A 56,072-nucleotide genomic window follows, 5' to 3' on the forward strand; every position below is an offset into this window, starting at 1 on the left:
ATCGCCGAGGTGCTGGACATGCCGATCGAGGAGGCGCTCGACTTCTTCGAGGCCGTCCCGACCATCGCCCGCCACCTGCGGACGCTGACCGAGGTCGGCCTGGGCTACGTCCGGCTCGGCCAGTCCGCGCCGACCCTCTCCGGCGGCGAGGCCCAGCGCGTCAAGCTCGCCTCCGAGCTGCAGAAGCGCTCCACGGGCCGCACGGTCTACGTCCTGGACGAGCCGACCACGGGCCTCCACTTCGAGGACATCTCGAAGCTGATCAAGGTCCTGTCCGGCCTGGTCGACAAGGGCAACTCGGTGATCGTCATCGAGCACAACCTGGACGTCATCAAGACCGCGGACTGGGTCATCGACATGGGTCCCGAGGGCGGCAGCGGCGGCGGCCTGGTCGTCGCCGAGGGCACGCCCGAGGAGGTCGCCTCGGTGCCGGCCAGCCACACCGGCAAGTTCCTCCGCGAGATCCTGGGCGCCGAGCGGGTCAGCGACGCGTCGATCCCGGCCGCGCGCAGCCCGAGGAACGGCGGCGCGGCCAAGAAGGCGGCGGCCAAGAAGGCGCCGGCCAAGAAGGCGGCGCCGGCCAGGAAGACGGCGGCCAAGACCGCCGCCAAGAAGGCCGCACCCGCCAAGAAGACGGCCACCAGGGCCCGCAAGGCCTGACCGCCGCCGCGACCGGCCCGCAAGGCCTGACCGCCGCCGCGACCGGCTCGACCGGCCTGACCGGCTAGGCCAGGCCCGGCCGGCCCGCTCCAGGGGCGCCCCGATGCGGGGCGCCCCTCAGCCGTCGCCCAGCTCGTGCGCGTACGGAGGCTCCGCGCCCGCCCGCGTGCAGGTGGCCGCCGCCGCCCGGGCCGCGAACGACAGCAGCCGCTGCCAGTCCTCCCGGCCCAGGCCGCCCACCGGCCGTCCGGCCGGCCCGTACCGGCCGTGCAGACCGTGCAGCAGGGCCGCGTTCACCGTGTCGCCCGCACCGATCGTGTCCACCACCGGCACCCGCACGGCCGGGACGGACACCTCGTACGAGCGCGTGAAGACGCTCAGTCCCTCCGCGCCCCGGGTCAGGACCACCGCCGCCGGCCCGGCCGCCAGCCACTCCTCCGGGCCGCCGCCCAGCCAGGCCGCGTCCTCCTCCGAGAGCTTCAGCAGCGAGACGTACGGCAGCCAGCCCGCGAACCGCTCGCGATAGGCCGCGGCGTCCGGGATCAGGCCCGGCCGGACGTTCGGGTCGAGCAGGGTGAAGACGCCCTCCGCGTGCGAGCGCCGCAACAGCGCCTCGTACGCGCTCGCGCCCGGCTCCAGGACCAGCGAGCAGGTCCCGAAGGCCACCGCCCGGACACCGTCCGGCAGCCGCTCCGGCAGCGCGAAGAGCCGGTCCGCCGTGCCCTCCACGTAGAAGCCGTAGCGCGCGGAGCCGTCCGGGCCCACCGAGGCCACCGCCAGCGTCGTCGGCTCGGGACCCCGCTGGACCGCGCCGGTCGCCACTCCCGCCGCCCGCAGGCCCTCCACCAGGGCCTCGCCGAAGGCGTCCGTCGACACCCGCGAACAGAAGGCCACGTCCGCGCCGAGCCGCCCCAGGGCCACCGCCGTGTTGTACGGGCCGCCGCCCGGGCGCGGCAGCAGCGGGGACAAGGGGCCCGGCGCCCCGTCGGGGACCAGGTCGATCAGGGACTCACCGGCGACGACGATCACGTACCGGAACGTAACCCATGGCCGCCCGGGACGACAGGCCCCGCCGCTGCCGCCCGCGGCAGCGCCGGTATCGTCGGTTCGGTCCCCTCTGGGGACGCCTTGTCCCCGACCCGACCGTGGAGCGCTCATGTCCGGCCAGTCCACCCGCCGCACCGTACTGAAAGGCGCCGCCCTCGCCGGCGCCGCCGGGCTGGGTGTCGCCGCCTGCTCCACCGACTCCAAGCTCGGCCACGCCCAGGACCCCACGCCGACCGCCCCGGTCACCCTCGGCGCGCCCGAGGAGATCCCCGTCGGCGGCGCCAAGCTCTACCGCGAGCAGCGGCTCCTGGTGCACTGCCCGGCCAAGGGCCAGTACAAGGCCTTCAGCGCCCAGTGCACCCACGCCGGCTGCGTCCTGGACAAGATCGAGGACAACCACGGCAACTGCCCCTGCCACGGCAGCCGCTTCGACGTGGCCACCGGCAAGGCCGTCCAGGGCCCGGCGACCGTGCCGCTCCCCGAGGTCCCGGTCCGCGTCGAGAACGGCAGGCTGATCGCCGGCCCGAACGCCTAGAGGGCGGAGCGGACCGCGGCCCGGGCGGCCGTCAGGCCCAGTCCCACTCAATGCCCAGGATCCCCGGGCGCACTCCCTGCTCCACGAGGTGCACCGCGCGGTGCCGGCCGCTCAGCGTCAGCTCGGCCCGGCCGCCGCGCGGCGCACCCGTCGACGCCTGCGCGAACCGCCGGCAGCGCACCGGCAGCGCCGCCTCGTCGAAGCGGACCTGCAGCACGTACTGCCCGCCCGCGAAGCTGAACCCGCGCACGTACTCCCGGCTCGGACCGCCCGTGCCGTCCTCGAAGCCGTACGAGAAGACGTAGGTGTCCCCGGCCCGCAGCCGGGTGTCGAACAGCAGCTCCGCGACCAGCACGCCGGTCGCCGCGTGCCGCCGCACCCGCCCCGTACGGCAGTTCTCGGTCGCCAGCACCTCCACCCGGGACGGGTCGCACTCCGGATCGCCCCGGTGGATCGCCAGATAGCGGTCGATCCCGTCCCGGTGCGCCCGCACCACGTGCTGCGACTCCCGCCCGAGCAGCTCGCGGCCCGGCCCGATCCGCACCCGCTCCTGGTGCCCCACCGTGTGCAGCCCGCCGTCCGTCGGGCACTCCAGTTCGGCCAGCAGCTCCTCCACCACGCCGGAGGCCTCGACGAGCGAGCGGTACGAGCGGGTCGCCGGCCGCTCCACCTCGGCGCGGGCGGCGGAGTCCTCCGTCAGCAGCCGGATCAGCGAGTTGCCCGGCAGCTGCAGCACCTCCTCCAGGGCCCGGACCGCCTTCAGCGACTCGGGCCGCTGCGGCCGGCGGGCGCCCTGCTGCCAGTAGCTGAGCGACGTCACGCCCACCTTCACGCCCCGGTGCGCCAGATGGTGCTGGACCCGCTGGAGCGGCAGCCCGCGCACCGCCAGCGCCGTGCGCAGCGCCAGGTGGAACGGGCCCGTGTGCAGCAGTTGCGCCAGATCGGCCTCGGTGTGGCCCACGAGGACTCCTCAGTGAACGTTCACGGCAGGGGAGGCGGAGCACGCGGCCGCCCCGGAGGGCGGGCAGGTGGACCGGGGACGGCCGTTCACACCCGGGTCACACCGTTCACAGCTCGCCGTCACCCCGCATTGAAGCGTGTTGACCCGATCCGGACAACGCCCGATGCTCCTGACCAGCGTCCGGACGCGCTCCTCTCCTCCAACTCCCCACATCCCCACACCGGGAGGAACGCGATGCGCACCAGAAAGGGCCTCGCGGCACTCGTCGCGGCCGCCGCCCTCTTGCTCGTCCCCGCCGTGCCCTCGGCGTCCGCCGCGCCGGCCGGCGAGCACGTCTCCACCGGCTCGACGGGCTCCACCGGCTCCACCGGCTCGACGGGCTCCACCGGCTCCACCGGCTCGACGTACGCCGCCAAGCGGCTGAACATCACCATGCAGGCGCAGCAGAAGACCAACTGGTGCTGGGCCGGCGCCGGCAACACCATCGCCACCTGGTTCGGCCGCGGCTACAGCCAGAACCAGTTCTGCAACGCCGCCTTCGGCCGCCAGCAGGGCTACGACTGCCCCAACTGGCAGGCCACCCTCGGCAACGTCCAGAACGGCCTGAGCTGGGCGGGCATCAACCCCGGTTCGTACGTGGACGGCTGGCTGCGCTACTCCACCGTGCAGACCGAGATCAACGCCAACCGCCCGATCGAGACACGGATCCAGTGGGCGAGCGGCGGCGGCCACATGCACGTGGTGTACGGCTACGACGACGCCAACAGCTGGGTCTACTGGGGCGATCCCTGGCCGTCGAGCGACCGCTACAACTGGGCTTCGCACGCCTGGTACGTGAACAACAGCTCCTTCTCCTGGACCCACTCGCTCTACCGGATCGGGGCGTGACGGCGATGAACCGACGCGACGGACGCAACCGACGTATACGTGCCACGGGTGCGGGTCTGCTGGGCGCCGCCGCGCTCGTGGCCCTCGGCGCCGTCCCGGCCCGGGCGGCCGAGCCGCTGCCGACCGCGCCGAGCCCCGAGCAGGCGGTGGCCGCGCCGCAGACCCTCGACACCCTCGCCCGCTTCTTCGCCCGCGACGGCGCGCTCGCCCGCACGGCGGCGAAGCCCCGCATCGAGGGCACCTCCGTCCCGGTGCGGATCCTGTCCCCGGACTTCGTGGCCGGCAAGCCGGGCGCGCCGGTGGCCCGCGTGGAGTTCCACGCCAGCAAGGCGGTCGCGGCCGACGGGCAGACCGCCTCGCTGTGGACGGTCCGGCAGGCCGGCGGCTGGCAGGTGGTGAACATCGCCACCGGCGACGACGAGCTCCGCTACACCGAGCAGGGCCGGCGGACGCTGCCCGACGGGACCGTGTTCCGGGAGCCGCAGATCGACGCGTGGTACGTCCAGAAGGGCGCGAAGGTGCTGCCGCTGGACGAGGACGCGGTGCGGGCGGTGGGCAAGAACGGCGTGAGCCTGGCGGCGTACCGCGAACGGGTCGGCAGGGCGTACGGGGACAAGCTGCCGGGGTCGGCGTATGCGAGGACGGGGGCGGCGGGGGGATACGCGGCGGGGGCGGCGCGTGAGGAGTCGGGGAGCGGGGTGGGGGTGGCGGCGGGTGCGGGTGCGGCCCTCCTCCTGGCCGTGACCCTCCCCGCCCTCCACCACCGCCGCCGCCGCACCTGACCCCCACCCGCGGGCCCGCCCCCCGCGCGGGGGCTGCGCCCGCTGACGCCCCGTGGGCCTCGCGCCCCGTGCGGGCCCGGCCCTCGCGCGGGCTGCGCCCGCGTGGGGATTGGTCCCGCCGGGGCGGTGCCCACCCTCCGGGCCCGCCCCGCGGCCCCGGGGCCTTCGCCCCGCCCCGCGTGGCCTGCGCCCGCAGGCGCGGCGCCCTCGCCCCGCGCCCGTGTGGGCATTCGTCCCGCCGGGGCGGTGCCCACCCTCCGGGGCCGCCCCGCGCCCCGTGCGGGCTGCGCTTGCTTGCGCGGCGCGCCGGGTCCGCCTCCGTGTGGGCATTCGTCCCGCTGGGGCGGGACGGGTGGGCACACGGGACGGCGCCCTTGCGGGCGCGTTCCGCACCTGCGCCTGAACCCGCACCCGGAGCGCGCCGCACCTGTGGTGCGGGTCAGGGCGCGGAAGCCTAGGCCCGGCAAGGGGCGCCGTCCGTTGTGCCCACCCGTTCCGCCCCAGCGGAACGAATGCCCACAACGGGGGTGGCGGTGGGCACCGTCCCGGCGGAACGCAGGCCCGCAACGGGCGGACGGCGAAGGGCGCCGGCCCGGCGGGGCGAAGGGCCGCAACGGGGGTGGCGGGGGGCGCCGCCCCGGCGGAATGCAGGGGCCCGGCGCCGGCGGCGGGCGGGACAGGGGGCGGGGGTCACTGCGCCAGGTAGCCGCCGTCGACGGGGAGGATCGCGCCGGTGATGAAGGACGCCTCCTCCGACGCCAGGAACAGGATCGCCGCCGCCACCTCCTCCGGCCGCCCGAAACGCGCCATCGGGTGCGCGCCCGCGACCGTGTCGAGATACGCCGCGCCGCCCGGCTCGTCGCGTACCGCGGCCACCCGCTCGGTCTCGATCGTGCCCGGCGCGACCGCGTTGACCCGGATCCCGTGCGCCGCCCACTCCACCGCCAGGTGCTTGGTCAGACCCGTCGCCACGAACTTGGCCGGCCCGTAGACCGCCTGCCGGGCCTGGCCCGCCACTCCCGAGACCGACGAGGTGCACACGATCGCGCCGCCGCCCGTGCCGCGCATGGCCTCGATCGCGTACTTGCAGGTCAGGAACATGCCGCGGCCGTCCACGGCCATCACGTGGTCGAAGTCGGCGGCGCTCGCCTCCGTCACGTCGAGGAGCGGGATCACGCCCGCGTTGGCCACCAGGACGTCCAGGCGGCCGAAGCGTTCCACCGCCGTGTCGATCATGCGGCGGGCGTCGGCGTCGTCCGAGACGTCCCCGGTCACCGTCACCGTCGTCACGCCGTCGCCGAGCGTGCCGAGCCGCTCCGCGTCCACGTCGGCCGCCACCACCCGCGCGCCCTCCGCCGCGAAACGCAGCGCTGTCGCCCGCCCGATCCCGCTCGCCGCGCCCGTGATCACGCACACCCGGTCCGTGAGCCGTCCTGAGGTCTCCGTCGCCATGTCCGGCCAACGAGCGGACGCGGCCGGAGTGTCGGTCCCCGCCAGTAGGGTGGGGACCATGGCCGACCCCTCCAGCTACCGCCCCAGGCCGGGACAGATCCCCGACTCGCCGGGCGTCTACAAGTTCCGCGACGAGCACCGCCGGGTGATCTACGTCGGGAAGGCGAAGTCCCTGCGTCAGCGGCTGGCGAACTACTTCCAGCCGCTCGCGAGCCTGCACCCGCGCACCGCGACGATGGTGACCACGGCCGCCTCGGTGGAGTGGACGGTCGTGTCGACCGAGGTCGAGGCGCTGCAGCTGGAGTATTCCTGGATCAAGGAGTTCGACCCCCGGTTCAACGTCAAGTACCGGGACGACAAGAGCTACCCGTATCTGGCGGTGACGCTGAACGAGGAGTTCCCGCGGGTCCAGGTGATGCGCGGCCACAAGAAGAAGGGCGTGCGCTACTTCGGACCGTACGCGCACGCGTGGGCCATCCGCGAGACGGTCGACCTGCTGCTGCGGGTCTTCCCGGTGCGCACCTGCTCCGCGGGCGTGTTCCGCAACGCCGCCTCCGCCGGCCGGCCCTGTCTGCTCGGCTACATCGGCAAGTGCTCGGCGCCCTGCGTCGGCCGGGTCACGCCGGAGGAGCACGCCGAACTGGCGGAGGAGTTCTGCGACTTCATGACCGGACGCACCGGCACGTATCTGCGCCGTCTGGAGAAGCAGATGATGATCGCGGCCGAGGACATGGAGTACGAGAAGGCCGCCCGGCTGCGTGACGACATAGAGGCGCTGCGCAAGGCCATGGAGAAGAACGCGGTGGTGCTCGCCGACGCCACCGACGCCGACCTGATCGCGCTGGCCGAGGACGAGCTGGAGGCCGCCGTCCAGATCTTCCACGTGCGCGGCGGGCGGGTGCGCGGCCAGCGCGGCTGGGTGACCGACAAGGTGGAGGCCGTCGACACCGCCGGGCTCGTCGAGCACGCGCTCCAGCAGCTGTACGGCGAGGAGAGCGGCGACGCGGTCCCCAAGGAGGTCCTGGTCCCGGCGCTGCCCGAGGACGCGGCCGCCGTCTCGCAGTGGCTCACCGGCCGCCGCGGCTCGAACGTCTCGCTGCGCATCCCGCAGCGCGGCGACAAGAAGGACCTCATGGCGACCGTCGCGCGCAACGCGCAGCAGGCGCTCGTGCTGCACAAGACCAAGCGGGCCAGCGACCTGACCACGCGGTCCCGGGCCCTGGAGGAGATCGCCGAGGCCCTGGACCTCGACTCGGCGCCGCTGCGCATCGAGTGCTTCGACGTCTCCCACCTCCAGGGCGAGGACGTCGTGGCCTCCATGGTCGTCTTCGAGGACGGCCTGCCCCGCAAGAGCGAGTACCGCCGCTTCCAGATCAAGGGCTTCGAGGGCCAGGACGACGTCCGGTCCATGCACGAGGTGATCAGCCGCCGCTTCCGGCGCTATCTCGCCGAGAAGGAGAAGACCGGCGAATGGGTGGACGGCGAGGTCCCGGCGGACACCGGCGCCGAGGGCCGGGACGAGGAGGGGCGGCCCAAGCGCTTCGCGTACCCGCCGCAGCTCGTCGTGGTCGACGGCGGCCGGCCGCAGGTGGCGGCGGCCCGGCGCGCCCTGGAGGAGCTCGGCATCGACGACGTGGCCGTCTGCGGGCTCGCCAAGCGTCTGGAGGAGGTCTGGCTGCCCGGCGACGACGACCCGGTCGTGCTGCCCCGCTCCAGCGAGGGCCTGTACCTCCTCCAGCGGGTACGTGACACGGCTCACGACTTCGCCATCCGCTACCAGCGGACCAAGCGGAGCAAGCGGGTCCGCACCAGCCCCCTGGACGCGGTCCCCGGCCTCGGCGCCACCCGGAAACAAGCGCTCATCAAGCATTTCGGCTCGGTCAAACGGCTCCGGCAGGCGACAATCGAGCAGATCTGCGAGGTCCCCGGCATGGGCCGCAAGACGGCGGAGGCCGTGGCGGTGGCCCTCGCGCAGGCGGCCCCGGCCGCGCCCGCCGTGAACACGGCAACAGGAGAGATCATGGAAGACGACGGGGGCACGACGGCATGACCACGCACGACGAGCACGACCGGCACGACCGGCAAGACGAGCACCACGCGTACGAAGACGGAGCACCAGACATGGACACGGGCACGGCGGAGCCCGCCGGCGAGACCGGCGGCGACAACAACAACGCCGACGCGGCCATCCCCGAGCTGGTGATCATCTCCGGCATGTCCGGAGCCGGCCGCTCCACCGCGGCGAAGTGCCTGGAGGACCTCGGCTGGTTCGTCGTCGACAACCTGCCGCCCGCGCTGATCCCCACCATGGTGGAGCTCGGTGCCCGCTCCCAGGGCAACGTGGCGCGGATCGCGGTCGTCGTCGACGTCCGCGGCCGGCAGTTCTTCGACAACCTCAAGGACTCCCTCGCCGACCTCGACGCCAAGCAGGTCACCCGCCGGATCGTCTTCCTGGAGTCCTCCGACGAGGCCCTGGTCCGGCGCTTCGAGTCGGTCCGCCGCCCGCACCCGCTGCAGGGCGACGGCCGCATCGTCGACGGCATCGCCGCCGAGCGCGACCTGCTGCGCGAGCTGCGCGGCGACGCCGACCTGGTGATCGACACCTCCAGCCTCAACGTCCACGAGCTGCGCGCCAAGATGGACGCCCAGTTCGCCGGGGACGAGGAGCCGGAGCTGCGGGCCACGGTGATGTCCTTCGGCTTCAAGTACGGCCTGCCGGTCGACGCCGACCTCGTCGTCGACATGCGCTTCCTGCCGAACCCGCACTGGGTCCCCGAGCTGCGCCCCTTCACCGGGCTCAACGAGGAGGTCTCCAACTACGTCTACAACCAGCCCGGTGCCAAGGAGTTCCTGGACCGCTACACCGAGCTGCTCCAGCTGATCGCCGCCGGCTACCGCCGCGAGGGGAAGCGGTACGTGACGATCGCCGTCGGCTGCACGGGCGGCAAGCACCGCTCCGTGGCCACCGCCGAGAAGCTGGCCGCCCGGCTCGCCTCGGAGGGCGTCGAGACCGTCGTCGTGCACCGGGACATGGGGCGCGAGTGAAGCCGTACCGCCGGCGCACGTCCACCCTCTCGGTGCGGCGTACGCTCCGCAGGCGCGGCGCCCAGCCCAAGGTCGTCGCGCTCGGCGGCGGCATGGGCCTGTCGGCCTCCCTCGCCGCCCTGCGCCGCATCACCGGCGACCTGACCGCCGTGGTCACGGTCGCCGACGACGGGGGCTCCAGCGGCCGGCTCCGCGAGGAGCTGGGCGTGCTGCCCCCGGGAGACCTCCGCAAGGCGCTCGCCGCGCTGTGCGGTGACGACGACTGGGGCCAGACCTGGGCCCGGGTCATCCAGCACCGCTTCCAGTCCCAGGGCGAGATGCACGGCCACGCCGTCGGCAACCTGCTGATCGTGGCCCTCTGGGAGCAGCTCGGCGACCCGGTGCAGGCGCTCGACCTGGTCGGCCGGCTGCTCGGCGCGCACGGCCGGGTGCTGCCCATGTCCGCCGTGCCGCTGGAGCTCCAGGCCCTGGTCAAGGGGCACGACCCGGCCCGCCCGCACGACGTGGACACCGTGCGCGGCCAGGCCACCGTGGCGCTCACGCCGGGCGAGGTGCAGTCCGTGCACCTGGTGCCGGCCGACCCGCCGGCGGTGCCGGAGGCGGTGGCCGCGGTCCTGGACGCCGACTGGGTGGTCCTCGGTCCCGGCTCCTGGTTCTCCTCCGTGATCCCGCACCTGCTCGTGCCCGAACTGCTCGACGCGCTGATGGAGACCAAGGCGCGCCGGGTGCTCTCGCTGAACCTCGCGCCGCAGCCCGGAGAAACCGAGGGCTTCTCCCCGCAGCGTCATTTGGAGGTTTTGGCACGACACGCCCCTAAACTCGCCCTGGACGTGGTGCTGGCCGACGAGGCCGCCGTGCCCGACGCGTCGGCAAGAGAGCCCCTCGCCGAAGCCGCCAAGCGGCTCGGCGCCGCGGTCGAGCTGGCGCCGGTGGCCAGGCCCGACGGCGCTCCGAAGCACGACCCGGAGCTGTTGGCCGCCGCGTACGACCGTATTTTTCGGATGCATGGAAGGATCGGCCCATGGCGATGACGGCAGCGGTGAAGGACGAGATCTCCCGGCTCCCCGTCACCCGGACCTGCTGCAGGAAGGCCGAGGTCTCGTCGATCCTGCGGTTCGCGGGCGGGCTGCACCTGGTGAGCGGCCGGATCGTGATCGAGGCGGAGCTGGACACGGCGATGGCGGCGCGCCGGCTCAAGCGCGACATCCTGGAGATCTTCGGGCACAGCTCGGAGCTGATCGTGATGGCGCCCGGCGGGCTGCGCCGCGGCTCGCGCTTCGTGGTCCGGGTGGTCGCGGGCGGTGACCAGCTGGCCCGCCAGACGGGCCTGGTGGACGGCCGCGGCCGTCCCATCCGGGGCCTGCCGCCGCAGGTCGTCTCCGGGGCCACGTGCGACGCCGAGGCGGCGTGGCGCGGCGCGTTCCTGGCGCACGGCTCGCTGACCGAGCCGGGCCGCTCCTCCTCCCTGGAGGTCACCTGCCCCGGCCCCGAGGCCGCCCTCGCCCTGGTCGGCGCGGCCCGGCGGCTCTCCATCGCCGCCAAGGCCCGTGAGGTCCGCGGTGTGGACCGGGTCGTGGTCCGCGACGGCGACGCCATCGGCGCCCTGCTCACCCGGCTCGGCGCGCACGAGTCGGTGCTCGCCTGGGAGGAGCGGCGGATGCGGCGCGAGGTCCGCGCCACCGCCAACCGGCTCGCCAACTTCGACGACGCCAACCTGCGCCGCTCGGCCCGGGCCGCGGTCGCCGCGGGCGCCCGGGTGCAGCGCGCCCTGGAGATCCTCGGCGAGGAGGTGCCCGAGCACCTCGCCGCCGCCGGCCGGCTGCGCATGGAGCACAAGCAGGCCTCCCTGGAGGAGCTGGGCGCGCTCGCCGACCCGCCGCTCACCAAGGACGCGGTGGCCGGCCGGATCCGCCGGCTGCTCGCCATGGCCGACAAGCGGGCCCAGGACCTGGGCATCCCCGGGACCGAGTCCAACCTGACGGAGGAGCTCGACGACAGCCTCGTCGGCTGACGCCCCGCCAGAAGCCCCGCTTCCGCTCAACTCGTCGCTGCCGGTGCCTTTCTGAGGCATCGGCAGTGTCTTTTCCGGCGCGCCGCAGGCACCCTTGACAGCCCCATGAGCCACCACGAGCCTGGCGTCTGTTCACTTTCGTGACAGACAAGGCAAGGGGGGCTGATGAGACGCAGAGCGGGATCGATCCTCGCCGCGGCTTCACTGCTGATCGCGGGCCTGGCGGCGGCACCCGCCGCCGGCGCGCGGCCGAACGACGGGAACGACGGGGACGCCCTGCACGTGTGGCGGGCGACCGTCACCAGGGAACAGCTGCCGCTCCTCCTCGACGCCGGCGCCGACGCCCAGGAGCTGAGCGAGCAGGTGCCCGCGCGGGGCGCCGCCACCGTCGAGCTCTACCTCACCGGCGCGCAGGCCGGGCAGCTGCGCGGGCAGGGCGTCGCGCTCAGCGAGCACACCCTGACCGCCCAGGCCGAGAAGCGGGTCGAGAAGGCCGGCGACGGCGTCTTCCGCCCGTACGGCGGCAAGGGCGGCCTCAAGCAGGAGATCCTGGACACCGCGCGGGCCCACCCGGCGCTCACCAAGGTCGTCTCCATCGGCAAGACCCTCAAGGGCCAGGACATCCTCGCCCTGAAGCTGACCAAGGGCGCTGCGAGGACCAAGGACGGCAGCAGGCCCGCCACGCTGTACATGTCCAACCAGCACGCCCGCGAGTGGATCACCCCGGAGATGACCCGGAGGCTGCTCCACCACTACCTGGACAACTACGGCAAGGATCCGCGGATCACGCGGATCGTCGACACCACCGAGCTGTGGTTCGTGCTGTCCGCCAACCCCGACGGCTACGACTTCACCCACGCCGACCCGGCCAACCGCCAGTGGCGCAAGAACCTGCGCGACAACGACGGCGACGGCCGGATCGCCCCCGGTGACGGCGTCGACCTCAACCGCAACTTCGCCTACAAGTGGGGCTACGACGACGAGGGCTCCTCGCCCGACCCGGCCGACGAGACCTTCCGCGGCGCCCGGGCCATGTCCGAGCCCGAGACCCGGGCCCTGGACGCCTTCGAGAAGCGCATCGGCTTCCGCTACGGCATCAACTACCACTCCGCCGCGCAGCTGCTGCTCTACGGCGTGGGCTGGCAGGTCGCCACCGACACGCCCGACGACGTGGCCCTCAGGGCGCTCGCCGGCACCCCGCAGAAGCCCGCCGTCCCGGGCTACCGCTCCCAGGTCTCCTCCGAGCTCTACATCACCAACGGCGAGGCCGACGGGCACGCGGCCAACGTCAACAAGATGCAGATGTTCACCCCGGAGATGTCGACCTGCGCCACCGCGTCCCGCGTCGACCCGAACGACGCCTGGGACCCGGCCGACTGCGCCTCGGTCTTCACCTTCCCCGACGACGAGAAGCTGATCCAGGCCGAGTTCGCCAAGAACGTCCCGTTCGCGCTCGCCGTCGCCGAGAGCGCCGCCCACCCCGACCGCCCGGTCTCCCCGGTCGGCATCGAGGCCCCCGACTTCACCCCGGACGCCTTCACCACCTCCTACGCCCGCGGCGCAGGCCAGGAGGTCTCCGTCACCGCCCGCAAGTCGCTGCGCGGCAAGACCCTCAACTACCGGATCAACGGCGGACGCACCCACCGCGAGGCCCTCGAGCCCTGGAAGGGCGGCGAGACCTTCGGCGGCGAGGACAACCTCTACTTCGACGAGTACCGCGCGACGGTCCAGCGCGCCAGGACCGGCGACACGGTCGAGGTCTGGTACACCGCCCGCACCCGCAAGGGCCGGCCGGCCACCTCCGCCCCGTTCACGTACACCGTGGCCGAGCGGCCCCGCGCCGACGTCCTCGTCCTCGCCGACGAGGGCGGCACTACCGCCGCCCGGCACACCGACGCCTATGTGAAGGCGCTCGCCGCGAACGGCCGCCGGGCCGCCGTCTGGGACGTCGCCACCCAGGGCGCCCCGCACGCCCTCGGCGTGCTCAGCCACTTCCGTACCGTCGTCTGGTACACCGGCGCCGAGCAGCCCTCCGGCCCCGCCCTGCTCGCCGTCCGGGCCTATCTCAACGAGGGCGGCAAGCTGATCAACGCGGGCGAGAAGTCCGGCGGCCTGGTCCAGGTCGGCCGGGCCCAGTCCAACGACTTCGCCCAGTACTACCTCGGCGCCTACCAGCGGTCCGGCCTGAACGGCCCGCCCTCCTTCGCCGGATCCGGCCGTCTCGGCGGCGCCGGCACGGGCCTCGGGGCCGCGGCGGACAACCCGCTCGACAACGCGGGCGCCTACACCGTCACCTCCGACACGCTGAAGCCCGACCGCTTCCCGCAGTTCGCGAGCAGCGCCTCGGCCGGCGAGTACCCGGGCGTCCGCACGCCCTTCGAGCCGTACGAGGGCAGCCGCTTCGCCGCCCTGCGCCACTCCGACGGCACCTGGGGCCGGCTCGCGCGGACCGTGGACCTGACGGGCGTCGCCGCCGCCTCGAAGCCGAACCTGTCCTTCCAGGTCAGCTACGACACCGAGCCCGGCTACGACAACCTGATCGTGGAGGCCCGCACCGCCGGCCAGGACGACTGGACCACGCTGCCCGACGCCAACGGCGGCACCTCCACCGAGCCGCCCGCCGACTGCGGCGAGGGCTACTACGTCCGCGAGCACCCCTTCCTCGGCCACTACCTCACCGTCGGCCAGGACGGCTGCGCGCCCACCGGCACCACCGGCGCCTGGAACGCCTTCACCGGCCCCTCCAACGGCTGGCGGCAGGCGAGCATCGACCTGAGCGCCTACGCCGGCAAGAAGGTCGAGCTGGCGATCTCCTACGTCTCCGACCCGGGCACCGGGGAGATGGGCGCCTTCGTGGACGACGTCCGGCTCACGGCGGGCACCACGGTCGAGACCGAGGGCTTCGAGACCGGGACCGGAAGCTGGTCCGTACCGGGTCCGCCGGCCGGAAGTCCCGGAAACGGCAGCGACTGGACCCGTTCCGGAGCCCTCTTCCACTCCCAGGCGGCGGTCACCACCCGTGACACCGTGCTCCTCGGCTTCGGCCTGGAGCACATCCCGAATGCGACGGAACGGGCAACTCTGCTCGGAACGGCACTCAGTTCGCTCCGACGCTGAATCGAGTGCTCAGGCGAGCACCGGAAATCGTCACTCTGTGTGACTGAAATCGAAGTCCGCCGACAGCCCTTACCGCTTGGTAGGCAAGGGCTGTCGGCCTTTTTCCAGCGGTTTCCGGGCGAGTCAGGCCCCACTCGATGTCACGCGGAGCCATCCGGAGAGGTAGGGTCGTAAGCGGTCGGGGACATCCCAAAAAAGAAGCTCGCCGGGCGTCGAAACCCGGCGTACCTAACGAGGAGATCGGTTCGTGACGATCCGCGTAGGCATCAACGGCTTTGGCCGTATCGGTCGCAACTACTTCCGCGCGCTCCTTGAGCAGGGTGCCGACATCGAGGTCGTGGCCGTAAACGACCTGGGTGACACCGCGACCACGGCCCACCTGCTGAAGTACGACACCATCCTGGGCCGCCTCAAGGCCGAGGTGAGCCACACCGCCGACACCATCACCGTCGACGGCCACACCATCAAGGTGCTCTCCGAGCGCAACCCGGCCGATCTCCCCTGGGGCGAGCTGGGCGTCGACATCGTCATCGAGTCCACCGGCATCTTCACCAAGCGCGAGGACGCCGCCAAGCACCTCGCAGGTGGCGCCAAGAAGGTCCTCATCTCGGCTCCGGCCAAGGACGAGGACATCACCATCGTCATGGGCGTCAACCAGGACAAGTACGACCCGGCGCAGCACGACGTCATCTCCAACGCCTCCTGCACGACCAACTGTGTCGCGCCGATGGCCAAGGTCCTCGACGAGAACTTCGGCATCGTCCGCGGTCTGATGACCACGGTCCACGCGTACACCAACGACCAGCGCATCCTGGACTTCCCGCACAAGGACCTGCGCCGCGCCCGCGCCGCCGCGGAGAACATCATCCCGACCACGACGGGTGCCGCCAAGGCCACCGCCCTGGTCCTCCCGCAGCTCAAGGGCAAGCTCGACGGCATGGCCATGCGCGTCCCGGTCCCGACCGGCTCGGTCACCGACCTGGTCGTGGAGCTCTCCCGCGAGGTCACCAAGGACGAGGTCAACGCCGCGTTCAAGAAGGCCGCGGACGGCGAGCTCAAGGGCTACCTGTTCTACACCGAGGACCAGATCGTGTCCTCCGACATCGTCGGCGACCCGGCCTCCTGCACCTTCGACTCGTCGCTGACGATGGTCCAGGAGGGCAACTCGGTCAAGGTCCTCGGCTGGTACGACAACGAGTGGGGTTACTCCAACCGTCTCGTCGACCTCACCGTCTTCGTCGGCGGCCAGCTCTAAGCTTCTGAGCGGGCTTTCGATGTGAAGCAGGGCTCGGGCAGCGCGATGGCGCGCTGCGCGAGCCCTGTGTCGTGTGCTCCACCGCGTGTACCAAGGAGTCAGAGAAACAGATGAAGACGATCGACGAGCTGCTCGCCGAGGGCGTCTCCGGCAAGCGGGTGTTCGTCCGCGCCGACCTCAACGTGCCCCTCGACGGCACCACCATCACCGATGACGGCCGCATCCGCGCCGTCCTCCCGACCGTGAAGGCGCTCGCCGACGCCGGCGCCCGCGTCGTGGTCGCCTCGCACCTCGGCCGCCCCAAGGGCGCGCCGGACCCGGCCTTCTCGCTCGCCCCGGCCGCCACCCGGCTCGGCGAACTGCTCGGGTCCGACGTGGCCTTCGCCACCGACACCGTCGGCGACTCGGCCAAGGCGACCGTCGCGGGCCTCGCCGACGGCCAGGTGGCCGTCATCGAGAACCTCCGCTTCAACGCCGGCGAGACCTCCAAGGACGACGCCGAGCGCGGCGCCTTCGCGGCCGCGCTGGCCGAGCTCGCCGACGTCTACGTCGGCGACGGCTTCGGCGCGGTGCACCGCAAGCACGCCTCGGTCTTCGACCTCCCGGGCAAGCTGCCGCACTACGCCGGCCACCTCATCGCCACCGAGGTCGGCGTCCTCAAGAAGCTCACCGACGACGTCAAGCGTCCGTACGTCGTCGTGCTCGGCGGCGCCAAGGTCTCCGACAAGCTCGGCGTGATCGACCACCTCCTGGAGAAGGCCGACCGCATCCTCGTCGGCGGCGGCATGGCCTACACCTTCCTCGCGGCCCAGGGCCACGAGGTCGGCATCTCGCTGCTCCAGAAGGACCAGATCCCGGCCTGCCAGGAGTACCTGAAGCGCGCCGAGGAGCGCGGCGTGGAGTTCCTGCTCCCCGTCGACGTGCTGGTCTCCGCCGACTTCCCGGACCTGAAGACCAAGGCCCCGGCCAACCCCACCACGGTCGCCTCGACCGCCATCCCGGCGGACCAGGAGGGCCTGGACATCGGCCCGGAGACCCGCACGCTGTACGCCTCGAAGCTCGCCGACGCGGCCACCGTCTTCTGGAACGGCCCCATGGGCGTCTTCGAGCACCCCGACTACGCCGAGGGCACCAAGGCCGTCGCCCAGGCGCTCGTCGACTCCCCGGCCTTCACCGTGGTCGGCGGCGGCGACTCCGCCGCGGCCGTCCGGCTGCTGGGCTTCGACGAGAATGCCTTCGGCCACATCTCGACCGGCGGCGGCGCCTCCCTCGAATACCTTGAGGGCAAGACGCTTCCCGGCCTCGCCGCACTGGAGGACTGACCCCTTTATGAGCACCCGTACCCCGCTGATGGCGGGCAACTGGAAGATGAACCTCAACCACCTCGAGGCCATCGCCCACGTCCAGAAGCTCGCCTTCGCGCTGACCGACAAGGACTACGACGCCGTGGAGGTCGCGGTCCTCGTGCCCTTCACCGACCTGCGCTCCGTGCAGACCCTGGTCGACGGCGACAAGCTGAAGATCAAGTACGGCGCCCAGGACATCTCGGCGCACGACTCCGGCGCGTACACCGGCGAGATCTCCGGCCCGATGCTGGCCAAGCTGAAGTGCGCCTACGTGGCCGTCGGCCACTCCGAGCGCCGCCAGTACCACGCCGAGACCGACGAGGTCTGCAACGCCAAGGTGAAGGCCGCCTACAAGCACGGCCTGACCCCGATCCTGTGCGTCGGCGAGGAGCTGGACGTCCGCGAGGCCGGCAACGCCGTCGCGCACACCCTGGCCCAGGTCGAGGGCGGTCTGAAGGACGTCCCGGCCGAGCAGGCCGAGTCGATCGTGATCGCCTACGAGCCCGTCTGGGCGATCGGCACCGGCAAGGTCTGCGGCGCCGAGGACGCCCAGGAGGTCTGCGCGGCCGTCCGCGGCAAGCTCGCCGAGCTGTACTCCCAGGAGCTGGCCGACAAGGTCCGCATCCAGTACGGCGGCTCCGTCAAGGGCGGCAACGTCGCCGAGATCATGGCGCAGGCCGACATCGACGGCGCGCTGGTCGGCGGCGCCTCGCTGGACGCCGACGAGTTCGTCAAGATCGTCCGCTTCCGCGACCAGTGACGATGTAGAGCTGCGGCGACGATCCGTCGTACCCTTGCGGGGGTCGGGCAGGTACCCTGTCCGGCCCCCGTCCGTATAAGTCCGAGGAAGTTGGTCCAGCCGTGGTTATGGGGTTTTCGATCGCCCTGATCGTCTTCAGTGCGCTGCTGATGCTGCTCGTGCTGATGCACAAGGGGAAGGGCGGCGGCCTCTCCGACATGTTCGGTGGCGGCATGCAGTCGTCCGTCGGTGGCTCCTCGGTCGCCGAGCGCAACCTGGACCGCATCACCGTCGTGGTGGGTCTGCTGTGGTTCGCGTGCATTGTCGTACTTGGTCTGCTGATGAAGTTGGACGGGTAACTCCAATCACTGGACGCGCGTTGGGCCTTACGTAGACTGGGGCATCTTCGAGCACCATCACGCAGGGAGTTACGACCGTGGCAAGTGGCAACGCGATCCGGGGGAGCCGGGTCGGAGCGGGGCCGATGGGGGAGGCCGAGCGGGGCGAGTCGGCACCGCGTCTCCGCATCTCCTTCTGGTGCTCGAACGGGCACGAGACCCAGCCGAGCTTCGCCAGCGACGCGCAGGTGCCGGACACCTGGGACTGCCCGCGCTGCGGCTTCCCGGCCGGCCAGGACCGGGACAACCCGCCGGACCCGCCGCGCACCGAGCCGTACAAGACGCACCTCGCGTACGTGCGGGAGCGGCGCAGCGACGCGGACGGCGAGGCCATCCTCGCCGAGGCGCTCGCCAAGCTCCGCGGCGAGATCTGAGCGGTCATGACCATCCGATGAACGGGCTTCGCAGGCGTGCGGGGCCCGTTCGTCATTTCCGGTGGCCGTCGGCGATGTGCGCGGTGAGCGCGAGCGAGGCCGTGGCGCGCGCGTAGGTCAGCTGCGCCACGCGCGCGTAGAGGCAGTCGAGGATCAGCAGCACCGAATGCCGGGTGCCGAAGCCGCCGTGCCGGAAGCCGGTGGGCGCGGCGGTCGAGGTGAGGTGCGTGCCGGCCGCGCGGGCCACCGCGGAGCGCGGGTCGCCGGTGACCGCCACGGTCGCGGCGCCCCGCTCGGACGCGAGCCGCAGCGGCCCGAGGACCTCGCGGGTGGCGCCGGAGTGGGAGAGCGCGACGACCGCGTCCGCGGGCGTCAGCAGGGCGGCCGAGGTCTCCGCCGCGTGCACCTCGGTCCAGGCCCGGGCCTCGCAGCCGATGCCGAAGAGCCGGGCCTGCGTCTCCAGGGCGAGCACACCGGACGCGCCCACGCCGTAGACGTCGATCCGGCGCGCCCGGGCGAGCGCGCGGGCGGCCCGCTCCAGGGCGTCGAGGTCGAGCTGCTCGGTGGTGGCGCGCAGGGCCTGCAGGTCGGCGCGGGCGACGGCGGCGACGACCAGGTCCAGCGGGTCGTCCGGCCCGATCTCCGGCCCGAGCGGCCCGGGTGCCTCCTCCTGGCCGACCGCCGTGTCGTGCCCCTGTTCCCGGGCGAGTTCGAGCAGCAGCCGCTGGTACGAGTCGAGGCCGAGCGCCCGGCAGAAGCGGGTCACGGTGGCCTGCGAGGTGCCGGTGAGGCGGCCGACCTCGGCGGCGGACAGGCCGGCGATCCGGGCGGGATCCGCCAGGACCCAGTCGCCGACCTTCCGCAAGGAGCCGGACATCCGCGGGAGTTCGGAGCGGATCAGTGCGGTGATCATGCGGGTCGCCTTCCGGGGCTGGAGGTCCGTGGTCCGAGGTCCGGGCTGCGCGGCCCGGGGCCTTGTGGGTGGGTGAATCTATCAACCACCATGCGGGCTGATGAACGAATCCAGGATTCAACGGGTCGTCGGCATCGACGCGGGCGGTACGCGGACCAGGGCACGGCTCGCCGACGCGGCGACCGGCCGGACGCTGGGCGAGGGCACGGGAGGCCCGGGCAACGCGCTGAGCGTGCCCGCCGCCGCTCTCGTACGCCATCTGACCGAGGCCCTGCGCGGCGCGCTGGGGCCCGGGGCCGGGCCGCCCGCGGCCGTGGTGGCCGGCTTCGCGGGCGGCGGGCCGGGCGGCGGGCGCGAGAAGGCCCTGGCGGCGGTGGAGGCCGCGCTGGCCGGGCTGGGCGCCGGTCGTGCCGTACGGGTGGACGTGCGCGGCGACGCCGAGGTGGCCTTCGCGGCCGGGCCCGGGACACCGGCGGACGGGCTGGTCCTGATCGCCGGCACGGGCGCGGTGGGCGCGCGGGTGCGAGGCCGCCGCATGGTGAGCGCCGCCGACGGCGACGGCTGGCTGCTCGGGGACGCGGGCAGCGGCTTCTGGCTGGGCCGGGAGGCGCTGCGGGCGGTGCTGCGGGCGCTCGACGGGCGGGGCCCCGCGACGGCCCTGACGGAGCCGGTCGCGGCGCTCTGCGGCGGCCTGAGCAAGGAGCACGTGGTGCGTTTCGCGTACGCGGACCGTCCGGTGCGGCTGGCCGAGCTGAGCCCGCTGGTGGTGGGCGTGGCGGCCGGGGGTGACACGGTCGCCGAGGAGCTGCTGGACCGGGCCGCCGCCGAACTGACGTCGACCGTAGGGGCGTTGGAGCCGCGGCCGGGCGAGCCGCTGGTGGTGACCGGCGGCCTCCTCGGCCCCGGCGGCCCCTTGCTGTCCCGTCTCACGGACCGCGTACGGCCCCTGGGCCTGACCCCGGCCCCGGTCCCCGACGGCCTCCCGGGCGCGGTCGCCCTGGCCCGGCTGCTGGCCTGACGGGGCCGCTCGGCGCGGCGGCTCGGGTCCGCTGCCTGGCCCACCTGCCGCGCCGGCCCGGCGCCCTCTTGACGCGCACTCGGCCGACTGGTTCATTGAACCGGCCGACTTGCCACAGCTTGGTTCAGTCAACCAGAGGAGCGTCCGTCATGGCCCAACACCCCCTCGGAGCCGACCGGTTCGCCGATCTCGCCCGCGCGTCCGTCGACCAGGTCGCCGCCGCCAACAAGGACGCCGTCGCCGCCGCCGCGCGCCTGTTCGCCGACTGCGTGGCCGCCGACGGAGTGATCCACGCCTTCGGCACCGGCCACTCCCAGGCCGCCGCGCTCGAAGTCGCCGGGCGGGCCGGAGGGCTGGTGCCGACGAGCCGGATCGCGCTCGCCGACCTCGTCCTGCGCGGCGGCGAGGACCCGGCGATCCTCCGCGACCCGCTCCTCGAACGGTCGCCCGGGCTCGCCGACCGGCTCTACGCCCTCGCCACGCCCCGCCCGCAGGACCTCTTCGTCATCATCTCCAACTCCGGCGTCAACAACGCGATCGTCGAGCTGGCCCTGAAGGTCACCGGCGCCGGACACCCTCTCGTCGCCCTCACCTCCCTCGCCCACACCCACGCCGTGCCCGCCCTCCACGCGAGCGGCAAGCGCCTCGCCGACCTCGCCGACGCCGTCCTCGACAACGGCGCACCGGCCGGCGACGCCGTGCTGCCGCTGCCCGACGGCGGCGCGCTGTGCGGCATCTCCACCCTCACCTCCTCGCTCCTCGTCCAGATGGTCGTCGCCGAGGCCGTCGCCCTCCTCCTCGCCGAGGGACACGAGCCGCCCGTCTACGTCTCCGCCAACCTCCCCGGCGGTCACGAACGCAACGCGCTCCTCGAGGCCCGTTACGCGGGACGGCTGCACCGCGGCGGGCACTGAGCGGGCGGCTGAACGCTTATCCACACGTCATCAATTAGGTTGGAGGTGCAGCGGGGTACACACGCCGGACATGGAGCAAGACGAAGAAATGGGCGATGTCGAGATGACGAACGCAGGCCGCACCAGGCTCAACCAGCTGCCCGAGTGGGCGGCCCTCGGCAAGCACCGCGAGCAGCTGGGCGACACCCACCTGCGCGAGCTGTTCGCCGCCGATCCCGAGCGCGGCACCGGATACACACTGCGCGTCGGCGACCTGTATCTGGACTACTCCAAGCACCTGGTGACCGACGAGACCCTCGCGCTGCTGCGCGACCTGGCCGCCGCCACCGGCGTCGCCGAGCTGCGCGACGCCATGTTCCGCGGCGAGAAGATCAACAACACCGAGCACCGGGCCGTCCTGCACACCGCGCTGCGCGCCCCGCGCGACGCCGTGATCGAGGTCGACGGCGTGAACGTCGTCCCCGAGGTGCACGCCGTCCTCGACAAGATGGCCGCCTTCGCCGACCGGGTCCGCGCGGGCGAGTGGACCGGCCACACCGGCAAGCCGATCAAAAACGTCGTCAACATCGGCATCGGCGGCTCCGACCTCGGCCCCGCCATGGCCTACGAGGTCCTGCGCGCCTACACCCGGCGCGACCTGACGTTCCGTTTCGTCTCCAACGTCGACGGCGCCGACCTGCACGAGGCCGTCCGCGACCTCGACCCCGCCGAGACCCTCTTCGTCGTCGCCTCGAAGACCTTCACCACCATCGAGACGATCACCAACGCCACCTCCGCCCGCAACTGGCTGCTCACCGAGCTGCGGGCCGGTCAGGAAGCCGTCGCCAAGCACTTCGTGGCCCTGTCGACCAATGCCGAGAAGGTCGAGGAGTTCGGCATCGACACCGCCAACATGTTCGAGTTCTGGGACTGGGTCGGCGGACGCTACTCGTACGACTCCGCCATCGGCCTCTCCCTGATGATCGCCATCGGGCCGGAGCACTTCCGGGCGATGCTCGACGGCTTCCACCTCGTCGACGAGCACTTCCGCACCGCCCCGCCCGCCGAGAACGCCCCGCTCCTGCTCGGCCTCCTCGGCGTCTGGTACGGCGCCTTCTTCGACGCCCAGTCGCACGCCGTGCTGCCGTACTCGCACTACCTGTCGAAGTTCACCGCGTACCTCCAGCAGCTCGACATGGAGTCCAACGGCAAGTCCGTCACCCGCGACGGGCAGCCGGTCGACTGGCAGACCGGGCCCGTGGTCTGGGGCACGCCCGGCACCAACGGCCAGCACGCCTACTACCAGTTGATCCACCAGGGCACCAAGGTCATCCCGGCCGACTTCATCGGCTTCGCCGAGCCCGTCGCCGACCTGCTGCCCGGCCTGGTCGCCCAGCACGACCTGCTGATGGCCAACTTCTTCGCCCAGACCCAGGCGCTCGCCTTCGGCAAGACGCCGGAGGAGGTACGGGCCGAGGGCGTGCCGGAGGAACTCGTCCCGCACAAGACCTTCAAGGGCAACCACCCCACCACCACGATCCTGGCCGACGGCCTCACCCCGTCCGTCCTCGGCCAGCTCGTCGCGCTCTACGAGCACAAGGTCTTCGTCCAGGGCGCGGTCTGGAACATCGACTCCTTCGACCAGTGGGGCGTCGAGCTCGGCAAGGTCCTCGCCAAGAAGATCGAGCCGGTCCTGACCCAGGGCACGGGAGCCGAGCAGCTCGACTCCTCCACCGCCGGACTCGTCGCGGCCTACCGCTCGCTGCGCGGCCGGTAACGGGATGACGGGGGAGGACGCGGTGCGGCTGCGGCCGCCCAGGAACGCCGTGGACGGGCGGGCCGTCGGCTGGTGGCGGGCGCGGCTGCTGGTCGCCACCCTGCTGCCGGTCGCGGTCCTGGTCCTGCTCGGCGCGCTGATCGGATCCGCCCGGTTCTGGCTGCTCGCGGCGGCCGCGGCCGTGGCGGCGGCGGGCCTCGCCTGCACCGCGTTCCTCCCCGCCTGGTGGTTCCGGGTGCACCGCTGGGAGATCACCGAGGACGCCGTGTACGTGCGGACCGGCGCCCTGTGGCAGGAGTGGCGGATCGCGCCCATGACCCGGATCCAGACCGTCGACACCGTGCGAGGCCCGCTGGAACAGGCCTTCCGGCTGGCCACCGTCACGGTGACGACGGCCTCCTCCAAGGGCGCGCTCCGGATCGAGGGCCTCGACCACGCGCTGGCCGCCGGGCTCGCCGAGCGCCTCACCCGGCTCACCCGGGCCACTCCCGGGGACGCGACATGAGCGGCGGTGGGCAGGACGAGGACTGGCGCCGGCTGGAACCGCGCACCATGCTCGCCGCCGCCCTCGTCCTGTGCGGCGTCGCCGGCGGCGCCGCGCTGCCCGCCTTCCTCAGCCTCACCTCCGGCTCCCGCCCTGTCTGGCAGGCCGTCGCCTGGGTCCTCGCCGGCGCCGTCCTGCTCGTCGGCGGCGGCACCGCCGCCGACTGGATCCGGCTGCGCCGCACCCGCTACCGAGTCGGCCCCGAACGCGTCGACCTCCACACCGGGCTCCTCGTCGTCACCCGCCGCTCGCTGGCCCGCGAACGCGTCCGCAGCGTCGACCTCACCGCCAACCCGCTCGAGCGCCTTCTCGGCCTGGTCAAGGTCAGGATCGGCACCGGCGAGCACACCGACGGCGAGTCCACCCTGGAACTCGACCTGGTCGCCCGGGCCGAGGGCGAACACCTGCGCCGCGTCCTGCTCTCCCGGCCCGTGGGCGCCGGCGAGGACACCGCCCACGACGGCGTCCTCGCCTCCCTCGACCCGCGCTGGATCCGCTACGCCCCGGTCTCCTTCGTCGCCCCGCTGCTCGGCGGCGCGGCGGCCGGAGCCGTCCTCCAGGTCAGCGACTGGTTCGGCGCCCAAGCCGAGGTCCTGCACTGGATAGGGGACCGCTTCGAGGACGTCTCGCTGCTCTGGACGATCGTCGACCTGGCCCTGCTCGCCACCGCCGCCGGCATGATCGGCGCCCTCGGCCTGTGGACCGAGATGTGGGCCGGCTACCGCCTGGAACGCGAACCGGGCGGCACGCTGCGGGTCCGCCGCGGCCTGCTCACCGCGCGCTCGGTCTCGCTGGAGGAACGGCGCCTTCGCGGTGTCGAACTCGTCGAGCCGCTCGGCGTGCGCCTCTTCCGCGCCGCCCGCGTCGACGCCGTCGCCACCGGCCTCGCCCAGGACGACGACGACAGGCACGGCGACCTCAAGAACCTGATGCCGGCCGCGCCGCGCGCCGTCGCCGACCGGGTGGCCGCGCGCGTGCTGCGCGAGCCCGAGCCGCCCACCGCGGCCCCGCTCACCGCGCATCCCCGCGCCGCCCGCACCCGGCGGCTGCGGTGGGCGCTCGCGGCCGGACTCGGCCCGGCCGCCGTCCTCGCCGCGCTCGGCGCCTGGCTGACGCCCGTGCTCCTGTACGTGGCGGGCGGGCTCGCCGTCCTCGTCACACCGCTCGCCCTGTGCCTCGCCCTCGACGCCTACCGCGGTCTCGGACACGGCGTCAGCGGCCCGTATCTCATCACCCGTTCGGGCACCGTCCGCCGCTCCACCGTCGCGCTCCAGCGCGCCGGAGTCATCGGCTGGACCGTCAAGCAGTCCTGGTTCCAGCGGCGCGCCGGAGTGCTCACGCTCAGCGCGACGACGGCCGCCGGGGACGGCGCCTACACCGTGTACGACGCGGGTGAGCGCGAGGGCCTGGCCTTCGCCGCCGAGGCCGTACCCGGCCTGCTCACGCCCTTCCTGGAACCTGCCGGGCCTGCCGAGCCGGTCGAGGCGGCCGGGCCGGTCGAGGGGGCCCAGCCGGTCGAGGCGACCGGGCCGGCCGGGCCCGTGGAGCCCGTACGGCCTCCGGAAACGCCGGAGGCCCGGTCCACCAGCGGGTGAACCGGGCCTCCACCGGCCGTCGGGCCGTCAGACCGCCACGGCCTACGGAGCTTTCGGGGCCTTCGGAGCCTTCAGGGCTGTCGGGCCGTCAGGCCGAAGCCGGCGGATACAGGCTCCGCGGCAGCTCCGAGGCGGCCGCCGCGTCGAGCAGCCACAGCGTCCGCGCGCGGCCGTAGGCACCGGCCGCCGGGGCCTGCACCTCACCCGCGCCGGACAGCGCGATGGCCGCGGCCTTCGCCTTGTCCTCGCCCGCCGCGAGCAGCCAGACCTCCTTCGCGGCCCGGATCGCCGGAAGGGTCAGCGAGACCCGGGTCGGCGGCGGCTTGGGCGCGCCGTGCACGCCGACCACCGTCCGCTCGGTCTCGCGGACCGCCGGCAGCTCCGGGAAGAGCGAGGCCACGTGCGTGTCCGGGCCGACGCCCAGCATCAGCACGTCGAAGGTCGGCACTCCGCCGTGGTCGCCGGGGCCGGCCGCCGCCGCGAGCTCGGCCGCGTAGGCCGCGGCCGCGGCCTCCACGTCGGAGCCGTACGGGCCGTCCGAAGCCGGCATCGCGTGCACCCGCGCCGGGTCCAGCGGAACGCTGTCGAGCAGCGCCTCGCGGGCCTGGGTGACATTGCGCTCCGGGTCGCCGTCCGGCAGGAAACGCTCGTCGCCCCACCACAGGTCGAGCCGCGACCAGTCGATCGCGTCCCGGGCGGGCGCCGAACGCAGCGCCGCGAGCAGCCCGTTGCCGTTGCGGCCGCCGGTGAGCACGACCGAGGCGGAGCCGCGGGCGGCCTGCGCGTCCACGACCTTGGTGATCAGCCGGGCCGCGGCGGCCTCGGCCATCAGTTCCTTGTCGCGGTGCACGACCAGCTGGGGAGTGCTCACGAGCCCGCCGCCTTCTTGGCCGGGGCCTTCTTCGAGGGCTTCCTGGCCGCCGGGGCCTCGGCCTCGACGGTCTCGGCGACCTCCTCGGCCACCGCGACCTCCTCGGCCGCCGCCTCGGCGGCGGCGCCGGCCGCCTCCTCGTCCAGCCGCTCCAGGCCGAACTTCAGCGCCGCCGCGTAGGTGTCGTCCGGGTCGAGCCGGCGCAGCTCCTCCGCGATCAGCTCGGCCGTCTCCCGGCGCTTGAGCGCCACGGCACGGTCCGGCTGGCCCTGGATGGAGAGCGTCGCGAGCGAGGCGTCCGGCCGGTGGAGCACGATCGGACCCGTGTTGGTCTCCATCCGTACGGAGGTGAGACCGGGTCCGGCCGACTTCGAGCGCCGCACCGGCACCTTCAGCCGCTCGGCCAGCCACATGGCGAGCAGTTCGACGCTCGGGTTGAACTCCTCGCCCGCCACCTCGGCCGAGGTGACCTCGCAGACCACCTGGTCGAGCGCGGCGGCCAGCATCGAGCGCCACGGGGTGATCCGGGTCCACGACAGGTCGGTGTCGCCCGGGGTGTACGCGTCCGCGCGCGCGGCCAGCTCCTGGATGGGCTGCTCGGCGGCGTACGTGTCGGTCACACGGCGCTGGGCGAGGGCGCCCAGCGGGTCGTTCGCCGGGTCGGTCGGCGAGTTCACCGGCCACCAGACGACGACGGGCGCGTCCGGCAGCAGCAGCGGCAGCACCACCGACTGGGCGTGGTCGACGACCTCGCCGTACAGCCGGAGCACGACCGTCTCGCCGGTGCTGGCGTCGGCGCCGAGGCGGACCTCGGCGTCGAGCCGCGCCTTGGCGCGGTCCCGCGGGGAGCGCGAGACCCGCTTGATGACGACGAGGGTCCGCGAGGGGTGCTCGCGGGACGCCTCGTTGGCCGCCTTCAGCGCGTCGTAGGCGTTCTCCTCGTCGGTGACGATGACGAGGGTGAGCACCATGCCGACGGCCGGGGTGCCGATGGCCCGCCGCCCGAGCACCAGCGCCTTGTTGATCTTGGAGGACGTGGTGTCCGTCAGGTCGGTCTTCATGGCCGGCGCCAGCTCCTGCCGTCTCGTGCGAGCATCTCGTCCGCCTCGACCGGACCCCAGGTCCCGGACTGGTACTGCGCGGGCTTGCCGTGCTTGTCCCAGAACTGCTCGATCGGGTCGAGGATCTTCCAGGACAGCTCGACCTCCTCGACCCGCGGGAAGAGGTTGGAGTCGCCGAGCAGGACGTCGAGGATGAGACGCTCGTAGGCCTCGGGGCTGGACTCGGTGAAGGACTCGCCGTAGGCGAAGTCCATCGACACGTCCCGGACCTCCATCTGCGTGCCCGGCACCTTGGAGCCGAAGCGCACGGTGACGCCCTCGTCCGGCTGGACGCGGATGACCAGCGCGTTCTGGCCGAGCTCCTCGGTCGCCGTCTGGTCGAACGGCGAGTGCGGGGCGCGCTGGAAGACGACCGCGATCTCGGTGACCCGGCGGCCCAGCCGCTTACCGGTGCGCAGGTAGAAGGGCACGCCCGCCCAGCGGCGGTTGTCGATCTCCAGCTTGATCGCCGCGTAGGTGTCGGTCTTCGACTGCGGGTCGATGCCGTCTTCCTGGAGATAGCCGACGGCCTGCTCGCCGCCCTGCCACCCGGCCGCGTACTGGCCCCGGACCGTGGACTTGGCCAGGTCCTTCGGCAGCTTCACCGCGCCGAGCACCTTGGTCTTCTCGGCCGCGAGCGCGTCGGCGTCGAAGGAGGCGGGCTCCTCCATCGCGGTCAGCGCGAGCAGCTGCAGCAGGTGGTTCTGGATGACGTCACGGGCGGCGCCGATGCCGTCGTAGTAGCCGGCGCGGCCGCCGATGCCGATGTCCTCGGCCATGGTGATCTGCACGTGGTCGACGTAGGACCGGTTCCAGATCGGCTCGAAGAGGGTGTTGGCGAAGCGCAGCGCCAGGATGTTCTGGACGGTCTCCTTGCCCAGGTAGTGGTCGATGCGGAAGACCGCGTCGGGCTTGAAGACCTCGTGCACGACCTCGTTGAGCTCCTTGGCGGAGGCCAGGTCGTGGCCGAACGGCTTCTCGATGACGGCGCGTCGCCAGGAGCCGTTCTTCGGGTCGGCCAGGCCGTGCTTCTTGAGCTGCTGGACGACCAGCGGGAAGAACTTCGGCGGCACGGAGAGGTAGAAGGCGAAGTTGCCGCCCGTGCCCTGCGCCTTGTCCAGCTCCTCGATGGTGGTCTTGAGCTGGTCGAAGGCGTCGTCGTCGTCGAAGTCGCCCTGGACGAACCGCATGCCCTGGATCAGCTGCTGCCACACCTCCTCGCGGAACGGGGTGCGGGCGTGCTGCTTGACGGCCTCGTAGACCTCCTGCGCGAAGTCCTCGTCCTGCCACTCACGGCGGGCGAAGCCGACGAGCGAGAAGCCCGGCGGCAGCAGACCCCGGTTGGCGAGGTCGTAGACGGCAGGCATCAGCTTCTTACGGGACAAATCGCCCGTGACACCGAAGATCACCAGACCCGACGGCCCCGCGATGCGCGGGAGCCGTCGGTCTGCGGCGTCACGGAGCGGGTTGGCTCCGGTGACTGCGCTCAAGGTGGTTACGCCTCCGAAGGTGCGAGGCGCTGCAGCTCCGCCTCGGTCGACTTGAGCAGGTCGTTCCAGGACGCCTCGAACTTGTCGACGCCCTCGTCCTCGAGCACCTGGACGACGTCGTCGTACGAGATGCCGAGCTTCGCCACCGCGTCGAGCACCGCGCGGGACTCGTCGTACGTGCCGCGGATGGTGTCGCCGGTGACCTCGCCGTGGTCGGCGGTGGCCTCCAGGGTGGCCTCCGGCATGGTGTTGACCGTGCCCGGGGCGACCAGGTCCACCACGTACAGCGTGTCCTTGTAGGCCGGGTCCTTCACACCGGTCGAGGCCCACAGCGGACGCTGCTTGTTGGCCTGCGCCCGGTCCAGGGCCGCCCAGCGCTCGGAGCCGAAGACCTCCTCGTACGCCTCGTAGGCGAGACGCGCGTTGGCCAGGGCGGACTTGCCCTTGAGGCCCTTGGCCTCGTCGGTGCCGATCACCTCGAGGCGCTTGTCGATCTCGGTGTCCACGCGGGACACGAAGAAGGACGCCACGGAGTGGATCTTCGACAGGTCCAGGCCGCGCTCGCGGGCCTTCTCCAGACCGGCGAGGTAGGCGTCCATGACCGCGCGGTAGCGCTCCAGCGAGAAGATCAGCGTCACGTTCACGCTGATGCCGAGGCCGATGACCTCGGTGATCGCCGGCAGACCCGCCTTGGTGGCCGGGATCTTGATGAGGGTGTTGGGACGGTCCACCAGCCAGGCCAGCTGCTTGGCCTCGGCGATCGTGGCCGCCGTGTCGTGGGCCAGACGGGGGTCGACCTCGATGGAGACCCGGCCGTCCTGGCCGTCGGTCGCGTCGAAGACGGGACGCAGGATGTCGGCGGCGTCCCTCACGTCAGCCGTCGTGATCATGCGGATGGCCTCGTCCACGGTCACCTTGCGGGCGGCGAGGTCGGCGACCTGCTGGTCGTAGCCGTGGCCCTCGGAGATCGCCTTCTGGAAGATGGACGGGTTGGTGGTCACACCCACCACATGGCTCTGGTCGATGAGCTCGGCCAGATTGCCGGACGTGATCCGCTGACGCGAAAGGTCGTCCAGCCAGATCGCGACGCCTTCGTCGGAGAGGCGCTTGAGAGCGTCTGTCATGAGAGTTGCATCTCCATTGAGTCGTACGTATTCGCGTCAGCGCGCGACGGCGTCAAGAGATTCCCGCGCGGCGGCGACGATCGCCTCCGGCGTGAACCCGAACTCGCGGAACAGGACCTTCGCGTCCGCCGAGGCACCGAAGTGCTCCAGCGACACGATCCGGCCGGCGTCGCCGACGTACTTGTGCCAGGTCAGGCCGACACCGGCCTCGACCGCCACGCGCGCCTTGACCGACGGCGGCAGCACGGCGTCCTTGTACCCCTGCTCCTGCTCCTCGAACCACTCCACCGACGGCATCGAGACCACGCGGGTCGGGACGCCGGCGGCCTGCAGCTGCTCCCGGGCCTCCACGGCCAGGTGCACCTCGGAACCGGTCGCGATCAGCACGACCTGCGCGTCCGCGTCCTGCCCGGAGGGCCCTTCGGCGTCGAACAGCACGTAGCCGCCCTTGGCCGCGTCCTCGTTCGGCGCGTACGTCGGCACGCCCTGGCGGGTGAGGGCCAGACCGTGCGGGGCGCCCTTGCCGAACACCTTGGTGTGCCGCTTCATGATCTCGCGCCAGGCGATCGCCGTCTCGTTGGCGTCGGCCGGGCGGACCACGTTCAGACCCGGGATCGCGCGCAGCGAGGCCAGGTGCTCCACCGGCTGGTGGGTCGGGCCGTCCTCGCCGAGACCGATCGAGTCGTGCGTCCACACGTACGTCACCGGCAGGTGCATCAGCGCGGACAGGCGCACGGCGTTGCGCATGTAGTCGGAGAACACCAGGAAGGTGCCGCCGTAGATGCGGGTGTTGCCGTGCAGGGCGATGCCGTTCATCTCCGCGGCCATGGCGTGCTCGCGGATGCCGAAGTGGATCGTCCGGCCGTACGGGTCGGCCTCGGGCAGCGGGTTGCCCTCCGGGAGGAAGGAGGACGTCTTGTCGATCGTGGTGTTGTTCGAGCCGGCGAGGTCGGCCGAGCCGCCCCACAGCTCCGGGATCACCGCGCCGAGCGCCTGCAGCACCTTGCCGGACGCGGCACGCGTCGCGACGCCCTTGCCCGCCTCGAAGACCGGGAGCTTGTCCTCCCAGCCGGCCGGCAGCTCGTTGGCCTGGACGCGGTCGAACGTGGCCGCGCGCTCCGGGTTGGCGGTGCGCCACTCGGCCAGCGACTTCTCCCACGCGGCGCGGGCCTCGCGGCCCCGGTCGCCGAGCCCGCGGGTGTGGCGGATGACCTCGTCGGAGACCTCGAAGGTCTGCTCCGGGTCGAAGCCGAGCACGCGCTTGGTGGCCGCGACCTCCTCGTCGCCCAGCGCCGAGCCGTGCGCGGCCTCGGTGTTCTGGGCGTTCGGGGCCGGCCAGGCGATGATCGAGCGCATCGCGATGAAGGAGGGACGCTCGGTCTCGGCCTCGGCGGCCTTGATCGCGGCGTACAGGCCGGCCGGGTCCAGGTCGCCGTTGGCCTGCGGCTCCACGCGCTGCACGTGCCAGCCGTAGGCCTCGTACCGCTTCATGGTGTCCTCGGACACGGCGGTCTCGGTGTCGCCCTCGATCGAGATGTGGTTGTCGTCCCACAGCAGGATCAGGTTGCCGAGCTTCTGGTGGCCCGCGAGCGAGGACGCCTCGGCGGAGATGCCCTCCTGGAGGCAGCCGTCGCCGGCGATCACGTAGACGCGGTGGTCGAAGGGAGAGGTGCCGGCGGCGGCCTCCGGGTCGAACAGACCGCGCTCGTAGCGGGCGGCCATCGCCATGCCCACCGCGTTCGCCACGCCCTGGCCGAGCGGACCGGTCGTCGTCTCGACGCCCGCCGTGTGGCCGTACTCGGGGTGGCCCGGGGTCTTCGAGCCCCAGGTGCGGAAGGACTTCAGGTCGTCGAGCTCCAGACCGAAGCCGCCCAGGTAGAGCTGGGTGTACAGGGTCAGGGACGAGTGCCCGGCGGAGAGCACGAAGCGGTCGCGGCCCACCCACTCCGGGTCGGCCGGGTCGTGGCGCATCACCTTCTGGAAGAGGGTGTACGCGGCGGGCGCCAGGCTCATCGCCGTACCGGGATGGCCGTTGCCGACCTTCTGTACGGCGTCGGCGGCCAGGATGCGGGCGGTGTCCACGGCCCGCTGGTCCAGTTCGGTCCACTCGAGGTCTGTGGTCGTCGGCTTAGTGCTCACCCTGAGTCAGGGCTCCTCTCCGCATGTCTTGAGCCGGTGACTGAGGGTGTCCCGGCGGTGTCGAGCCTACCCCCGGAATTCGCCCCTCTTTTCGTGCCTGGGCCCCTCAAATGAGCGCTCTCCTGCAAGACTGCCGCCGGGCGTGCGAGTTCGCCTCCCGAGGGGCCGCGGCCGGTGTCCGCCCATTGGGACGCGCCTCGGGCGCGCCCGGCGCGAAGGGCCGCCAACACGACCCCACCCCCGCGAAGATCGGCGTATGGGCAACGTCTACAGTGGCGTGGTACGCGCAAGTCTTCACCCCGTCTTCATCCGGGGAGCTTGCTGGGAAATTCTCTGTCAGGGGTGTGCGTGACGGCCGTCGAGTCCCGACCCGCAGGGGTCGTCTTGACTCCCAGCCCGGGGGGCCATCGGCCGTTCGGGGCCCGCGTCAAGGCATTCGTGGCGCTGACCAAGCCGCGGATCATCGAGCTGCTGCTCATCACCACCGTGCCGGTGATGTTCCTCGCCGAGCAGGGTGTGCCCGACCTGTGGCTGGTCCTCGCCACCTGCGTCGGCGGTTACCTGTCCGCGGGCGGCGCCAACGCGCTGAACATGTACATCGACCGCGACATCGACGCGCTCATGGACCGCACGTCGCAGCGTCCGCTGGTCACCGGCATGGTCTCGCCGCGCGAGGGCCTGGTCTTCGGACTGACCCTCGCGGTGGTCTCCACCGTCTGGTTCGGCGTCCTCGTCAACTGGCTGTCCGCCTGGCTCTCGCTCGGCGCGCTGTTCTTCTACGTGGTCGTCTACACGATGATCCTCAAGCGGCGCACCGCGCAGAACATCGTCTGGGGCGGCATCGCCGGCTGCATGCCGGTGCTCATCGGCTGGTCCGCGGTCACGAACTCGATGTCCTGGGCCGCCGTCATCCTCTTCCTCGTCATCTTCTTCTGGACGCCGCCGCACTACTGGCCGCTGTCGATGAAGGTGAAGGAGGACTACGCGCGCGTGGGCGTGCCCATGCTCCCGGTGCTCGCCTCCAACAAGGTCGTCGCCAAGCAGATCGTGATCTACAGCTGGGTCATGGTGGCGGTCTCGCTGCTGCTCACCCCGCTGGGCTACACCGGCTGGTTCTACACGGCCGTGGCGCTGCTCACCGGCGGCTGGTGGCTGTGGGAGGCGCACGCGCTGCTGAACCGCGCCAAGTCCGAGGTGACGGGTGCGAAGCTCAAGGAGATGCGCCTGTTCCACTGGTCCATCACCTACGTCTCGCTGCTCTTCGTGGCGGTCGCGGTGGACCCCTTCCTGCGCTGACTCTCCCGCGCCGACTCCGCCGGAACTCCGGACGACGGCCGGGGTGCGTGGCCCACGCCACGTGCCCCGGCCGTCGCCAGTCGATCTACCCACGAGTAGCATCCTTGTCATGGCAGACACGAAGCAGGCGGAGCGCAGGGCGGCCAGGCTGGCCCGGCAGATCCAGGCGTTCTCCGGGAAGCACGGCGGGGCCGAGGGCCAGCTCGCCCACATCGGCCAGGCGGGCACCCGCATCGTCCTCGTCGGCGAGGACGGCGGCTGGGGCGACCTGGTGGCCCCGAGCTACGAGATCGCGCAGGCGGCCGCCGAGAAGGCCGGTCTGACGCTGCACGAGGAGTTCGACGGCGAGTTCGCCGCGAAGGTCGTCACCGGCCGGTACGAGTGGACCCGGATGGCCGGCATCCAGCTCGGCGGACCGGCCAACGCCTGAGCCGCCGCCCGGGGCCCTCGGGGCCCCGGAGGCAACAACTTCGCGCGGGGCTCACCCGTTAGGAGGGGTGGAAGCCCGTCCACACGTGGGAGCCCCCCGAATGATCGACACGCCGAGCCTGGTGGACCAGTACTGCCACGGGGTGCTCCGTACCGAGCTCGGCCTCGGCACGTTCGAGGCCCATCTCGCCCCGGCCTCCGCGCCGCCCGCCGCCGGCACCACCTTCTTCGACACCCAGACCGGCTTCGCCGTGCGCCGCTGGTGTCCGCCGCTGCTCGGCCTCGAACCGCACTGCCCGCCCGCCCGCTACCTCGCCCGGCGCCGTGAGCTCGGCGCCCTCGAATCGGGCCGGCGCCTGCTGCGCGCCACCGGCATCGGCACCTATCTCGTCGACACCGGATCGGGCACCGGAGCCGGCGCCCCGGCCGGCGCCGCCGGCCCGCCCGGCGACCTGACCGGACCCGCCGAGCTCGCCGCCACCGGCGCCGCCGCCGCGCACGAGATCGTCCGGCTCGAGCTTCTCGCCCAGCAGGTCGCCGACACCTCGGGCACCGTCGACGCCTTCCTGGCCCGTCTCGCCGAGGCCGTCCACGCGGCCGCCGCGGGCGCCGTCGCCTTCACCTCCGTGGCCGGTGTACGGGGCGGGCTCGCGGCCGTGCCCGAGCCGCCGGGACCCGGTGAGGTGCGCGGCGCGGCGGGCCGCTGGCTGGCCCGGCGCCCGGCCGGCGGCGCCGTGGACGACCCGGTGCTCCTGCGGCACCTGCTGTGGGCCGCGATCGCAGCGGGCCGGCCGGTCCAGCTGCACGTCGGGGAGCGCGATCCCGGCACGCTGGCCGGATTCGCCGCCGCGACCGCCGGTCTGGGCGCCGACCTGGTGCTGCTGCACGAGTACCCGTACCACCGCCAGGCCGCCCGGCTCGCCGCCCACTTCCCGCACGTCCACGCGGACCTCGGGCCGGTCGTCGCGCGCACCGGCGCCCGCGCCGCGGCCGTCCTCGCCGAGTTCCTGGAGCTGGCCCCGTTCGGCAAGCTGCTGTTCTCCAGCGGCGCGCGCGGCCTGCCCGAACTGCACGTGGTCGCCGCCGGCGTCTTCCGCGGCGCGCTCGCCCGGGTGCTCGGCGAATGGGTCGGCGACGGCGCCTGGTCCCGTACGGACGCCCAGCGCGTCGCCGGACTGCTCGCCGCGGGCAACGCCCGCCGCGTCTACCGCCTCGGCTGACCCGGCGCCTCCGGGCCGCGCGCGAGGCGGGATCCGGCCGATGCCGTGCGCACGGTTGTCCGGCGGCCGCCCCGGCGGTAGACACAGAAGTGGATGGCCGAACCGATCCGCGGGAGAACGGGGAAGCACATGTCCTTCGACGACGAGTGGGCCTCCGCCCGCGCCGCCGCCGCGCAGAACGCCACGACACGTCTCGACCAGGCCGCGCCCGGCGGCCCGGGCGGACCCGGCGGCCCGGGCGGTGACAAGGACCTCGCCGTGGACGACGACCACATCGGCCGCATCGGCAGCGAGGCGTTCAAGCTGCACAACATGCTCCGCGCCGACGGGACGCACGCCAGGCGCGCCACGGACGAGGCCGCCGCCGAACTGACCGGCGGGAAGCTGGAGAGCGGGCCCGCCCTGCGCACCGTGCAGGACAGGTGGAGCAAACAGGTGGACCTGCTCGTGGCGGCCTGCGCCACCATCTCCAACCACTGCGACTACACCGTGGCGGCCTGGGTCCACCAGGAGGAGAAGCTGATCGCCACCCTGCGGGCCTCGGAGATCGACCGGTACCTCACCTAGCCGCCGCCGCCGCCGCCGACGACGACGGCGGACGGACGCGCCGCGCGCGCCACGCGAACACGGGGGAGTGGGATGCTGACGTTCAAGGACGTCCTGGACGCACGACTGGGGAAGTTACAGGCCGCGGCCCAGGACTGGGGCGCGATGGTCACCAAGCTGGAGCAGCTCGCCGAGACCGCGCGCACCGGGATGAAGGCCAGGGCGGCGCGGGCCGACTGGCGCGGCGTCGACGCGGAGGTGACCCGGGCGTTCGTCGACAAGACGGCCAAGGAGTTCGACGACGCCGCCAAGGAGGCCAAGGGCATCCACCAGGCCCTCGCCGACGGCCACGACAGCCTCAAGCAGACCTGGACCGCACTGCACACGACCGTGGAGGAGGCACCGGCCGCCGGATTCCTCGTCGGCGCCGACGGAAAGGTCAGACCGAAACCGATCGAGGACGCCCGGGCCCGCGCCGCCGCCCGCAACGACCCCGATTACCAGCGGACGCTGCACGAACACCAGGGACAGTGGCAGCGCCGGATCGACGAACTCGTCGACAGCTTCAACGACACCGACCAGTCGTTGGCGCGGACGCTGCGAGCGAACGTCGGCGAAGGACGCGACTTCCGCGCGCCCGCGTACGGCTCACTGAAGGCCGAGCAGGCCGATCACGCCGCGGCGCTCGCCCGCAAGGGCCGCAAGCTGACCCACGACGAACTGACCGAGCTCAACGACCTGCTCGCGGACCACGCGAAGGACCCGGTCTTCACCACCGCGTTCTACGACAAGCTCGGCGCCAAGGGCTCGCTCGAGTTCTTCGGCACCATGGCCACCGACACGGAGGACTGGGGCAGGACCGACCCGCAGCGCCTGCGCGACGTCCAGGACCTCCAGCGCAACCTCGGCCTCAGCCTGGCCACCGCCACGGACCCCGACCACGCACGGCACCTGCCGCCCTCGTTCGCCCAGGACCTGCGCCGCCTGGGCACCGAGCGGATCCCGCTGTACCCCGGCGACACCCACGCGCCCTTCGGCTACCAGCTGCTCGCGGGGATCATGCGCAACGGCTCCTACGACAAGCGCTTCCTCGTGCCCGTCGCGGAGCACGCCGCGCAGATCCAGGCGAAGGACCCGGCCTTCTTCCAGCAGTCGAAGCTCGGCAACGGCCCGCGCAACCCCTTCAACCCCTCCGGCCTGAACGGATCGGGCTACGACCCCACCGTCGGTTTCCTGGAAGCGCTCGGCCACAGCCCCGATGCGGCGAAGGAGTTCTTCGACCCGGACCGCACGCCCCAGGCCTACCACCGCGACGGCACCGCGAAGAGCGGCCCGGCCGACCTCGGGAAGGGCGCCGACGGCAAGCCCCTCAGCAGCTACCTCGACCTCTTCACCAGCGGGAAGTTCGAGGTCCTCCCCGACACCACCAGCACCGACCCGGCCGTCCTCGACACCACGAAGACATACCTGCCGGACGCGCTCGGCCACGCCCTCGAGGCGGCCACCCTCGGCCACGCCTGGGACGACCCGTCACCGAAGCTGCACCGCGACGACACCTCCGCCGACATCATGGAGAAGGTGGTCTCGGCGTACAGCGACCCCGCCCTCCTCAAGCAGCAGCAGAGCCTCTCCGACAGCGTGGGCCGGATGACCGCCGGCTACATCGACGACATCGACCGCGCGCTCGGCCCGCGCGACGGAAACCCCTTCGTCCCCAAGGACGGCACCGGCCACGCGACGTTCGACGAGCTGGGCGCCCGGCAGCTGCTCAGCGCGCTCGGCCGGCATCCCGACGCCTACGCCACGGTCTCGGTCGCCCAAGGCGTCTACACCACCTCGGTGCTCGAGGCCCAGGTCGGCCCGGACGGCAGGATCGACACCCCGGCGGCGCGGACGGCGGCCAGGATCGGCGCGGAGGTGCAGGGCACGCTCGACCAGTCCCGGGCCGACCAGATCGCGAGCGACGGCAGCGCCCGCAAGGAGGAGTACGAGAAGGCCGTGGACGCCCGCTGGGGCGCGATCGGGACCGGCGCCGACGCCGTCATCACCGCCGGATCCGCCCTCATACCGGGCTCGGGCGTCGTCGTTCCCACCGCCGTGGACGTGGGGAGCGAGGTCCTCGGCTCGCTGGCCGGCTCGGTCATGAGCGACGTGGCCGACGCGGAGAAGAAGGAGAACGCCGACGCCGTGGACAAGCAGACCCACGCCGACACCACCAGCACCTACTGGAAGGGCAGGAGCATGGCGCGCGGTCCCGTGGAGGACTTCCTGGCGCGCCACCAGGTGGGCGCGCACGACCCGGGCTTCGCCGAAGATCTGCGGACGACGGTGGAGAGCGGCTACAACAACGGCTCCGTGATGGAGGACCAGGTGGGACTGCCGCCCCGGTCGGACGACTGACGGGCGAGCGCGGCCGGACCCGCGAGCGGGACGGCCGCGCACCGCCGCTACGCCGTGGCCAGCTCCGCCTCCGGCTGGGCCGGGATCTCCGGGGCGGCCGCCGGGCGCTCGCGCAGGCTCAGGGCCAGGCGCAGGACCGCGATCCACATCAGGGAGGAGCCGAGCATGTGGGCGGCGACCAGCAGCTCGGGCACGCCGGTGAAGTACTGGAGGTAGCCGATGCCGCCCTGCGCGGCCAGCACGAGCAGCAGGTCGCGGGCGCGGGCCCGGGTGTCGTCCGGGGCGTCGACCACGCGCAGGACCAGCCACATGGCGAGGGCCAGGGCGCAGACCGCCCAGGCGGCGATCGCGTGCACATGGGCGGCGTTCGTCCAGTCCCACGGCATGCGCGGCACCTCGCTGCTGTCACCCGCGTGCTTGCCGGCGCCCGTGACGGTCGTACCGAGCGCGATGAGCAGCGCGGAGACGGCGACGATCGCCCAGGACAGCTTGCGCACCGGGCGCGGGACCCGCGGCTTCGCGGGCGCGTCGCCCTCCCCGACCCGGTGCCAGGTGATCACCGTCACCGTGAGCAGCGAGTTCGCGGCGAGGAAGTGGCCGGCCACGGTCCACGGGTTGAGGCCCATCCAGACGGTGACGCCGCCGATGACGGCGTTGCTCAGCACGATCCAGAACTGGGCCCAGCCGAGCCGGGTGAGCCCGCGCCGGTACGGCTTGGCGCAGCGCGCGGCCAGGATCGTCCAGCCGACGGCCGCCGACAGCACGTAGGTCAGCATGCGGTTGCCGAACTCGACGAAGCCGTGGAAGCCCTGCTCGGCCGTGACGATCAGACTGTCGTCCGTGCACTTGGGCCAGGTGTCGCAGCCGAGACCGGAGCCGGTCAGCCGGACCGCGCCGCCGGTGACGATGATGATCACGCTCATCACGACGGCGGAGAGCGCGGCGCGCCGGAGCGTCCGGGGGGACGGGGTCCAGCGCCGGGCGAGGAAGGCGAGGGGGGTCTGCACGGGCCCCATCGTAGGCGGGGGCTTGTGCACGCTTTCACGAGGGGGTGCTTACGGGGCGAGTCGCCCGGAAACGTCACCGCCCGGCTACGCGGAGCCTCACTCCCAGCGGAAGAACCGGGCCGCCGCGCCCAGGCCCAGGACCGCCCAGACGGCCAGGATCAGGGCGTCGCCCCACGGCATCCCGGCGCCGTCCTGCAGGACGTCGCGCAGACCGTCGGAGAGCGCGGAGATCGGCAGCAGCGCCAGCACGTCGCCCGCGGCGCCGAACTTCTCCAGCGGCACCATCACGCCGCCGCCCACCAGGAGCAGCAGGAACACCAGGTTCGCGGCGGCCAGCGTCGCCTCCGCCCTGAGGGTGCCGGCCATGAGCAGCCCGAGCCCGGAGAACGCGGCGGTGCCGAGGACCAGGAGCGCGAGCACGGAGAACGGGTTCCCGTGCGGCGACCAGCCGAGCGCCAGCGCGATCACCGTCAGGAGCACCACCTGGAGCACCTCGGTGACCAGCACCGCCAGCGTCTTCGCGGTCATCAGCGCCCAGCGCGGCAGCGGCGAGGCGCCGAGCCGCTTGAGCACGCCGTAGCGGCGCTCGAAGCCGGTCGCGATGGCCTGGCCGGTGAAGGCGGTGGACATCACGGCCAGCGCGAGGACGCCGGGCGCGAGGAAGTCGACGGCCTCGTCCGTGCCCGTGTCGACGATGTCGACCGTCGAGAAGAGCACCAGCAGCAGGGAGGGGATGATCACCGTGAGCAGGAGCTGCTCGCCGTTGCGCAGCAGCATCCGGGTCTCGAAGGCGGCCTGCGCGGCGATCATCCGCCCGACCGGCGCGGCGCCGGGCTTCGGCGCGTACGTACCCGTGCTCATCCGCGCAGCTCCTTGCCGGTCAGTTCGAGGAAGACGTCTTCGAGGGTGTGGCGTTCGACCGAGAGCCGGTCGGGCAGCACGCCGTGCTGGGCGCACCAGCTGGTGACGGTGGCCAGCAGCTGCGGGTCGACCGTGCCGGTGAGCCGGTAGGTGCCCGGCGGGCCCTCCACGGCCGCGGTGCCGTCCGGCAGGGCCTTGAGGAGCGAGCCGAGGTCGAGGCCGGGGCGGCCGGTGAAGCGCAGGGTGTTCTCCGCGCCGCCGCGGCACAGCTCCTCGGGGCTGCCCTGGGCGACGACCCGCCCGGCGTCGACGATGGCGACGTCGTCGGCGAGCTCCTCGGCCTCGTTCATGAAGTGGGTGGTCAGGACGACCGTGACGCCGTCGGAGCGCAGCTCGCGGACCAGGTCCCAGGTGGCGCGGCGGGCCTGCGGGTCGAGGCCGGCGGTCGGCTCGTCGAGGAAGACGAGTTCGGGGCGGCCGACGACGGCCATGGCGAGCGACAGGCGCTGCTGCTGGCCGCCGGACAGGCGCCGGTAGGTCGTACGGCCGCAGGAGCCGAGGCCGAGGCGCTCGATCAGGAAGTCGACGTCGAGCGGGTGGGCGTGCAGCTTCGCCATGTGGCGCAGCATCTCCTCGGCGCGGGCGCCGGAGTAGACGCCGCCGGACTGGAGCATCACGCCGACCCGGGGCCGCAGCGCGGCCGCGTCGGCCACCGGGTCGAGGCCGAGGACGGTGACGGTGCCGGCGTCCGGCCTCCGGTAGCCCTCGCAGGTCTCGATCGTGGTGGTCTTGCCGGCCCCGTTGGGTCCGAGGACGGCGGTGACGGTGCCGGCCCGCACGTCGAGGTCGAGGCCGTCGACGGCGGTCTTGGTCCCGTACCGCTTGACCAGGCCCCGGACCCGGACCACGGACTCGACGGAGTCGTTTCGCATGCCGGGAAGTCTAAGGAACCACCCGTACGGGCCGGTCCGCGGCCCCGGATCCGGTCGCGGCGGCCCCGGCTCCGGCCGGATGGGGACGGGCCGGGCGGGGCAGGAGCCCGGTATGGCGACCGTCGTCGGCACCTCCGGGTGGCAGTACCGGGACTGGCGGGGCGTGCTCTATCCCGAGGGCGTGCCGCAGCGGCTCTGGCTGGAGGAGTACGCGCGCCGCTTCGCGGCCGTGGAGAACAACAACGCCTTCTACCGGCTGCCCGAGCGGGCGACCTTCGCCGAGTGGCGGAAGCGCACGCCCGACGGCTTCGTGATGGCGGTCAAGGCCAGCCGCTACCTCACGCACATCAAGCGCCTGAAGGAGCCCGAGGAGCCGGTGGCGCGGCTGATGGGCCGCGCGGAGGCGCTGGGCGCCCGGCTCGGTCCCGTACTGCTCCAGCTGCCGCCCACGCTCCGGGCGGACACCGGCCTGCTCGACGCGGCCCTCGCGTGCTTCCCGGCGGGCACGCGGGTGGCGGTCGAGCCGCGGCACGACTCGTGGTGGACCGAGGAGACCGCCGCCGTCCTGAAGGACCGGGGCGCGGCGCTGTGCTGGGCGGACCGGGGCGGGCGGCCGGTGGCCCCGCTGTGGCGGACGGCGGACTGGGGCTATCTGCGGCTGCACGAGGGCCGGGCCGTGCCTCGTCCGTCGTACGGCCGGCAGGCGCTGGTGACCTGGGCGGACCGGCTGGCGGACACCTGGCCCGACCGGGCGGACGTGTTCGTTTTCTTCAACAACGACCCGGGCGCCGCGGCGGTCCGCAACGCGGAAATGTTTCTCCGTCTGGTGGAGTCCCGAGGGCGCGGCGTGCGGGTGCCCTAGGGCGCCGCCCGGGTAGGGAAACCGCTGGTCAGGGTGGCCGTGATTCGTCCTACGAATGATCGTTTCCGCAGGTCAGGTAAGCCTTACCTGCGTGACGTACGGCACCGTCACCCGGCCTGACCTCGCTTGTCAGTCCCTGATTAATTACGCAACAATGGCGTTGTGAAAAACGTCGGTGAGGCTTCCACGGAGGAACTCGCGACCGGTGAGCGATCCACGCGCAACCGGGTCGCGCGCTCCATCCTGGACCACGGTCCCTCGACCGTCGCCGATCTGGCCCAGCGGCTCGGCCTCACGCAGGCCGCCGTCCGCCGCCACCTCGACTCGCTGGTGGGCGACAACGTCGTGGAGGCGCGCGAGAAGCGCGTCTACGGCGCCCGTACGCGCGGCAGGCCCGCGAAGGTCTTCGCGCTCACCGACTGCGGCCGGGACGCCTTCGACCAGTCCTACGACACGCTCGCCGTCGAGGCCCTGCGCTGGATCGAGCGGAACGCCGGAGGAGAGGCGGCCGTCGCCGCCTTCGCCCGCGACCGCGTCGAGGCCCAGGCCGAGGCGTACCGCGCGGCCGTCGAGTCCGCCGACCCGGAGCAGCGCACCGAGGCGCTGGCCAAGGCGCTGACCGCCGACGGGTACGCTGCCACTGCGCGCCACGCGCCGGTCGGCGAGCAGCTCTGCCAGCACCACTGCCCGGTCGCCCACGTCGCCGAGCAGTACCCGCAGCTGTGCGAGGCGGAGACGGAGATCTTCTCCCGCCTCCTCGGGACCCACGTCCAGCGCCTGGCCACCATCGCGCATGGTGACGGCGTCTGCACGACGTTCATCCCGCACGGCGCCCCCCAGACCACTCCATCCACAGCATCTGCAAGCACGGCCGGGAGGAACCCCGCATGACCACCGAGATCAGCCACCCCGAGCTCGAGGGCCTGGGTCGGTACGAGTACGGCTGGGCCGACTCGGACGCGGCCGGTGCCGCCGCCAAGCGCGGTCTCTCCGAGGACGTCGTCCGCGACATCTCCGAGAAGAAGAACGAGCCCGAGTGGATGCTGAAGCTGCGGCTCAAGGGTCTGCGGCTGTTCGACAAGAAGCCCATGCCGACCTGGGGCTCCGACCTGTCGGGCATCGACTTCGACAACATCAAGTACTTCGTGCGGTCCACCGAGAAGCAGGCCGAGTCCTGGGAGGACCTGCCGGAGGACATCAAGAACACGTACGACAAGCTCGGCATCCCGGAGGCGGAGAAGCAGCGCCTCGTCGCCGGTGTCGCCGCCCAGTACGAGTCCGAGGTCGTCTACCACCAGATCCGCGAGGACCTGGAGGAGCAGGGCGTCATCTTCGTCGACACCGACACCGCGCTGAAGGAGCACGAGGAGCTCTTCAAGGAGTACTTCGGCACCGTCATCCCGGTCGGCGACAACAAGTTCGCCTCCCTGAACACCGCCGTGTGGTCCGGCGGCTCGTTCATCTACGTGCCGAAGGGCGTGCACGTCGAGATCCCGCTCCAGGCCTACTTCCGCATCAACACGGAGAACATGGGCCAGTTCGAGCGGACGTTGATCATCGTCGACGAGGACGCCTACGTCCACTACGTCGAGGGCTGCACCGCCCCGATCTACTCCTCCGACTCGCTGCACTCCGCGGTCGTCGAGATCATCGTCAAGAAGGGCGGCCGCTGCCGCTACACGACCATCCAGAACTGGTCGAACAACGTCTACAACCTGGTGACCAAGCGCGCCGTCGCCTACGAGGGCGCCACCATGGAGTGGGTCGACGGCAACATCGGCTCCAAGGTCACCATGAAGTACCCGGCCGTCTACCTGATGGGCGAGCACGCCAAGGGCGAGACCCTCTCCATCGCCTTCGCCGGCGAGGGCCAGCACCAGGACGCCGGCGCCAAGATGGTCCACATGGCCCCGAACACCTCCTCCAACATCGTCTCCAAGTCGGTGGCGCGAGGCGGCGGCCGCACCTCCTACCGCGGTCTCATCGAGATCGGCGAGGGTGCCCCGGGCGCCAAGTCGAACGTGCTGTGCGACGCGCTGCTCGTCGACACGATCTCCCGCTCGGACACGTACCCCTACGTGGACGTCCGCGAGGACGACGTCTCCATGGGCCACGAGGCCACCGTCTCCAAGGTCTCCGAGGACCAGCTCTTCTACCTGATGAGCCGCGGCCTCACCGAGTTCGAGGCGATGGCCATGATCGTCCGCGGCTTCGTCGAGCCCATCGCGAAGGAGCTGCCCATGGAGTACGCGCTGGAGCTCAACCGGCTGATCGAGCTGCAGATGGAAGGCGCGGTCGGCTAGGCACCGCCGCCCCACCACCGGCTAGCGGCCCGCCCACGCGGCGGGCCGAGGATCGAAACGTAGGAAGAGAGCAAGACGACAGCCATGGCTGAGGCTCAGAACATCCCGGCGGGTTCCACCACCGCCGGCTCGATCGCGGTGGCCGCCGAGTCCACCGTCGCCACGCGCATGAGCGCCCCGCCGTCCTTCGACGTGGCGGACTTCCCCGTCCCGCACGGCCGCGAGGAGGAGTGGCGCTTCACTCCGCTCGAGCGGCTGCGCGGCCTGCACGACGGCACCGCCGTCGCGTCCGGCGAGGGCGTCCGCGTCGAGGTCGAGGCCCCCGAGGGCGTCACCGTGGAGACCGTGGGCCGCGACGACGCGCGCCTCGGCAAGGCCGGCACGCCGGTCGACCGCGTCGCCGCCCAGGCGTACTCCTCCTTCGAGAAGGCCTCGGTCGTCACCGTCGCCAAGGAGGCCGTGCTCACCGAGCCGATCCGCATCGCCGTGCACGGCGAGGGCGGCGTCGCCTTCGGCCACCAGGTCATCGAGCTCGGCGCCTTCGCCGAGGCCGTCGTCGTCATCGACCACACCGGTGACGCGGTGCTCGCCGCCAACGTCGACTACGTGCTCGGCGACGGCGCCAAGCTGACCGTCGTCTCCGTCCAGGACTGGGACGAGAAGGCCGTCCACGTCGCCCAGCACAACGCGCTGGTCGGCCGCGACGCCTCCTTCAAGTCGGTCGTCGTCACCTTCGGCGGCGACGTCGTGCGCATCCACCCGCGCGTGACCTACACCGCCCCCGGCGGCGAGGCCGAGCTCTTCGGCCTGTACTTCACCGACGCCGGCCAGCACCAGGAGCACCGCCTCCTGGTCACCCACAACGTCCCGCACTGCAAGTCCAACGTGGCCTACAAGGGCGCGCTGCAGGGCGAGGCCGCGCACGCGGTGTGGATCGGCGACGTCCTCATCGAGGCCAAGGCCGAGGGCACCGACACCTACGAGCTCAACCGGAACCTCGTCCTCACCGACGGCGCCCGGGTCGACTCGGTGCCGAACCTGGAGATCGAGACCGGCGAGATCGCCGGCGCCGGCCACGCCTCCGCCACCGGCCGCTTCGACGACGAGCAGCTCTTCTACCTGATGTCCCGCGGCATCCCGGCCGCCGAGGCCCGCCGCCTCGTCGTGCGCGGCTTCTTCGCCGAGCTGGTCCAGCAGATCGGCATCGCGGACGTCGAGGAGCGCCTCATCGCCAAGATCGAGGCCGAGCTGGAGGCCTCCGTCTGATGGCCTTCGTCCGCGTCTGTGCGCTGAGCGAGCTGGAGGAGGACACCCCGAAGCGGGTGGAACTCGACGGCACGCCGGTGTCCGTCGTCCGCACCGAGGGCGAGGTGTTCGCGATCCACGACATCTGCTCGCACGCGAACGTCTCCCTCTCCGAGGGCGAGGTGGAGGACTGCCAGATCGAGTGCTGGCTGCACGGCTCCGCGTTCGACCTCCGCACCGGCAAGCCGTCCGGCCTTCCCGCGACGCGCCCCGTCCCCGTCTACCCCGTAAAGATCGAAGGGGACGATGTGCTCGTCTCCGTCACCCAGGAGTCCTGAGTCACCCATGGCAACGCTTGAAATCCACGACCTGCACGTCTCCGTCGAGGCCGAGAACGGTCCGCGTGAGATCCTCAAGGGTGTCGACCTGACCATCAAGCAGGGCGAGACCCACGCCGTCATGGGCCCGAACGGCTCCGGCAAGTCGACCCTGGCGTACTCGCTGGCCGGCCACCCGAAGTACACGATCACCGGCGGCACCGTCACCCTCGACGGCGAGGACGTCCTGGAGATGTCGGTCGACGAGCGCGCCCGCGCCGGCGTCTTCCTCGCCATGCAGTACCCGGTCGAGGTCCCCGGCGTCTCGGTCTCCAACTTCCTGCGCACCTCCGCCACCGCCGTCCGCGGCGAGGCGCCCAAGCTGCGTACCTGGGTGAAGGAGGTCAAGGAGGCCATGGAGAAGCTCCAGATGGACCCGGCCTTCGCCGAGCGCAACGTCAACGAGGGCTTCTCCGGCGGTGAGAAGAAGCGCCACGAGATCCTCCAGCTCGAGCTGCTCAAGCCGAAGATCGCGATCCTCGACGAGACCGACTCCGGCCTCGACGTCGACGCCCTTCGCATCGTCTCCGAGGGCGTCAACCGCGTCCGCGAGACCGGCGAGGTCGGCACCCTGCTGATCACGCACTACACGCGGATCCTCCGCTACATCAAGCCCGACTTCGTGCACGTCTTCGCGAACGGCCGCATCGTCGAGTCCGGCGGTGCCGAGCTCGCCGACCAGCTGGAGAACGAGGGCTACGACAAGTACGTGAAGGGTGGCGCATCCGCGTGACTTCCGCCCATCAGGGGCTGACCGGCCTCCTCGACACCGAGGCGATCCGCAAGGACTTCCCGCTGCTGGATCGTCTGGTCCACGACGGCAAGAAGATCGTGTACCTGGACTCCGCGGCCACCTCGCAGAAGCCGCGCCAGGTCCTCGACGCGCTCAACGCGTACTACGAGCGGCACAACGCCAATGTCCACCGCGGTGTCTACACGGTCGCCGAGGAGGCCACCGCGCTGTACGAGGGCGCCCGCGACAAGGTCGCCGCCTTCATCAACGCGCCGAGCCGCGACGAGGTGATCTTCACCAAGAACGCCTCCGAGTCGCTCAACCTCGTGGCCAACATGCTCGGCTGGGCCGAGGAGCCCTACCGCGTCGACCACGAGACCGAGATCGTCATCACGGAGATGGAGCACCACTCCAACATCGTGCCGTGGCAGCTGCTCGCGCAGCGCACCGGCGCGAAGCTGAAGTGGTTCGGGCTCACCGACGAGGGCAGGCTCGACCTGTCCGACATCGAGCAGCTCATCACCGAGAAGACGAAGATCGTCTCCTTCACCCTGGTGTCGAACCTGCTCGGCACGTTCAACCCGGTGGAGACGATCATCCGGCGCGCCCAGGAGGTCGGTGCGCTGGTCTGCATCGACGCCTCCCAGGCCGCCCCGCACATGGTCCTCGACGTGCAGGCGCTGCAGGCCGACTTCGTGGCCTTCACCGGCCACAAGATGTGCGGCCCGACCGGCATCGGCGTGCTGTGGGGACGGCAGGAGCTCCTGGAGGACCTGCCGCCCTTCCTCGGCGGCGGCGAGATGATCGAGACCGTCTCGATGCACTCCTCCACCTACGCGCCGGCCCCGCACAAGTTCGAGGCGGGTACGCCCCCGATCGCCCAGGCCGTCGGCCTCGGCGCGGCCGTGGACTACCTCTCGGCGATCGGCATGGAGAACATCGCGCGCCACGAGCACGCGATCACCGAGTACGCCGTCCAGCGCCTCCTGGAGGTGCCGGACCTGCGGATCATCGGCCCCACCACGGCCGAGGACCGCGGCGCGGCGATCTCCTTCACGCTCGGCGACATCCACCCGCACGACGTGGGCCAGGTCCTCGACGAGCAGGGCATCGCGGTCCGGGTCGGCCACCACTGCGCGCGGCCGGTGTGCCTGCGGTACGGAATTCCCGCGACCACGCGAGCGTCGTTCTATCTGTACTCCACTCCGGCCGAGGTCGACGCCCTGGTCGAGGGGCTGGAGCACGTCCGCAATTTCTTCGGTTAGGAGCGACGTGAAGCTGGATTCGATGTACCAGGACGTCATCCTGGACCACTACAAGCACCCGCACGGCCGGGGCTTGCGGGACGGCGACGCCGAGGTGCACCACGTCAACCCGACGTGCGGCGACGAGATCACGCTCCGGGTGAAGTACGACGGCTCGCGCATCGAGGACGTCTCGTACGAAGGCCAGGGCTGCTCCATCAGCCAGGCCTCGGCCTCCGTCCTCAACGAGCTGCTCGTCGGCAAGGAGCTGGCCGAGGCGCAGAAGATCCAGGGCACCTTCCTGGAGCTGATGCAGTCCAAGGGCCAGATCGAGCCGGACGACGCGATGGAGGAGATCCTGGAGGACGCGGTCGCGTTCGCCGGCGTCTCCAAGTACCCGGCCCGGGTGAAGTGCGCGCTGCTCAGCTGGATGGCGTGGAAGGACGCGACCGCCCAGGCCCTGGGCGGGGACGACCAGAAGTCTGTGAGGAAGTCGGCATGACCGAGAACGCCGAGGCCACCATGAAGCCGGCCTCCGAGGAAGAGATCCGCGAGGCGCTGTACGACGTCGTCGACCCCGAGCTGGGCATCGACGTGGTCAACCTGGGCCTGATCTACGGCATCCACATCGACGACTCGAACGTCGCGACGCTGGACATGACCCTGACGTCGGCGGCCTGTCCGCTGACCGACGTGATCGAGGACCAGGCGAAGGCCGCCACCGACGGCATCGTCAACGAGCTCAAGATCAACTGGGTCTGGATGCCGCCGTGGGGCCCGGACAAGATCACGGACGACGGTCGCGAGCAGCTCCGCGCGCTCGGCTTCAACGTCTGAGGTCCGCCTTCGACGTCTGAGCTCCGGCTCTCACCGTCCGAGGTCCGCCCTCCCGAGGCAGACCTTCCGGGCCGAGACCTCCCGGGTGCGACGCGCCTCGCGGTCTCCCGCCCGAAATACCGGGAACGGCCATGGCCGCCAGTCACACTGGCGGCCATGGCCGTTTCCCTTTACCAGCTCGTCGTCGACTCCCACGACCCGCCGGCGCAGGCCCGCTTCTGGGCCCGCGTCCTGGACTGGCGGATCCTCTACGAGGCGGAGGACGAGATCGTCGTCGGCCGCGACGAGCACGCCCTGCCGGGCCTGTGCTTCGTGCCGGTGCCCGAGGCGAAGACGGTGAAGAACCGGCTGCACATCGACCTCGCGCCGGACGACCGGGACGCGGAGGTCGAGCGGATCGTCGGCCTCGGAGCGCGCCGGGTGGACATCGGGCAGGGCGAGGACGCCACGTGGACGGTCCTCGCCGATCCCGAGGGCAACGAGTTCTGCGTACTGAGCCCGAAGAAGTCCCTCACCGGCTGAAGGCCCCTCACCGGCCGAAGGTCTCTCACCGACTGGTCGGCGCCTCCGCCGCGGCCGTTTGTGCGAGCAGCGGGCCCAGGTTCTCCTTGCGGATGCGCTGGTCGACGTAGAGCAGGGCCGAGGTCAGCGGCTGCAGCGGCGCGAGCACGGCCTGTGCGGCGATCGAGACGACCATGAGGAAGGCGATCAGGCCCGCGAAGGTGCCGATGAACTCGGCCGGGCCCCGGCCGGGCTCCAGGTTCATCGCCGACATCGGGAAGAAGCTCAGCAGCGAGCAGATCTGCTGGACGACGTAGTTGGCCACGGCCACGATCATGCCGGTGATCATGGTGCAGCTGAAGATCCGCCACCACGAGCCGCGGACCAGCTCCGAGGAGCGGCGCAGGGCGGCCAGGGCGCCGAGGCCCTCGACGACGGCGGCCGCCGGGGCCAGGCTGTACTTCACCCAGAGCCACACGCCGAGCGGGAAGGTGCCCAGCGCGGCGAGGAAGAGCAGCAGGCCGGCGATCAGCGGGCCGGCGCCGCCGTCGCCGCCGCCCTCGGACGCGGCGATGCCCATGATCATGCCGATCATCAGCAGGAAGAAGCCGGCCAGGAAGAGCACCATCGGCAGGAACGCGGCGAGCATGGTCAGCAGGACCGAGCCGAGCACCGAGCCGAGCCGCGACCAGGCCCGGCTCCAGACGGCCCCGAAGCGGACCGGACGCCCGAGCACCGCTTCCTGGGTGACGGCCGGCGTGGCCGCGTGGACGAGTCCGCCGGCGACGATCAGGGCCGCCACGCCGGTCAGCCACACCGCGCCGAAGGCGACCAGCAGCGGCTGGACGTCCGCGAACGCCGGCTCCTTGCCCTCCGGAAGGCGCGAGAGCCGGTCGACGTCGTCCGCGACCGCGTTCCAGGCGAGCAGCAGCGCCCCGCCGACCAGCGCCGTGGCCGCCGCGTAGGCGGCCGCGGCGACGCCGACGAGCGGCTTCCAGTAGCGGCCGAAGGTGCTGAAGACCCCGGTGAGGAGCTGGCCGAGTCCCAGCGGCGCCAGGGGTATGACGCCGGGCTTCGGCGGCGGTGGCGGGGGAGCGTAGCCGTATCCGTACGGCCCCGAGGCGTATGTCATGCGCACACCGTAGCCGCAGCCTTTGTGTACGGGCGTACGCAAGGTGTGTACGCTCGTACGCATGGGATACGGAATGCTCGCCGGGGCCATAGCGGCCGAGATCGTCGCCACCACCTCCATGAAGTACAGCGACGGCTTCTCCAGGCTCTGGCCCTCGCTCCTCACCGGCGCCGGCTATCTCATCGCCTTCGCCCTCCTCGCCCAGGCCCTCAAGACCCTCCAGGTCGGCACCGCCTACGCCATCTGGTCCGGCGTCGGCACCGCGGCCGTCGCCGCCATAGGAGCCCTCTTCCTCGGCGAGTCCCTCACCCTCGCCAAGATCGCCGGAATCGTGCTGATCATCGCCGGCGTCGCCGTCCTCAACCTCGGCGGAGCCCACTGATGGCCCGGCCCCGCCGCCACGATCCCGAGCGGCGCGAACGCATCGTCGACGCCGCCCTGCGGGTGGCCGCCCGGCGCGGCATCGCCGGCCTCAGCCACCGCACCGTCGCCGCCGAGGCCGACGTCCCGCTCGGCTCCACCACGTACCACTTCGCCTCCCTCGACGAACTCCTCGTCGCCGCGCTCAGGAAGGCCAACGAGGGCTTCGGCCGGCTGCTGCGGGAGAGCCCCGCGCTCGCCGACCCGGACACCGACCTCGCCGGCGCGCTCGCCCGCCTCATGGGCGAGTGGCTCGGCGGCGAACGCACCGGGGTGGAGCTGGAGTACGAGCTCTACCTCGCCGCCCTGCGCCGCCCTGCCCTGCGCCCGGTCGCCGCCGAATGGGCCGAGGAGGTCGGCGCCGTCCTCGCCGCCCGCACCGACCCGGCGACCGCCCGCGCCGTCGTCGCCCTCATGGACGGCATCTGCCTCCAGGTCCTCCTCACCGACGGCAGCTACGACGAGACCCACGCGCGCGAGATGCTCACCCGGATCCTCCGGCCGGTGTCCGAAGGCCCGAACGGCGGCCCCGCCCGCTCGTCGAAAGCCACGGAACGCCCGACCGACACCTGAGACCGGTTGGCCCGTGCGGGGGCCCGCCGGTTAGGTTTTCCGTCATGACCACTGCTCCTCGCTCCACCGGCGCCGTCGCCGCCGGCCTCGCCACCATCGCCGGTGACGGCACCGTTCTCGACACCTGGTTCCCCGCCCCCGAGCTGACCGACGCGCCCGGCCCGGCCGGCACCGAGCGGCTCGGCCCCGACGCGGCCGTCAACGCCCTCGGCGAGGGCGCCGCCAAGGCCATCGGCGTGGACGCCCGCCGCGGTGTCGAGGTGGTCGCCGTCCGCACCGTCATCGCCTCCCTGGACGACAAGCCGCTCGACGCGCACGACGCCTACCTGCGCCTGCACCTGCTGAGCCACCGCCTCGTCAAGCCGCACGGCCAGAGCCTGGACGGCCTCTTCGGCCTCCTCGCCAACGTCGCCTGGACCTCGCTCGGCCCCGTCGCCGTCGACGACGTCGAGAAGGTGCGGCTCAACGCCCGCGCCGAGGGCCTGCACCTCCAGGTCACCTCGATCGACAAGTTCCCGCGCATGACCGACTACGTCGCGCCCGCCGGCGTCCGCATCGCCGACGCCGACCGCGTCCGCCTCGGCGCCCACCTCGCCGCCGGCACCACCGTCATGCACGAGGGCTTCGTCAACTTCAACGCCGGCACCCTCGGCACCTCGATGGTCGAAGGCCGCATCTCCGCCGGCGTCGTCGTCGGCGACGGCTCCGACATCGGCGGCGGCGCCTCCACCATGGGCACCCTCTCCGGCGGCGGCAACGTCGTCATCTCCATCGGCGAGCGCTGCCTCATCGGCGCCGAGGCGGGCGTCGGCATCGCGCTCGGCGACGAGTGCGTCGTCGAGGCCGGCCTGTACGTCACCGCCGGCACCCGGGTCACCATGCCCGACGGCGAGATCGTCAAGGCCCGCGACCTCTCCGGCGCCTCGAACATCCTCTTCCGCCGCAACTCGGTCACCGGCGCCGTCGAGGCCCGCCCGAACAACGCGGTCTGGGGCGGTCTCAACGAGATCCTGCACAGCCACAACTGATCCGCGCGCACCGCGAACGGCCCGCCGCCCCCGTAAGGGACGGCGGGCCGTCCGGCGTCTCTGGCATGATCGCCCTGCGCGACAGGAGGCCGTCCAGAAGGAATCAGCACATGAGTGAACAGCGTGTCGCCCTCGTCACGGGCTCGTCCTCCGGCATCGGCGCCGCCGTCGCCCGCCGCCTCGCCGCGGCCGGCTACCGGGTCGCCGTCAACTCCGCCCGCTCCGTCGAGGCCGGCGAGAAGCTCGCCGCCGAACTCCCCGGCGCCCGCTACTTCCGGGCCGACGTCTCCGACGAGACCCAGGCCGCCCGGCTCGTCGCCGACACCGTGGCGCACTTCGGCCGGCTCGACCTGCTCGTCAACAGCGCCGGCACCACCCGCTTCATCCCGCACGACGACTTCGCCGCCGCCACGCCCGACGTGTGGCGCCGGCTCTACGACGTCAACGTCATCGGCGTCTGGCAGACCGTCACCGCCGCCGTGCCGCACCTGCGCGAGGCCCGCGGCGCGATCGTCAACATCTCGTCCCAGGCGGGCGTCCGGCCGGGCGGCAGCTCCATCCCGTACGCCGTGACCAAGGCGGCCGTGAACCACATGACCAAGCTGCTCGCCAAGACCCTCGGTCCCGACGTGCGGGTCAACGCGGTCGCGCCCGGGCTCGTCGACACGCCCTGGTTCGACGGCGTCGAGGGCGCCGACGCCGCCAAGGAGCACGTGGCCTCCGTCGTGCCGCTGCGCCGGGTGGGCCGCCCCGAGGACATCGCCGACGCCGTCCACGACCTGGCGGCCGCCTCGTACATCACGGGCGAGGTGCTGCTCGTGGACGGCGGCGGACACCTGCTCGGCTGAGCCGCTCAGAGCGCCAGCTTGAACCCGTCGTGGCTGCGGGCGAAGCCCAGCGACGCGTAGAAACGGTGGGCGTCGGTCCGGGACTTGGCGCTGGTCAGCTGGACGAGGCCGCAGCCGCGGGCCCGGGCCCGCTCGACCGCCTGGGTCATCAGCTCGCGGCCGAGACCGCCGCCCCGCCGGTCGGCCCTGATCCGTACCGCCTCGATCAGGGCCCGCTCGGCGCCGCCCTTGCCCAGGCCCGGGATGTACGTGGCCTGGAGGCAGCCGACGACCGGGCCCGCCTCGTCGACCAGGACCAGCATCTCGTTGCGCGCGTCGGCCTCGATGTCCGCGAAGGCCCGCTCGTAGGCGGGAGTCACGGTCACCGAGGCCGGGTCGACCACGCGCTCCTCGTCGGCGAGGAGCGCGAGGACGGCGGGCAGCTCGGCACGGGTGGCGGGACGCAGGATCACGGCCCGAGTCTCGCACACCCGTGCCCGCCCGTGATCACGGACGGAAGCGCAGCACCTGCGGGTCGTGGTCGCTGTTCTGGTCCGCGAACTCGGCGTTGATGTGCACGCTGTCGTACTCGAAGTGGTGCACGCCGGGGCTGGTCAGGATCTGGTCGAGGACCTGGCTGTTGCCCTGGTAGACGTACGAGTAGCGCTCGCTGAGCGGCAGCGACTTCACCGCCGGGAACAGCGCGCCGCCGTCGGTCAGCGCCTGCGTGGTGCCGGAGAACTCGAAGTCGTTGATGTCGCCGAGCACGAGCACGTCCGCCTGCTTGTCCACCGCCAGGACGCTCTTGACGAAGGCGTTCACGGCCTGGCCCTGGAGCAGCCGCTTGACCTCGGAGGAACGGTTCGGCGGCTGGTGGTGCGAGACGATCGACTCGTCGCCGCCCTTGGAGCCGAAGTGGTTGGCGACCACGAAGACCGTGCGGCCGCGGAAGACGAACTCGCCCGCGAGCGGCTTGCGGCTGTTCTCCCAGGCGGTGTTCGACGGGTCGATGCGGCCGGGGGAGAGGGTCAGGTGGGCGTCGCCCTTCGAGCCGGTCACGGCGGTCGCGGTGGTCGCGTCGCCGCCCGCGCGGTCCACGAAGGAGACCCGCGCCGGGTTGAAGAGGAAGACCTGACGGATGTTGCCGCCGGGCTCGCCGCCGTCCTTGTTGTTCTGCGGGTCGATCGAGCGCCACTCGTACGCCGGGCCGCCGGCCGCCGCGATCGCCGCCGTGAACTTCTTCAGCGTCTCGCCGGCCGTGACCGTGCCGTCGTTCTTGGCGCCGTTGTCGTCCTGGATCTCCTCCAGGGCCACGACGTCGGGCGAGGCGAGGTTCTCGACGACCGCCTTGGCCAGCGCGTCGAACTTCTCCTGCGGGTCGCCCGGGTCGAGGTTCTCCACGTTGTACGTGGCGACGGCCAGCTCGTTCTTGTGCTGCTTCTGCGTCACCTCGCGCTCCAGGCCGAGGTCCACGTGCTCGCCCAGGGTGTTCGCGACCAGGGTGTAGCCGCCGAACTGGTTGAAGTCCAGCGGGCCCTCGGTGGGACCGGCCAGCCAGTCGCCGACGTTCGCCTTGGGGAAGGGCTGCTGGGCGATCGGGGCGAGCTGCTGGATCTGGAGCCGGCCGGTGTTCTGCGCGTCGTACGAGCCGTAGACCGTGCCGCCGCGGCGGTTGTCGTTCTCGAACGGCTTCACCGTCACCCACAGCTCGGAGTACGGGTCGGTCGCGCCGACCACCCGCGAGGAGCCGATCCGGACGTTCGTGCCCTCCAGGGACTCGTAGTAGTCCAGGGCGTACGTCTCGGGGTCCAGGGTGAGGCCGTTGATCGAGCCGCCGGCCGCCGGGTCACCCGCGGGCGCGTACGCGTCCGGGACGGAGCCGGCCCAGACGGTCACGGGCGCCGGGACCTGGTTGCCCTTGGACACCACGGTGATCACCGGCTTGGAGATCTGCGTCAGCGACTGGTTGCCCGAGCCCAGGCCGCCCGGGACGTACTCGGTCACCGTGCCGTTGACGCTCACCGCGTCGCCGACCGCGACGGTCGGGACGGAGCTGGTGAAGACGAAGACGCCCTCGCTGGTCGCCGGGTCGTCGTCGGCCTGCGGGTCCTGGATCCAGAAGCCGCGCGAACCGTACGTGCGCACGCCGGTCACGATGCCGGTGACACCGGTGACCTGCTTGCCGACGAGCGGCGAGACCCGGGTGGTGCCCTGGATGTCGTGGATCCGGACGGGCGCCGCGCCGGCGGCCGCGTCGTCGGTGGCGGCCGAGGCGGAGGCGCCGCCGAGCAGACCGGCGGCGAGGGCGGCGGAGACGACGGCGGCGACGGCCGCCGATCTCGGTATGGAGGAAGCCATCAAGGTGCTCCGAGAGGGTTTGGAGAAACGATCGAAAGATCTACGCGCGTCAATTTCGTTGCAGAGCAACCCCCTTGTCAAGGGTCGACGGGTGTACGAAGGCTGACGGCTCCATGAACCGGCGGACCACCCGCCGAATGCGTCTACGCTGAAGGCCGCCCGCGGCAGCGCGCACCCGCTGCCCCGTCCGACCCTTGCGAGGAGAACACCCCTGATGGCACAGGACCGTCCGATCCTTCCCCCCGTTCGGCTGCGCTCGGACGCGGAGCTGGCGCGGGACGCCCTGGCCGCGCCCCTCCTCACCCGAGCCGTGCGGCTGGCCCGCTGGGCCGGCCCGGAGACGCGGGTGGGCGTGGGCGGCGAACTCGTCGACGAGCAGCTGCCGGCCGCCGCGGAACTCCTCGGCCTCGCCGACGACGAGGACGGCGAGGCGTACGCGAGCGAGGCGTGGCGGCTCGCCGTGGACACGGGCCTGGTGGACGTGACGGAGCCGACGGAGGAGGCGGAGGAGGCTCAGGGTGCGGAGGATTCGGCCGAGGGCTCGGGTGGCGGTTCGGGCGAGGTCTCGGGCGCTGGTTCGGGCGAGGGCTTGGGCGGTGGCGAGGACGGCACGGCGAGTCCCGGCGAGAACCTGGCGCTGATGACCGGCGGTTCGCCCCAGGACGTCCTCGCGATCTGGCTCGAGGGCCTCGACTCGGTCCTCGCCGACGCCGCCGCGCCCTACTTCGACGACCTCGACGCCGTCGTCGGCGAGGACGGCCGGATCGACTTCGAGGCCCTCGACTGGGACCCGGAGGCCGAGGAGGAGTTCCTCGAGAGCGTGCTCGGCAACCTCTACCTGCTCACCGTCAGCGAGGGCGGGGCCGG

General features: G+C 72.3%; 54 protein-coding genes (2 of these 54 only partly in view). 39 read left to right on the forward strand and 15 right to left on the reverse strand.

Annotated elements, in window-relative coordinates; genetic code table 11:
• Positions 1-660, forward strand: partial view of an excinuclease ABC subunit UvrA gene (gene uvrA / locus ACIGO8_RS21640; protein ID WP_399732918.1) — the 3' portion only. 2,367 nt of this gene lie to the left of the window's left edge; only the last 660 of its 3,027 coding nucleotides appear in the window; its start codon lies off the left edge, out of view; the stop codon is at positions 658-660.
• A gap of 117 nt (positions 661-777) precedes the next feature.
• Here uvrA and ACIGO8_RS21645 read toward each other — a convergent pair whose 3' ends face one another.
• Positions 778-1,689: a carbohydrate kinase gene (locus tag ACIGO8_RS21645; RefSeq protein ID WP_399732921.1), complete on the reverse strand. Its 912-nt coding sequence runs from the start codon at positions 1,687-1,689 to the stop codon at positions 778-780.
• Between the two features lie 127 nt (positions 1,690-1,816).
• On the opposite strand from ACIGO8_RS21645, the gene ACIGO8_RS21650 reads away from it, so the two are divergent.
• Positions 1,817-2,242 (forward strand): Rieske (2Fe-2S) protein, encoded by a 426-nt coding sequence (locus ACIGO8_RS21650; protein ID WP_399732924.1) that lies wholly within the window; start codon positions 1,817-1,819, stop codon positions 2,240-2,242.
• A 31-nt stretch (positions 2,243-2,273) separates the two neighbouring features.
• On the opposite strand, the gene ACIGO8_RS21655 is transcribed toward ACIGO8_RS21650, so the two are convergent.
• Positions 2,274-3,203, reverse strand: a complete 930-nt coding sequence (locus tag ACIGO8_RS21655; RefSeq protein WP_399732926.1) for a hypothetical protein — start codon at positions 3,201-3,203, stop codon at positions 2,274-2,276.
• 234 nt (positions 3,204-3,437) lie between these two features.
• Between ACIGO8_RS21655 and ACIGO8_RS21660 the strand changes: the two genes are divergently transcribed.
• On the forward strand, positions 3,438-4,091 hold the full coding sequence (locus ACIGO8_RS21660; RefSeq protein ID WP_399732928.1) for a papain-like cysteine protease family protein: 654 nt from the start codon (positions 3,438-3,440) through the stop codon (positions 4,089-4,091).
• 5 nt (positions 4,092-4,096) lie between these two features.
• The gene (locus tag ACIGO8_RS21665; RefSeq protein ID WP_399732931.1) at positions 4,097-4,873 is read left to right on the forward strand and encodes a hypothetical protein; all 777 of its coding nucleotides are present in this window, start codon (positions 4,097-4,099) and stop codon (positions 4,871-4,873) included.
• 690 nt (positions 4,874-5,563) lie between these two features.
• Here ACIGO8_RS21665 and ACIGO8_RS21670 read toward each other — a convergent pair.
• Positions 5,564-6,385: an SDR family NAD(P)-dependent oxidoreductase gene (locus ACIGO8_RS21670; RefSeq protein WP_399732935.1), complete on the reverse strand. Its 822-nt coding sequence runs from the start codon at positions 6,383-6,385 to the stop codon at positions 5,564-5,566.
• Between ACIGO8_RS21670 and uvrC the strand changes: the two genes are divergently transcribed.
• The 10 genes from uvrC to ACIGO8_RS21720 all read left to right on the forward strand — a co-directional run bounded on the left by uvrC (position 6,384) and on the right by ACIGO8_RS21720 (position 18,610).
• Positions 6,384-8,375, forward strand: a complete 1,992-nt coding sequence (gene uvrC / locus ACIGO8_RS21675) for an excinuclease ABC subunit UvrC (protein WP_399732939.1) — start codon at positions 6,384-6,386, stop codon at positions 8,373-8,375. The two genes, ACIGO8_RS21670 and uvrC, sit on opposite strands and share 2 nt — an antisense overlap.
• Positions 8,372-9,370 carry an RNase adapter RapZ gene (gene rapZ / locus ACIGO8_RS21680; protein ID WP_399732942.1) on the forward strand — a complete coding sequence of 333 codons (999 nt, stop codon included), beginning with the start codon at positions 8,372-8,374 and terminating at the stop codon, positions 9,368-9,370. The genes uvrC and rapZ overlap by 4 nt, the downstream gene beginning before the upstream one ends.
• The gene (gene yvcK / locus ACIGO8_RS21685; protein WP_399732945.1) at positions 9,367-10,401 is read left to right on the forward strand and encodes a uridine diphosphate-N-acetylglucosamine-binding protein YvcK; all 1,035 of its coding nucleotides are present in this window, start codon (positions 9,367-9,369) and stop codon (positions 10,399-10,401) included. Before rapZ ends, yvcK begins: the two co-directional genes overlap by 4 nt.
• On the forward strand, positions 10,392-11,381 hold the full coding sequence (gene whiA, locus ACIGO8_RS21690) for a DNA-binding protein WhiA (protein WP_030205188.1): 990 nt from the start codon (positions 10,392-10,394) through the stop codon (positions 11,379-11,381). Before yvcK ends, whiA begins: the two co-directional genes overlap by 10 nt.
• A 165-nt stretch (positions 11,382-11,546) precedes the next feature.
• Positions 11,547-14,498, forward strand: coding sequence for a M14 family zinc carboxypeptidase (locus ACIGO8_RS21695; RefSeq protein WP_399732947.1), 2,952 nt, complete (start codon positions 11,547-11,549; stop codon positions 14,496-14,498).
• Between the two features lie 247 nt (positions 14,499-14,745).
• Positions 14,746-15,753 (forward strand): type I glyceraldehyde-3-phosphate dehydrogenase, encoded by a 1,008-nt coding sequence (gene gap, locus ACIGO8_RS21700; RefSeq protein WP_399732950.1) that lies wholly within the window; start codon positions 14,746-14,748, stop codon positions 15,751-15,753.
• Positions 15,754-15,863: 110 nt separating this feature from the next.
• Entirely contained in the window at positions 15,864-17,075 is a 1,212-nt protein-coding gene (locus ACIGO8_RS21705; RefSeq protein ID WP_399732953.1) for a phosphoglycerate kinase, read from the forward strand.
• 7 nt (positions 17,076-17,082) lie between these two features.
• Positions 17,083-17,859: a triose-phosphate isomerase gene (gene tpiA, locus ACIGO8_RS21710; RefSeq protein ID WP_399732956.1), complete on the forward strand. Its 777-nt coding sequence runs from the start codon at positions 17,083-17,085 to the stop codon at positions 17,857-17,859.
• 107 nt (positions 17,860-17,966) lie between these two features.
• Complete coding sequence (gene secG / locus ACIGO8_RS21715) at positions 17,967-18,197, forward strand: preprotein translocase subunit SecG (protein ID WP_030205174.1); 231 nt, start codon at positions 17,967-17,969, stop codon at positions 18,195-18,197.
• A 77-nt stretch (positions 18,198-18,274) separates the two neighbouring features.
• The gene (locus tag ACIGO8_RS21720; RefSeq protein WP_003957010.1) at positions 18,275-18,610 is read left to right on the forward strand and encodes an RNA polymerase-binding protein RbpA; all 336 of its coding nucleotides are present in this window, start codon (positions 18,275-18,277) and stop codon (positions 18,608-18,610) included.
• Positions 18,611-18,662: 52 nt separating this feature from the next.
• On the opposite strand, the gene ACIGO8_RS21725 is transcribed toward ACIGO8_RS21720, so the two are convergent.
• Positions 18,663-19,523, reverse strand: a complete 861-nt coding sequence (locus ACIGO8_RS21725) for a MurR/RpiR family transcriptional regulator (RefSeq protein WP_399732959.1) — start codon at positions 19,521-19,523, stop codon at positions 18,663-18,665.
• A gap of 100 nt (positions 19,524-19,623) precedes the next feature.
• On the opposite strand from ACIGO8_RS21725, the gene ACIGO8_RS21730 reads away from it, so the two are divergent.
• The 5 genes from ACIGO8_RS21730 to ACIGO8_RS21750 all read left to right on the forward strand — a co-directional run bounded on the left by ACIGO8_RS21730 (position 19,624) and on the right by ACIGO8_RS21750 (position 25,350).
• Entirely contained in the window at positions 19,624-20,541 is a 918-nt protein-coding gene (locus ACIGO8_RS21730; protein ID WP_399732962.1) for an N-acetylglucosamine kinase, read from the forward strand.
• A 149-nt stretch (positions 20,542-20,690) separates the two neighbouring features.
• Entirely contained in the window at positions 20,691-21,455 is a 765-nt protein-coding gene (locus ACIGO8_RS21735) for a sugar isomerase domain-containing protein (protein ID WP_399732965.1), read from the forward strand.
• 103 nt (positions 21,456-21,558) lie between these two features.
• On the forward strand, positions 21,559-23,211 hold the full coding sequence (gene pgi / locus ACIGO8_RS21740; protein ID WP_399732968.1) for a glucose-6-phosphate isomerase: 1,653 nt from the start codon (positions 21,559-21,561) through the stop codon (positions 23,209-23,211).
• A 4-nt stretch (positions 23,212-23,215) separates the two neighbouring features.
• Positions 23,216-23,716 (forward strand): PH domain-containing protein, encoded by a 501-nt coding sequence (locus ACIGO8_RS21745; protein ID WP_399732971.1) that lies wholly within the window; start codon positions 23,216-23,218, stop codon positions 23,714-23,716.
• Positions 23,713-25,350 (forward strand): PH domain-containing protein, encoded by a 1,638-nt coding sequence (locus ACIGO8_RS21750; protein WP_399732974.1) that lies wholly within the window; start codon positions 23,713-23,715, stop codon positions 25,348-25,350. Before ACIGO8_RS21745 ends, ACIGO8_RS21750 begins: the two co-directional genes overlap by 4 nt.
• A gap of 88 nt (positions 25,351-25,438) precedes the next feature.
• On the opposite strand, the gene pgl is transcribed toward ACIGO8_RS21750, so the two are convergent.
• The 5 genes from pgl to tkt are packed head-to-tail and all read right to left on the reverse strand — an operon-like array spanning position 25,439 to position 32,074.
• Complete coding sequence (gene pgl, locus ACIGO8_RS21755; RefSeq protein ID WP_399732978.1) at positions 25,439-26,221, reverse strand: 6-phosphogluconolactonase; 783 nt, start codon at positions 26,219-26,221, stop codon at positions 25,439-25,441.
• Positions 26,218-27,282 (reverse strand): glucose-6-phosphate dehydrogenase assembly protein OpcA, encoded by a 1,065-nt coding sequence (gene opcA, locus ACIGO8_RS21760; RefSeq protein ID WP_399732981.1) that lies wholly within the window; start codon positions 27,280-27,282, stop codon positions 26,218-26,220. Before opcA ends, pgl begins: the two co-directional genes overlap by 4 nt.
• The gene (zwf, locus tag ACIGO8_RS21765; protein WP_399732984.1) at positions 27,279-28,811 is read right to left on the reverse strand and encodes a glucose-6-phosphate dehydrogenase; all 1,533 of its coding nucleotides are present in this window, start codon (positions 28,809-28,811) and stop codon (positions 27,279-27,281) included. Before zwf ends, opcA begins: the two co-directional genes overlap by 4 nt.
• 5 nt (positions 28,812-28,816) lie before the next feature.
• Complete coding sequence (gene tal / locus ACIGO8_RS21770; RefSeq protein ID WP_399732987.1) at positions 28,817-29,935, reverse strand: transaldolase; 1,119 nt, start codon at positions 29,933-29,935, stop codon at positions 28,817-28,819.
• Positions 29,936-29,971: 36 nt separating this feature from the next.
• On the reverse strand, positions 29,972-32,074 hold the full coding sequence (tkt, locus tag ACIGO8_RS21775; protein ID WP_399732990.1) for a transketolase: 2,103 nt from the start codon (positions 32,072-32,074) through the stop codon (positions 29,972-29,974).
• 348 nt (positions 32,075-32,422) lie between these two features.
• On the opposite strand from tkt, the gene ACIGO8_RS21780 reads away from it, so the two are divergent.
• From ACIGO8_RS21780 to ACIGO8_RS21800, 5 genes are all read left to right on the forward strand, one after another.
• A complete protein-coding gene (locus ACIGO8_RS21780; protein WP_399732993.1) occupies positions 32,423-33,370 on the forward strand; it encodes a heme o synthase in 948 nt (315 codons plus the stop codon).
• A gap of 109 nt (positions 33,371-33,479) precedes the next feature.
• On the forward strand, positions 33,480-33,800 hold the full coding sequence (locus tag ACIGO8_RS21785; RefSeq protein WP_399732997.1) for a hypothetical protein: 321 nt from the start codon (positions 33,480-33,482) through the stop codon (positions 33,798-33,800).
• Positions 33,801-33,900: 100 nt separating this feature from the next.
• Positions 33,901-35,019 (forward strand): amidohydrolase, encoded by a 1,119-nt coding sequence (locus ACIGO8_RS21790; protein ID WP_399733000.1) that lies wholly within the window; start codon positions 33,901-33,903, stop codon positions 35,017-35,019.
• A 129-nt stretch (positions 35,020-35,148) separates the two neighbouring features.
• Complete coding sequence (locus ACIGO8_RS21795; RefSeq protein WP_399733003.1) at positions 35,149-35,586, forward strand: hypothetical protein; 438 nt, start codon at positions 35,149-35,151, stop codon at positions 35,584-35,586.
• Positions 35,587-35,658: 72 nt separating this feature from the next.
• The gene (locus tag ACIGO8_RS21800) at positions 35,659-37,965 is read left to right on the forward strand and encodes a hypothetical protein (protein WP_399733005.1); all 2,307 of its coding nucleotides are present in this window, start codon (positions 35,659-35,661) and stop codon (positions 37,963-37,965) included.
• A gap of 47 nt (positions 37,966-38,012) precedes the next feature.
• Here ACIGO8_RS21800 and ACIGO8_RS21805 read toward each other — a convergent pair whose 3' ends face one another.
• From ACIGO8_RS21805 to ACIGO8_RS21815, 3 genes are all read right to left on the reverse strand, one after another.
• Positions 38,013-38,981: a heme A synthase gene (locus ACIGO8_RS21805; protein ID WP_399733008.1), complete on the reverse strand. Its 969-nt coding sequence runs from the start codon at positions 38,979-38,981 to the stop codon at positions 38,013-38,015.
• Between the two features lie 87 nt (positions 38,982-39,068).
• Positions 39,069-39,833 (reverse strand): ABC transporter permease, encoded by a 765-nt coding sequence (locus tag ACIGO8_RS21810; RefSeq protein WP_399733011.1) that lies wholly within the window; start codon positions 39,831-39,833, stop codon positions 39,069-39,071.
• Positions 39,830-40,765 (reverse strand): ABC transporter ATP-binding protein, encoded by a 936-nt coding sequence (locus ACIGO8_RS21815; protein ID WP_399733014.1) that lies wholly within the window; start codon positions 40,763-40,765, stop codon positions 39,830-39,832. Before ACIGO8_RS21815 ends, ACIGO8_RS21810 begins: the two co-directional genes overlap by 4 nt.
• A 112-nt stretch (positions 40,766-40,877) precedes the next feature.
• On the opposite strand from ACIGO8_RS21815, the gene ACIGO8_RS21820 reads away from it, so the two are divergent.
• The 10 genes from ACIGO8_RS21820 (at position 40,878) to ACIGO8_RS21865 (ending at position 48,888) form a co-directional block, all read left to right on the forward strand.
• Positions 40,878-41,627, forward strand: a complete 750-nt coding sequence (locus tag ACIGO8_RS21820) for a DUF72 domain-containing protein (RefSeq protein ID WP_399733016.1) — start codon at positions 40,878-40,880, stop codon at positions 41,625-41,627.
• 162 nt (positions 41,628-41,789) lie between these two features.
• The gene (locus ACIGO8_RS21825; RefSeq protein ID WP_399733019.1) at positions 41,790-42,518 is read left to right on the forward strand and encodes a helix-turn-helix transcriptional regulator; all 729 of its coding nucleotides are present in this window, start codon (positions 41,790-41,792) and stop codon (positions 42,516-42,518) included.
• Positions 42,515-43,930: a Fe-S cluster assembly protein SufB gene (gene sufB / locus ACIGO8_RS21830; protein ID WP_399733022.1), complete on the forward strand. Its 1,416-nt coding sequence runs from the start codon at positions 42,515-42,517 to the stop codon at positions 43,928-43,930. The genes ACIGO8_RS21825 and sufB overlap by 4 nt, the downstream gene beginning before the upstream one ends.
• A gap of 84 nt (positions 43,931-44,014) precedes the next feature.
• Positions 44,015-45,196, forward strand: coding sequence for a Fe-S cluster assembly protein SufD (gene sufD / locus ACIGO8_RS21835; protein WP_399733025.1), 1,182 nt, complete (start codon positions 44,015-44,017; stop codon positions 45,194-45,196).
• On the forward strand, positions 45,196-45,513 hold the full coding sequence (locus ACIGO8_RS21840; RefSeq protein ID WP_399733028.1) for a non-heme iron oxygenase ferredoxin subunit: 318 nt from the start codon (positions 45,196-45,198) through the stop codon (positions 45,511-45,513). The genes sufD and ACIGO8_RS21840 overlap by 1 nt, the downstream gene beginning before the upstream one ends.
• Before the next feature lie 7 nt (positions 45,514-45,520).
• Positions 45,521-46,285 carry a Fe-S cluster assembly ATPase SufC gene (gene sufC / locus ACIGO8_RS21845; RefSeq protein ID WP_128984891.1) on the forward strand — a complete coding sequence of 255 codons (765 nt, stop codon included), beginning with the start codon at positions 45,521-45,523 and terminating at the stop codon, positions 46,283-46,285.
• Positions 46,282-47,550, forward strand: coding sequence for a cysteine desulfurase (locus ACIGO8_RS21850; protein ID WP_399733032.1), 1,269 nt, complete (start codon positions 46,282-46,284; stop codon positions 47,548-47,550). Before sufC ends, ACIGO8_RS21850 begins: the two co-directional genes overlap by 4 nt.
• A gap of 7 nt (positions 47,551-47,557) precedes the next feature.
• On the forward strand, positions 47,558-48,031 hold the full coding sequence (sufU, locus tag ACIGO8_RS21855; protein WP_399733035.1) for a Fe-S cluster assembly sulfur transfer protein SufU: 474 nt from the start codon (positions 47,558-47,560) through the stop codon (positions 48,029-48,031).
• Positions 48,028-48,366, forward strand: a complete 339-nt coding sequence (locus ACIGO8_RS21860; protein ID WP_384413075.1) for a metal-sulfur cluster assembly factor — start codon at positions 48,028-48,030, stop codon at positions 48,364-48,366. Before sufU ends, ACIGO8_RS21860 begins: the two co-directional genes overlap by 4 nt.
• Before the next feature lie 156 nt (positions 48,367-48,522).
• Positions 48,523-48,888, forward strand: a complete 366-nt coding sequence (locus ACIGO8_RS21865) for a VOC family protein (RefSeq protein WP_399733039.1) — start codon at positions 48,523-48,525, stop codon at positions 48,886-48,888.
• A 25-nt stretch (positions 48,889-48,913) separates the two neighbouring features.
• Here the strand turns inward: ACIGO8_RS21865 and ACIGO8_RS21870 are convergent, their stop codons facing one another.
• The gene (locus ACIGO8_RS21870) at positions 48,914-49,999 is read right to left on the reverse strand and encodes an oxidoreductase (protein WP_399733042.1); all 1,086 of its coding nucleotides are present in this window, start codon (positions 49,997-49,999) and stop codon (positions 48,914-48,916) included.
• A 61-nt stretch (positions 50,000-50,060) separates the two neighbouring features.
• On the opposite strand from ACIGO8_RS21870, the gene ACIGO8_RS21875 reads away from it, so the two are divergent.
• The 4 genes from ACIGO8_RS21875 to ACIGO8_RS21890 all read left to right on the forward strand — a co-directional run bounded on the left by ACIGO8_RS21875 (position 50,061) and on the right by ACIGO8_RS21890 (position 52,868).
• Positions 50,061-50,381 (forward strand): DMT family transporter, encoded by a 321-nt coding sequence (locus tag ACIGO8_RS21875; RefSeq protein WP_399733045.1) that lies wholly within the window; start codon positions 50,061-50,063, stop codon positions 50,379-50,381.
• A complete protein-coding gene (locus ACIGO8_RS21880; RefSeq protein ID WP_399733047.1) occupies positions 50,381-50,992 on the forward strand; it encodes a TetR/AcrR family transcriptional regulator in 612 nt (203 codons plus the stop codon). Before ACIGO8_RS21875 ends, ACIGO8_RS21880 begins: the two co-directional genes overlap by 1 nt.
• 44 nt (positions 50,993-51,036) lie before the next feature.
• Positions 51,037-52,020 carry a 2,3,4,5-tetrahydropyridine-2,6-dicarboxylate N-succinyltransferase gene (gene dapD, locus ACIGO8_RS21885; RefSeq protein WP_399733050.1) on the forward strand — a complete coding sequence of 328 codons (984 nt, stop codon included), beginning with the start codon at positions 51,037-51,039 and terminating at the stop codon, positions 52,018-52,020.
• 110 nt (positions 52,021-52,130) lie between these two features.
• Positions 52,131-52,868: an SDR family NAD(P)-dependent oxidoreductase gene (locus tag ACIGO8_RS21890; protein ID WP_399733053.1), complete on the forward strand. Its 738-nt coding sequence runs from the start codon at positions 52,131-52,133 to the stop codon at positions 52,866-52,868.
• A 5-nt stretch (positions 52,869-52,873) separates the two neighbouring features.
• Here ACIGO8_RS21890 and ACIGO8_RS21895 read toward each other — a convergent pair whose 3' ends face one another.
• Positions 52,874-53,320: a GNAT family N-acetyltransferase gene (locus ACIGO8_RS21895; protein WP_399733055.1), complete on the reverse strand. Its 447-nt coding sequence runs from the start codon at positions 53,318-53,320 to the stop codon at positions 52,874-52,876.
• Positions 53,321-53,354: 34 nt separating this feature from the next.
• Positions 53,355-55,205 (reverse strand): endonuclease/exonuclease/phosphatase family protein, encoded by a 1,851-nt coding sequence (locus tag ACIGO8_RS21900; protein WP_399733058.1) that lies wholly within the window; start codon positions 55,203-55,205, stop codon positions 53,355-53,357.
• A gap of 214 nt (positions 55,206-55,419) precedes the next feature.
• Between ACIGO8_RS21900 and ACIGO8_RS21905 the strand changes: the two genes are divergently transcribed.
• Positions 55,420-56,072, forward strand: partial view of a hypothetical protein gene (locus ACIGO8_RS21905; RefSeq protein WP_399733061.1) — the 5' end (the start) only. It continues 892 nt past the right edge of the window; only the first 653 of its 1,545 coding nucleotides appear in the window; its start codon is at positions 55,420-55,422; its stop codon lies off the right edge, out of view.

It is taken from the genome of Streptomyces sp. NPDC053493, from assembly GCF_044544825.1.
In the GTDB taxonomy this organism is placed as follows: domain Bacteria; phylum Actinomycetota; class Actinomycetes; order Streptomycetales; family Streptomycetaceae; genus Streptomyces.

Bases quoted from the DNA above. Each gene is read 5' to 3' on its own strand.
- ACIGO8_RS21650 (WP_399732924.1), top strand. From the start codon at position 1,817: ATGTCCGGCCAGTCCACCCGCCGCACCGTACTGAAAGGCGCCGCCCTC.
- ACIGO8_RS21660 (WP_399732928.1), top strand. From the start codon at position 3,438: ATGCGCACCAGAAAGGGCCTCGCGGCACTCGTCGCGGCCGCCGCCCTC.
- ACIGO8_RS21665 (WP_399732931.1), top strand. From the start codon at position 4,097: ATGAACCGACGCGACGGACGCAACCGACGTATACGTGCCACGGGTGCG.
- uvrC (WP_399732939.1), top strand. From the start codon at position 6,384: ATGGCCGACCCCTCCAGCTACCGCCCCAGGCCGGGACAGATCCCCGAC.
- ACIGO8_RS21670 (WP_399732935.1), bottom strand. From the start codon at position 6,385: ATGGTCCCCACCCTACTGGCGGGGACCGACACTCCGGCCGCGTCCGCT.
- rapZ (WP_399732942.1), top strand. From the start codon at position 8,372: ATGACCACGCACGACGAGCACGACCGGCACGACCGGCAAGACGAGCAC.
- whiA (WP_030205188.1), top strand. From the start codon at position 10,392: ATGGCGATGACGGCAGCGGTGAAGGACGAGATCTCCCGGCTCCCCGTC.
- ACIGO8_RS21695 (WP_399732947.1), top strand. From the start codon at position 11,547: ATGAGACGCAGAGCGGGATCGATCCTCGCCGCGGCTTCACTGCTGATC.
- ACIGO8_RS21705 (WP_399732953.1), top strand. From the start codon at position 15,864: ATGAAGACGATCGACGAGCTGCTCGCCGAGGGCGTCTCCGGCAAGCGG.
- tpiA (WP_399732956.1), top strand. From the start codon at position 17,083: ATGAGCACCCGTACCCCGCTGATGGCGGGCAACTGGAAGATGAACCTC.
- secG (WP_030205174.1), top strand. From the start codon at position 17,967: ATGGGGTTTTCGATCGCCCTGATCGTCTTCAGTGCGCTGCTGATGCTG.
- ACIGO8_RS21725 (WP_399732959.1), bottom strand. From the start codon at position 19,523: ATGATCACCGCACTGATCCGCTCCGAACTCCCGCGGATGTCCGGCTCC.
- ACIGO8_RS21730 (WP_399732962.1), top strand. From the start codon at position 19,624: ATGAACGAATCCAGGATTCAACGGGTCGTCGGCATCGACGCGGGCGGT.
- ACIGO8_RS21735 (WP_399732965.1), top strand. From the start codon at position 20,691: ATGGCCCAACACCCCCTCGGAGCCGACCGGTTCGCCGATCTCGCCCGC.
- pgi (WP_399732968.1), top strand. From the start codon at position 21,559: ATGACGAACGCAGGCCGCACCAGGCTCAACCAGCTGCCCGAGTGGGCG.
- ACIGO8_RS21745 (WP_399732971.1), top strand. From the start codon at position 23,216: ATGACGGGGGAGGACGCGGTGCGGCTGCGGCCGCCCAGGAACGCCGTG.
- ACIGO8_RS21750 (WP_399732974.1), top strand. From the start codon at position 23,713: ATGAGCGGCGGTGGGCAGGACGAGGACTGGCGCCGGCTGGAACCGCGC.
- opcA (WP_399732981.1), bottom strand. From the start codon at position 27,282: ATGAAGACCGACCTGACGGACACCACGTCCTCCAAGATCAACAAGGCG.
- tal (WP_399732987.1), bottom strand. From the start codon at position 29,935: ATGACAGACGCTCTCAAGCGCCTCTCCGACGAAGGCGTCGCGATCTGG.
- ACIGO8_RS21785 (WP_399732997.1), top strand. From the start codon at position 33,480: ATGGCAGACACGAAGCAGGCGGAGCGCAGGGCGGCCAGGCTGGCCCGG.
- ACIGO8_RS21790 (WP_399733000.1), top strand. From the start codon at position 33,901: ATGATCGACACGCCGAGCCTGGTGGACCAGTACTGCCACGGGGTGCTC.
- ACIGO8_RS21795 (WP_399733003.1), top strand. From the start codon at position 35,149: ATGTCCTTCGACGACGAGTGGGCCTCCGCCCGCGCCGCCGCCGCGCAG.
- ACIGO8_RS21800 (WP_399733005.1), top strand. From the start codon at position 35,659: ATGCTGACGTTCAAGGACGTCCTGGACGCACGACTGGGGAAGTTACAG.
- ACIGO8_RS21805 (WP_399733008.1), bottom strand. From the start codon at position 38,981: ATGGGGCCCGTGCAGACCCCCCTCGCCTTCCTCGCCCGGCGCTGGACC.
- ACIGO8_RS21810 (WP_399733011.1), bottom strand. From the start codon at position 39,833: ATGAGCACGGGTACGTACGCGCCGAAGCCCGGCGCCGCGCCGGTCGGG.
- ACIGO8_RS21815 (WP_399733014.1), bottom strand. From the start codon at position 40,765: ATGCGAAACGACTCCGTCGAGTCCGTGGTCCGGGTCCGGGGCCTGGTC.
- ACIGO8_RS21820 (WP_399733016.1), top strand. From the start codon at position 40,878: ATGGCGACCGTCGTCGGCACCTCCGGGTGGCAGTACCGGGACTGGCGG.
- sufB (WP_399733022.1), top strand. From the start codon at position 42,515: ATGACCACCGAGATCAGCCACCCCGAGCTCGAGGGCCTGGGTCGGTAC.
- sufD (WP_399733025.1), top strand. From the start codon at position 44,015: ATGGCTGAGGCTCAGAACATCCCGGCGGGTTCCACCACCGCCGGCTCG.
- ACIGO8_RS21840 (WP_399733028.1), top strand. From the start codon at position 45,196: ATGGCCTTCGTCCGCGTCTGTGCGCTGAGCGAGCTGGAGGAGGACACC.
- sufC (WP_128984891.1), top strand. From the start codon at position 45,521: ATGGCAACGCTTGAAATCCACGACCTGCACGTCTCCGTCGAGGCCGAG.
- ACIGO8_RS21860 (WP_384413075.1), top strand. From the start codon at position 48,028: ATGACCGAGAACGCCGAGGCCACCATGAAGCCGGCCTCCGAGGAAGAG.
- ACIGO8_RS21865 (WP_399733039.1), top strand. From the start codon at position 48,523: ATGGCCGTTTCCCTTTACCAGCTCGTCGTCGACTCCCACGACCCGCCG.
- ACIGO8_RS21870 (WP_399733042.1), bottom strand. From the start codon at position 49,999: ATGACATACGCCTCGGGGCCGTACGGATACGGCTACGCTCCCCCGCCA.
- ACIGO8_RS21875 (WP_399733045.1), top strand. From the start codon at position 50,061: ATGGGATACGGAATGCTCGCCGGGGCCATAGCGGCCGAGATCGTCGCC.
- ACIGO8_RS21880 (WP_399733047.1), top strand. From the start codon at position 50,381: ATGGCCCGGCCCCGCCGCCACGATCCCGAGCGGCGCGAACGCATCGTC.
- dapD (WP_399733050.1), top strand. From the start codon at position 51,037: ATGACCACTGCTCCTCGCTCCACCGGCGCCGTCGCCGCCGGCCTCGCC.
- ACIGO8_RS21890 (WP_399733053.1), top strand. From the start codon at position 52,131: ATGAGTGAACAGCGTGTCGCCCTCGTCACGGGCTCGTCCTCCGGCATC.
- ACIGO8_RS21900 (WP_399733058.1), bottom strand. From the start codon at position 55,205: ATGGCTTCCTCCATACCGAGATCGGCGGCCGTCGCCGCCGTCGTCTCC.